We start from the raw sequence: 57671 nt of genomic DNA, 5'->3' as shown, positions 1-57671 counted from the left end.
CTGATGGGGTGATTACTTGGAATGGTTATGTGATGGACATAACCCAACGTAAAGCGATGGAGCAAGAGTTAGCGCTCAGCGAGGCACACTTTAAGGCGCTGTTCGATGGGGCGACAATTGGCATAGTTAATGTGGATATCAAGGGCGTTATTTTAGATTGTAATGACCAATTCTGCACCGATATGACACGCACCCGTGATGACTTATGCCAGAGCACGATTTTTGAGTTATTCAGTGCAGAAGATAAAGTCATCGCTAAGATGCAATTTACACAATTAACCGCTGGTAAAATTAGCCATTATCGTGCTGAGAGAAGCTTTATTCGCCCCACGGGTGAAACGCTATGGATGACAGTTAATGTATCCGCGCTGGTAGATGTTGACGGTCAGTTTGATTCGGCCGTGATCAGTATGGTTGATATGACAGAGCTTAAATTACTCTCCGAACAATTGTTACAAGCTAAAGAACAAGCCGATGCTGCCAATAAGGCTAAGAGTGACTTTCTAGCGAATATGTCCCATGAAATACGCACGCCGATGAATGCCATTATTGGCATGTCTCAATTATGCCTGCAGACTGAGCTCGATAAAAAACAAAAAAACTATGTAGAGAAAATCGAGCGAGCCTCAAAATCTTTACTTTCAATCATTAATGACATTCTCGATTTTTCTAAAATAGAAGCGGGTAAATTAGAAATCGATGCCGTGTCATTTCAGCTTGATACCCTACTTGAAGATCTCAGTGATATGTTTGCCGAAAAAGCGGCGCATAAACAGCTTGAGCTGTTATTTGCTGTTGCTCCTAATGTGCCTCGGTACTTATACGGGGATTCGCTGCGTTTAAGCCAAGTGTTGATAAATTTGGTGAATAACGCGATTAAATTTACTGAGCGAGGCGAAGTATTACTGTCGCTGAATTTAGTCGAGCAACAAGATGATGATGTGACGTTACGTTTTAGCGTGCGCGACACGGGTATTGGTTTAACCGCTGAGCAGCAGGATAAATTGTTTACCTCCTTTAGCCAGGCCGATACCTCAACTACCCGTAAATATGGTGGTACAGGTTTAGGCCTTGCCATCTCTAAACAGTTAGTCGAGCTAATGGGCGGCACCATAGGCGTTGAGAGCCAACTGGGTCATGGCAGTAATTTCTATTTTACGGTGAAGTTACAAATCGCTGATGGTCAAAAACTGGTACTTGAGCAAGAGTTAGAAGGCATGCCAGTGCTGGTGGTGGATGATAATGCTACCGCTCGGGACATTATGCGAACCACACTCGAAAGTATGGGCTTTAGCGTTGACACCGTACGCAGCGGTGAAGAGGCCGTGACACGTTGTGCTCAGCAAACCTATGCCTTGGCGCTAATTGATTGGAAAATGCCAGAGATGGACGGGATAGAAACCGCTCATAAAATTCAATTACAGGCTAAATCACGGGCTTTGCCTGAGCCTAAAATCTTGATGGTATCAGCCCACGCCAATCATGATTTTCTCACGCAGATTGAGCAATTAGCATTGGCGGGATACATCAGTAAACCCATCAGCGCCTCACGTTTGCTCGATGGTATTATGAATGCGGTTGGCCGCAGCGGTTTATTACCCGTAAGGCGCAGCAGTGAAGAGTTAGACCCTCAATTGTTATTACCACTACAAGGAAAACGTATCTTATTAGTGGAAGATAACGAGATGAATCTTGAGGTGGCGAGCGAGTTTTTAGAGCAAGTCGGTATTATTCTCTCGATTGCGACGAATGGCCAAATCGCCTTAGATAAACTGTCTCAACAATATTTTGATCTGGTCTTAATGGATTGCCAAATGCCGGTGATGGATGGTTATCAAGCCACTCAAGCCATAAGGAAAATCCCCCAGTTTGCTGATTTACCCATAGTCGCCATGACGGCCAATGCGATGGCTGGCGACAAGGAAATGTGCATCAGGGCAGGCATGAACGACCATATTGCGAAACCCATCGATGTGAATATGCTATATCAAACATTACTAAAATATCTTGCGCCCTCTAATAACGGTTCTACTACCGAAGGTGCTGTCACCCCAAAACAATCGATAATATCGAAGCGGTTGTATGAATCTGCAAAAAACATAGAAAAAGCGCCGTTACTTCAGTGGCCAGAACACCCAGAGCTAGATGTTGATCGAGGGTTACAGTTAGTACAGCATTCGTCGCGGCTCTACCAGCGTATTTTCGACCGTTTTGTGATGAGCCAGCGTGATGTGGTGGCGAAAATTCAACAAGCTATTGCTGCGGAACAGTACGACGATGCCGTACGTATTGCTCATACTTTAAAAGGCTTAGCGGGTAATTTAAGTTCACCTAAGTTAGTCGAGTTAGCACGTTTATTGGAGTTACATTTAACTGAAAAGACGGCCTTTGACGATGAGCTTGCACAAATTCAACTACTAGTGAGTTCTATCTGCGATGCAATCGAGTGCGCTAAGCCTGCAACCGTTAATCAGCTTGAGCCGCAAGCGGCTGATTTATTATCTAATGAAAATTTGAAGGCCGAATTACATGCCCTGCGCCAAAGTCTCGATGAGGCGGATGCTAGCGCTGTGGCTAAAATTGAGGCGTTAAAGCCCCAAGTCAGCAGTGCAATGTGGCAAGCTTTAAAGCCAATATTGTCTATGATTAATCAATATCGGTTTGATGAAGCTATCGACTTAATTGATGATGCTCTTAGTCAGTTAGACTAAAAGAGTCACACCGCGAATGACCAATAAATGAGATAGATTGGAGTTGTTAATGGATAAGGCAACAGTATTAATCGTCGATGACACACCGGAAAATATCGATATTTTGGTCGGCATATTAAGTGATGATTACAAAATCAAAGTGGCGATTGACGGACCCAGAGCGTTAGCGCTGGTAGCAAAATCTCGGCCTGATTTGATTCTGCTCGATGTCATGATGCCGGGGATGAATGGTTATGAGGTCTGCAAGCTACTTAAGCAAGATCCGCTGACTAGCCATATTCCGGTGATATTTGTGACCGCCTTATCTGAGGTGGCTGATGAAACTCAAGGTTTTGCACTAGGCGCCGTGGATTACATCACCAAACCTGTGAGTGCAGCTGTCGTTAAAGCGCGCGTTAAGACACATCTTGCTTTGTATGATCAAAAACGCCTCCTTGAACAACAGGTTAAAATTCGCACCCAAGAGTTAGAAGCGACCCGTTTTGAGATTATTCGCCGGCTTGGGCGTGCAGCTGAATATAAAGACAACGAGACAGGATTACATGTGGTGCGTATGAGCCACTATGCTCGCCTATTGGCCATAAAATTAGGCTTGCCGGATACTTTCTGCGACTTGATCTTTAACGCCGCGCCGATGCACGATATTGGAAAAATAGGTACACCTGACGCCGTATTGAAAAAGCCGGGCAAACTCAATGCTGAAGAGTGGGCGATCATGCAACAACATGCCGTGATTGGCGCTGAGATTATTGGTGAGCACGATGATCCGTTATTAACTATGGCTCGTCGTATTGCTTTAACTCACCATGAAAAGTGGGATGGTTCAGGGTATCCCTATGGCTTGGCCGGTGAGGACATTCCCCTTGAGGGGCGTATTGTCGCAATTGCAGATGTGTTTGATGCGCTTACATCACAGCGGCCCTACAAACCGGCATGGACCATTGAAGCGACCATGGAATTATTGGAAAGCGAAGCTGGAAAACACTTTGATCCTAAGTTGGTGGCAGAATTCAAACAAATCTTGCTACAAGTCGTCGAAATTCGAGACACGCATTTAGAGTATTGAGTGGCAGTTGAATAAACTAAAGGCGCCAATGGCGCCTTTAGTTTTTATCGCTATTTTATTAAATCTAAGCCTTATGCTTCTTCTAATGAGTAGGGTAGGGCTTGAATCGTTAGGCTTGAGTGTTCATCGCCAGCAAAACGCAGTTTAGTCTCGTTTTCGGTATCATTGGCCAGCACAGCGGTTAATAACACTTGGCTACCGCGTTGTACAAACTCAATAATCTGGCCGCCCCGACGAAAGCCATCTTCTAGGGCAATTTCTAAACCTGATTCTAAGTTGATTTGCAGATCTGTGTGACCGCGTAAAATATACAGGGCGCGCTTATTACCACCACGATACTTCATCCGCGCGATAGTCTCTTGCCCCATATAGCAGCCTTTGTTGAAGCTAATACCGTTGATCGCTTGTAGGTTACACATTTGCGGTACGTACTGACCAGCATGACTAGCGGCAAGGTTTGGATAACCAGCTGCAATTTCTAACGCTTGCCATGCATGGGCATCAAATACACTGAGTTTTGATTGAGCCACTAAGGTGGATGCAGCATCAGGGCTGAGCATTAATATAAAACGCTCAGCGTCTTTTAAAATTGCGCCATGCTCAATGACTGTGAGCTCTTGATTTATTTCACCAAAATGTTCAGTGATAAATTGGCCTGCTTGTTCTCCAGCAACACCCAGCAATGTCCACTCGTCACTGGCGTCACTTAGGGTTGCCTTACTAAATACGGCATATTTTTGCAGTTGCGGTAAATCTACTGCGATGGTGTCTCTTGGCATTAACATAAACAGTGCATCTTTAATGGCAAAAGTTCTGAAAGTGGCCAGCATCTTACCTTTGGGATCGCAATGTGCGCCCCAGCGCCATTGATCGTCAGCTAATGAAGTGATGTCGGTGGTCACTTGGCCATGTATGAAACTGCGGCCTTGCTCGCCAACCACTTTGATAAGTCCAAGGTGAGATAAATTAGCTAGCATAAGTGGAGGCAAAGAAGCATCCAGATCCCAATGGGGCGTAGAAACTGAAATAGTCATAGCGAGATCCTGAAAACGAAGACGATGAGAGAGGTTAGATTGTAACGGAATTCCTGCAGGCTCAACAGCATAAGGCGCACATATCTGTGAATGATATGCGCGCCTTAATATAGGTACCATCGTTGTAAAGCGTCGATACGCTTAATTGCAGAGCTTAAAGCTTAAAACAATACGCGGGTGCGCAGTGTGCCTTCAATCGCTTTTAGCTCAACCAGCGCTTCTTCCGCTTGGTTAGTATCCACTTCCATCACTACATAACCAATCTCTGCGGTTGTTTGCAGATATTGCGCAGCGATGTTGATGCCTTTTTCCGAAAATGCTTGGTTGATTTTAATCAGTACACCCGGGCGGTTTTGGTGAATATGCAGTAAACGCGAAGTGCCTTTATGCATTGGCAATGAGACTTCGGGGAAGTTAACAGCAGAGACGGTTGAGCCGTTATCTGAGTATTTAGCTAACTTACCCGCTACTTCAATGCCAATGTTTTCCTGTGCTTCGGCGGTACTTCCACCGATATGAGGCGTCAGTAACACATTATCTAAACCACGCAGTGGGGTGATAAATTCATCATCATTTGATTGCGGCTCAATCGGGAAAACATCAATTGCCGCGCCCGCAAGGTGACGCTCTTTTAAGGCGATAGCTAATGCATCAATATCCACCACAGTACCGCGTGAAGCATTGATGAAAATACTGCCTTTATGCATAGCGGCAAACTCAGCGGCACCTATCATATTTTTAGTTTGTGGGGTTTCGGGAACGTGTAAACTCACCACGTCAGCTTGTGCTAATAGCTGCTCCATCGAATGGATTTGCAGTGCGTTACCTAATGGTAGCTTATCTTCAACATCGAAGAATACGACGCGCATGCCTAAAGTCTCAGCCAAAATACCCAGTTGAGTACCAATATGGCCGTAACCGATTACGCCTAAGGTTTTACCACGGACTTCGTAACTGCCTGCGGCCGTTTTCATCCAGCCGCCACGGTGGGCAATGGCATTACGTTCTGGAATGCCGCGCATCAGCATAATGATTTCACCAATAACGAGTTCAGCAACACTGCGTGTATTGGAGAACGGCGCGTTAAATACGGGGATACCCAAGGATTCGGCGGTAGCAAGATCAACTTGGTTGGTACCAATACAGAAACAGCCTATTGCAATCAGCTTTTCGGCGCGTTTTAGCACTTCTGCAGTTAATTGGGTACGCGAGCGAAGGCCAACAAAATGCGCATCTTTAATCGACTCAAGTAGTGCTTCGTCGCCCAATGAGGCTTTGTGGTATTCGATATTGGTATAGCCTGCACGTTCCAGTACATCGACCGCAGATTGGTGGACGCCTTCCAACAGCAGGATCTTGATCTTATCCTTGTCCAGCGAATGTTTCGCCATGATATGGGTACCCTCTGATTAATAGAAATGTTTCTTATGATATGCTGACAACCTTCGCCGACCAAAGTAGCACTTTTTTTGCTTGTTGTGGAGGGCTAGATGGCTAAAGTTAATATTCTAAATTTAGAACAATATCGCATAAGAGGAACCAATGTTGAATAACAAAATCGTGTGGTGCGGCATTTATCTCAGTGTATTGGTCTGGTCAGTGATCAACCCCGCAGATATGTTCACATGGTGGCTCGAAGCTGCTCCAGCATTAGTGGCAGTACCACTGTTATTTTTTACCCGTAAACGCTTTCCATTAACTCCCTTGGTGTACTTTTTAGTGTTAGTACATTGCTGTGTATTGTTTGTTGGAGCGCATTACACCTATGCGGAAGTGCCATTATTCGACACCATTGCCAATTGGATGGGTTCAGAGCGCAATAATTACGATAAATTAGGTCACTTTGCCCAAGGTTTTATTCCTGCCATGTTGGCGCGAGAAATTATGCTGCGTAATCAAGCGATCAAACCTGGTGCTTGGTGTGCGTTTATGGTGACCTGTTTTGTTCTCGCTTTTTCGGCGTTTTATGAGTTGATTGAATGGTGGGTTGCAGTTGCAACTGGCGAAGGTGCTGAAGCCTTTTTAGGAACCCAAGGTTATGTGTGGGACACGCAATCGGACATGTTAATGGCCTTGATTGGCGCTATCGTTGCACTTGTTTTATTGTCTCGCGTTCAAGATAAACAAATCGCTAAGCTTCAATAAGCAGCCTAATCGAGTGCCGCGATTACTGCATTACATTGGAATGATAAGCTATTTCCCCTCAGTGTTTTAAAGCAGTCGTGTGATGACATTCAGTTGTCACACTCTAGCGCTATTTTAGTGTTGATTTTATGTTGCAACTGGCGAGCGTTATCTGCATAGTCAAAATGTACTAGGAATAATAGACGTGTCCTATCTTGTGGTTTTTTACACTATTATGCTATTTGTCTGGGGTAAAACAGTCTTTTTTACCAAAGCAAAGTCGGGAATAGTACATTTGGGTGATGTTTTTACCTCCTTAACTCGTCAGAATCGACAAGGTTAATAAGATGTTTAAAATTAAAACAACATAGGTTGGTCAAAGCATCCTCATTTGCGCATCAAGACATCATACTTTTCAGGGAGAAGAGTCTGTGAGCACGATTAATGAATTGGTTTTTTTACATCAAATGGCTGCTCCATGTCATTTAGCTTTACTCGCCGAATCCATCGGACTGAAAACCCGCATAGTGAAGAATACCGCAGAGTTAGATTTAGATAAAAGTAGTCGCAGTTTTTATTTGATTACCCAAAAAGGTGCTGCATTAGATAATAAAGGGATCCCTTTACTAGCTTCGCGTTTAGTGTCGCACTTCCCTGTTGCCTTGTATCAAGTTGAGCGCGACTCTCTGGACCAAGAGTCAGCCATGTTGCTGGGCATTCGAGGTATTTTATTTGCCGATCAACGTATGGATTTAATGTTGACTGGGTTACGTAAAATGGTGGCTGAAGAGCTTTGGTACGATAGAACATTGTTGAGTAAGATGTTTCGGCGTGTAGTGCAAAAACTAGATGGTAATAATGAAATATCGTCAAACACAGTCGCTATGTTACAGATGCTGACATCTCGTGAGCGTACCATTATTCAATTTGTTTCTAGTGGTGCGAGGAATAAAGAAATCGCCCATAGGTTATGTATTAGCGAACATACAGTGAAAGCGCATATTTCCTCTATTTTCCGTAAAACTCAATCTAGAAACCGTGTTGAATTATTGCGTTGGGCGCAAACTTATCAAACTCACTTCGAGTTGTGCAGCTAATATTTAACAATTCTCACCCCCCTCATTTTATTACTAATTTAGGGGTTTTATGGTGAGTTTATAGGCTTAAGCTGATGTGCTCATTGCAGTCACAGCCTTTGTATAAAATGGACACAGTAAAAAGCGGAAATGTTGATATCAACATTTCCGCTTTTTGATCTGCGCTTTGGTTAATCACCACATGATTTGGCTGTTAACCGTTATTGCAGTTGATTAGTATTGCACCACACTGGCAATGTTCATGTTGCCTGATTGGTTAACGCTAATGCTATTGTTATTACCCGCTTGAGAACCTACTACCAAGTTGTCATTGCCAGCTTGAGTAATCAACAGGCTGTTATTATCACCGGCAACAGTAAATGAGCTATTATCATCACCGCCTACCCAGTTACCATTACCTGATTGAGCAATTTGTGCTGTGTTTTCATCACCTTCGATAATTAAATCGATAAGGTTTAAATCGCCATTTTGCAGTGCAGTGACATCAGCATTATTGTTGCCAGCAACAGAGATCAATGTTTCGTTCTGATTACCATCTTGCTCGACATCTACTTCGTTATCGCTACCCACTACATCTACATAAGCGAAGTTAACATCACCTTCTTGGCTAACTTCGATGCTGTTGTCTTCACCTTCAGCGAAGGCAACGATTTCGTTGTTATCACCTTTAGAAGATAAATCGAAATCGTTATCTGTACCGTATGCACCAAAGGTTGCGAAGTTAGCATCGCCTTTTTGCTTTAAATCAACATCGTTGCTATTGCCCCATACTTGGAACTCAGCACCGTTGACATCGCCTTTTTGGGTGATAGTAATATCGTTATCATCACCTCGGATATCAGCCACTAGCGTATCACCAATAGTGTTGCCACGACCATTTTGAGTAATATCGACACTGTTGTCATCACCTGTGGTCATCGCAAGGTAAGCCGTGTTGCCTTTACCTTTTTGATCCATTGAAATATCGTTATCGCTGCCAGCTAGTGCGTAAACGAAACCAACATGGTTATCACCTTTTTGGACCATGTCTACAGTGTTATTGTCGCCAGCAATACCCTTAGCCGCGCCAAAGTTATTGTTACCGGCTTGATTAACAGAAACGTCGTTGTTGTTACCTACGTTAGCACTTAGGCCAAGTGAAATTAAACCCGCTTGGTTGTTATCACCTACTTGCTTGATTTTACCGTCGTTATCGTTGCCTTCAACGCGAAATACTGCCAAGTTAGCATCGCCGTCTTGCTTAACCGATACGCTGTTTTCAGTACCAGTGATTTCAACTTGGCTGTCGTTGACTTCGCCTAATTGAGTTACGCCCACTACGTTATCGTTACCAGCAACATCGTTGCTGCTCTGGTTAAAGAAACCATTTTGCGACACATCCACATTGTTGCTGTCACCTACAACATTTGCACTTGCCACATGCCAGTCAACTTGTTGCGTTATTTTGACTGTGTTATCTGTGCCTGTAGAATTAATAGTCGCTTCGTGCCACACACCGTTTTGTTGCACAGTTGCGACTTGATCTGTACCTGTCTGCACTACTGAAGCACCATTAATGAGACCCGTTTGTGAGACTGTGGCTTCTTGACCTTGGCCAGATTGCACTACGCTAATATCGCTCACTGAGCTGGCTGCAAACGCATTGCCGCTTAAACCTGTTGCAATGGCCAAAGCAATAAGAGATTTTTTAGCTTGTGATTTCATGTGACACTCCCTGTTTAATATTGAGTTATTGAGATTGCAGCACCATCTGCAATCTGTTGAATCGAAAAATTACCGCTGCCTAGTTGGTTCAGTTGCACTAAATTGTCATTGCCAATTTGTGTCACTGAAGCCGTATTTTGACTGCCGACTTGCAGTAGTTGAACTTCATTATTTGACCCAATCTGTGTAATTAGCGCATCGTTATCATTGCCGACTTGTGTTACATCGGTTTTGTTATCGTTACCTGATTGGAACAGTAATCCTTGGTTTGCATTGCCTTGTTGAACCAGCTCGATAAGGTTATCGCGACCAGAACGTTCCAGTAATGCCTGAAGGGTTACGGGTAACTCGCTGACATTCAACTCTTGTGCTGAGGTCATACAACTACATAGCAAGATGAGCGATACCAAAAAGCGTAGAGATAAATTTGGCACGTGTGACTCCCTGCATGCATCAAATACTTTGATTTATCTAAAATACGAATAAACCAAGTTCAGCCATAAAGGTACGGGGCATACGAATATCAATCAATTGGTCGAAAGGGTATGAATATAGAAATGTTATATAAGAGGATTTTTGGTTTATCTTTATTATCACATTGATTAAATAGTCTTTTTATCTGCACTGTCGACTTTTTATTGAGTGTGACTAACCTAGTTGGTCTAGTAGTTAAGTCTTATTTTGCGTGAGTCGTTTTTTGTGTTTACATGATATAGGGAGTATGGCGAGTAATGACTGACGGTTTACAGTGGGGATTTGATATGCCCATAGCACTCAGATCTTGTTTAACCTTCTGGTTTATTTACATTATATTTTATAGTAAATCAGCTGAGATATAAGTGGTAAGACTGGTACGTTAAAGGCGGGAGGAGTTAGCCATAATAGATGTAATAGTGCTTGCTGCCATCATCGATGGAGTAGAAATGGGCGCCTCAAACAGTCTTAATGTGTTTCAGACTCTTTGACAGCGTTAGGGCTAGCTTCGGTTGTGATATGGTTTTTTCGAGCATTCAGCAGCTGTATCGCCTTATTATTATTGACTGATAATGTCGTAAAGTGACTGTTGATATCGTTCATTTCCTTTATATATTCAGGATCACTTTGCTCTTGGTTTTGCCAATAACGTTTGCGTTCTAATTTTTGTAATTCACTGGCGCGCAAAATTTCAAAATAACTATTTTCTTGTTTTAGACGATAGATTTCGCCATCGAGCAGTTGCAATAATTTTTCTTTTGAAATGGATTGGCTATTCAGTAGAGCTTGTAATGGGTCGACTCGAATGTCTTTTTTATCTGAATCAACTTCAGTCGTCACTCCTAATTGATACTCGATTTTATGCTGGCTAAATTCTTGCGGACAAGCAGTTTGGCTAAAGATCACCTTGTCATCTTTGCGGCATTTATAAATAGTATTTGCCTGAGCGACACTTGGTAAAATAACACAAATTAGGGTGAGTATCAGTCTTGCCATTAGGCCACAAATCCTTTGTAAATAGCATAGTGATTATGATGGTCGTCTTTTTAATATGCGAGATAACTCGTTATGGCTATTTAGCCTCTATTTGGGCGTGAGTTTACCTTAATTTAACATCTTCACCATACTATGACGTAATTTATTTAATAAAACTAGTTTTTGATAAGACAATTTTTTTGTAGTTTAAGTTGATGATAAGCTGGGGAATATTGGGTTTTTATGGTATTGAAAACACAAAAAAGGAGCTCTTAGCTCCTTTTTTATTATTGATTGCAGGGTTAGCGATCAAATCTTAAATTATCAATAAGCCGCGCTTTACCAATATAAGCCGCCGCTAGAATGACTAAGGCTTGATCTTGTCTTTGCGCTACTTCAAGCGTGTGAGCATGGCGAATCTCAAGATAATCGGGCGTAAATCCTGCGGCCACTAAACTGGCTTTCGCTTGTTCAGTCACAGCGTCAACACTCTCGCCTTGTTTTATCCCTTTTTCCATGGCATCGATGGCTTTTTTGAGCGCTGGTGCTGCGGCTTTTTCAGTGGCAGTGAGGTAGCCATTACGTGAACTCATGGCTAAACCAGAGTTCTCACGTATGGTATCTACACCAATAATTTCAATCGGTAAGGACAAATCTTCAACCATAGTTTTGATCACTAATAGTTGTTGATAATCTTTATTACCAAAAAAAGCTACATCGGGTTGGACTATGTTGAATAGCTTACAAACTATGGTCGCTACTCCACGGAAATGTCCCGGGCGGCTAGCACCACAAAGCACGTTGGAAATCCCAGGGACTTCAACATAGGTTTGTTGCTCTAGACCTTTAGGATACATCACCGCAGGCGTTGGCGTGAACAATAGTTCGGCTCCGGCTGCAGTAATGGCCGCGCTATCGGCCGCAAGTGTACGTGGGTAGGCATCGAGATCTTCATTTTGGCCAAATTGCATTGGATTAACAAAAATCGATACCACCACATGGTCGCACTTTTGCGCCGCTTCCCGTACTAAAGTAATGTGTCCCTGATGGAGGTTGCCCATGGTTGGCACAAAAGCGATGGTTTCGCCCTTGGCACGCCATGCACGCACTTGAGTGCGAATATCATCAATATGGGCGCTAGTGATCATTGAGCCTTACCTTGCATAAATCTATGACTAATTAAAAGTGTGTTCGTCGCTAGGGAATATCCCTTGGGCCACTTCGTCGATATAAGCTCGCACGGCAGAACGGATTTCGCCGGTTTGCTTTAGGTAGTTTTTCGAAAAACGTGGAATATAACCACTTGAAATACCTAGTACATCATGCATAACTAAAATCTGGCCATCGGTTGATGCGCCAGCACCAATCCCAATCACCGGAATCGTTAAGGCTTCAGTTATCGCCGCGGCAAGTGGCGCTGGAATACATTCAACCACCAATAGTTGAGCTCCCGCGGCTTCCATCGCTTTGGCTTCGTCAATAATACGTTGAGCATTTTCTGCATCGCGGCCTTGTACTTTAAAACCACCAAATACATGGACAGACTGCGGCGTTAAACCTAAGTGAGCACATACTGGAATACCGCGCTCGGTCAGTTTAGTCACGGTTTCTAGCAACCAATGGCCGCCTTCGACTTTGACCATGTTGGCACCGGCCTGCATTAACTCAGTCGCGTTAACCATGGCTTGCTCTGGTGTAGCGTAACTCATAAAGGGCATATCGGCGATCAGCAGGGCACGTTCAATCCCGCGGCGGACACAGCGAGTGTGGTAAGCGATATCTGCTGTAGAGACGGGCAGGGTATCGTCATGGCCTTGTAGCACCATACCTAAAGAATCGCCGACGAGCAGCACATCTACACCTTCGCTATCGAACGCGCTGGCAAAACTGGCATCATAGGCTGTCAGTGCCGTGAATTTTCTACCTTCCCGCTTATATTTCAACAGGGTTGAGCTAGTAATTTTAGACATATGGATGATCTTCAAACCAAATAGAAGTGGTGTTATAAGCTAACTGGAGACGGACTTCAATGATCAATGCCCAGTTGTTGTAATTCGGACAACATTTTTGCATCGATGAGACTTGTGATTGCAGTGCCACAGGGCAAAATAAGACTCGGTGCAATAGCGGCTAAAGGTACGAGCACAAAGCTGCGCTCTTTCATGCCGTAGTGGGGCACTTTGAGTCTGGGAATATCAATATTCTCATTGCCATACAAGAGTAAATCGAGATCTAAGGTTCTAGGCCCCCAGCGCTCAAGGCGTACTCGCCCTTGAGTGTTTTCAATGTGCTGCAGTGCATCGAGTAAGGCTAATGGCGCAAGCTCAGTATCAAAACTGACCACGGCATTGACATAATCGGGTTGCACAACATCGCCCATGGGCACCGAGCGGTAATAGGGGGAAACGTGTAGGCGGTTTTCTAAGGCTAATATGGACAATGCCGTAACGGCATTGTCCAATTGGGTCTTGGGATGTTCAAGATTTGCGCCTAACGCAACATAAACGCGAGGCATTATTCAGCGGCTTTTACTTTTGGCGCACTGGTTGGCGCAGAACCATCGGCATTTGGCGCACGAGGAGGACGACGGCGACGCTGAGTGGCATTACGGTTACGGCTTGGTGATTTACTGCCGCCACGGGCAATGGCTAGGCGCTCTGTTTCATCGGCTTCGACAAATTGTTGCCACCAAGCTGCACTCTTAGCCAGATTACCTGCTTCGACTTCACCTCTGAGCAATAGCAAATCGTATGCGGCTCTAAACTTAGGATGCTCCATCAGTTTAAAGGCGCGGGTACCTTGGCTGCGGTCAAAGCGTAACTGTAACTGCCAAATATCTTTTGCTGGCGTACTAAAACGGCGTGGAATGCTAATGGTTTGGCATTGCTGCTCCATTACATCGCCCATCGCAGCAAAAAAAGCATCATATAAAGTTAAGCCACTTTCAAGCGCAATATCTTCAGCGCGTTGGCGTAGTGGATACCAAAGTATGGCGGCATAGAAGAAAGAGGGCGTGACCGGCTTATCTTCGTTAACGCGTTGGTCGGTACTCTTCATGATAGCTTGTAGCATCTTCATGGGAGCGCCTTTCGGATCATCCTTTAGCAGTGCTGCCACTTGCGGAAACAGTGGTTCGAATAGCTTATATTCTTGCATTAGCTCAAAGTTGGCTAACGCTTTGCCTGCAAAGAAGAGTTTTAGTATTTCTTCATACATGCGTGCGGCGGGAATATCTTTTAACAGTGGGGCTAATTGTTTAATTGGCGCTGCAGTTATGGGTTCGATAGTCATGTTGAGTTTAGTGGCGAAACGCACGGCCCTTAACATGCGCACGGGATCTTCACGGTAACGGGTTTCAGGATCGCCAATTAACCTTAAGGTGCCGGCTTTAAGATCGCTCATACCGCCGCCATAACTGCGAATAGAGTAGTCGCTGATATCGTAATAGAGCGCATTAACGGTAAAGTCGCGGCGTTCGGCATCTTCGTCGATTTCACCATAGACGTTATCGCGCAGCAAACGCCCTTCGGCATTGGCTTTAGAGACTTTTTCGTTGTTCTCGCCATGGTGACCGCGGAAGGTCGCGACTTCGATAACATCGCGGCCGAAAACGATATGCGCCAGACGGAAACGACGACCGACAACACGGCAATTACGGAATAGCTTTTTGATTTCTTCTGGCGTTGCGCTGGTGACAACGTCGAAATCTTTCGGCTCAATCCCTAAAAGTAAATCGCGTACGCCGCCGCCGACTAAATAGGCCTTAAAACCTGATTTATTCAGTCGATATAATACCTTAAGGGCATTTTCGCTAATTTGTTTGCGCGAGACGGTATGGGCGTCTCTTGGCACTAACTCTAAGCTTAGCGCACCAGAACTTTGTTCGGGCGTGGTGGGTTCAGTCTGAGCTTGAGTTGGAGCGGTCGTTTTAGGCGCGTCTTCAAATAGCTGTTTGCAGAATTGGCTGATACGGCGAAAAATGGGACACCTCGAAATATGATCTGTTATTTGATTAAAAATCTGGCGGCTATCATATACCAAATGCAGCCTAATGAGTATATCAGGGCTCGATCAGTATCTCAGATTGTTGCGGGATTGCAGATAATTGAAACTGAATCACTGCTTGCGCGAGCATTTGTGCCACATTAGTCTGGTTTTCAACCGGTGCTTGGCCTAAAAAAACCAGTGCCGCATTGAGACTCGCCTGTGGATTCTGCGTATCAATCGCCTGTGCGTGATTTTGTTTGGAAAGCTTAAAGCCTTTACTGATACAGGCCAGCGGGAGGTGCAACCATTGCGGTGCAGTCAAACCAAAGTTTTGATACAAGCTCAGTTGACGGCAACTGGCTTCGATTAAATCACACCCTCGAACCACTTCAGTAATCCCTTGATAGGCATCGTCGAGCACCACGGCCAATTGATAGGCGTACAGGCCATCACTGCGTTTGATAATGAAATCCTCTGCTGCAAAATGGCTGTCGACTTTAATATGGCCCATTAAATTATCATCAAATTCTTGCACTCTGGCCGTATTGACGATTCGCACGGCGCCCATCTTTAAAGCCTGAGCGGCGGGTAATCGGTGGCAGCGACCATCGTAGACACCGCCCATGGCTTGAATTTGTTTGCGGCTACATTGGCAGAAATAAGCTTTATCTTGAGCGAGTAGCGCATCAATGTGAGCTTGATAGGCCTCAGTACGCTGGCTTTGATATAAAGGTGCATCATCCCATTCAAACCCATAGGCTTCTAGGGTGCGTAAAATATCATCGGCAGCACCTTTGACTTCACGCGGAGGATCAATATCTTCGATGCGGATTAACCACTTACCTTGTTGCGAACGGGCGCGCAAATAACTACCAAGGGCAGCGATAAGCGAACCAAAATGTAAGGCGCCTGAAGGCGAAGGTGCAAAACGGCCGACATAGGGTTGGCGGGATAAATCACAGTGCAATGGATTTTGCATAATATCTAGCAAGCATTTGAAAGCTGGGGAGTAATAAAAGTTGACGTATTTTAGAGGCAGATAAGAATAAAAGCGAATGCTGGTGTATGGAGGCGAGTATGGCGTTAACTTAGATTTTAAAACCTAGCTCTTAAAACTCGGATTTTGAAATTGAGATATCGAAGTTGAAGTGTTGAAATTGTTTGGCTACAAAAAAATAGGCGGGGAAATCCCCGCCTATGATGTTTGATTAACCAGCCATTTGTTTCTCTTTGATCTCTGCAAGCGTTTTACAGTCGATACATTGATCGGCTGTTGGACGCGCTTCGAGACGGCGAATGCCTATTTCAACACCGCAAGAATCACAGAAGCCGAAGTCGTCTTCTTCAATTTTTTGCAGTGTTTTTTCGATTTTCTTGATCAGCTTACGTTCTCTATCGCGAGCACGAAGTTCGAGACTGAACTCTTCCTCTTGTGCTGCACGGTCAACAGGATCGGGGAAGTTTGCGGCTTCATCCTGCATGTAGTTAAGAGTACGGTCGACCTCTTCACGCAACTGATTGCGCCAAGCTTCAAGAATTGTCTTGAAGTGACCCAGTTGCTTAGCGTTCATGTACTCCTCACCCGGTTTTTCCTGGTAGGGAGTTACACCTGCGATAGCGAGTACGCCAAGTTTTTTGGTGCCTTCAGGCATAACGCATCTCCTGTAATCATTTGCGTTTGTAGGGCGTCCTTAAGAACGGCCGCTATCTATACCAGAATCTTTACATCGAGGCAAACTTTTCATAGTGCTTTGTTTGAATTGTTTGACTGCGTTCGCGAATGTAAACGAAATAATGTTTAACGCAGAATTAACATTATGTTCGGATAACGCAGGCATGGACTAGGTTAATCTCTGTGGGGGATATTTCGCAGCGATAAGCTAATACTTCAACTCCGGCTAATACGGCTACTTTCAGTAGCTTAGCATATTCAGGGTCGATATGTGCCGCTGGAGCGACGCAGGTTATCTCTGAATGTTGTACTACAAATAACAGCACCGCCCTATGGCCAAGGCTAACCATATGCATTAATTCACGTAAGTGTTTTTGGCCTCGCAGACTCACTGCATCGGGGAAATAGCCTTGACCATCCTCAAGCAAAGTACAACTTTTGACTTCTATATAACAGGCGGGTTTTTGAGCAGCTTGCAGCAGGATATCGATACGGCTATTTTCATCACCGTATTTTACTTCACGGCTTAGGCTGTCATAACCCGTGAGCTCCTTGATGATACCTTTATTGATCGCATCCTCCGCGAAGGCGTTAGCTTGGCTGGAGTGAATGCCAATTAAGCCGCCGTTGGGCGTAGTCATTAATTCCCACGTATGGGCATATTTGCGTTTAGGGTTATCAGAGGTCGAAAACCACACCGTTTCACCAGGATACAGGCAGTTTCGCATCGATCCCGTATTAGGACAATGTAGGGTAATTTCACTGCCATCGCTTAGCTGCACATCGGCCAGAAAACGTTTATAGCGGCGCAATAAAATGCCCTGTTGTAGTGGCGGAGCAAATTCCATCAGTAGACCTATCTCGGCTGTTCTAGGCCGCAAAGCCTAGCAAATTTCGCAAATGTTTACAGATTTTACCTGAGTAACTTCGCTCAATTGCTTTGCGCTGCTGACGGCTAGCAGTAAACTGCCGTCATACCGTTTGTTCTAATTGATTGTTCTAAAAAGAATCGAAAATAAGGATCCCAAATGAGTGAACTAAAAGTAACTGAATTGATGAAAGTACAATTAACCAAAGATGCGCCCGCTGCCCATTGGGGTAAAGCCGATGTAACTTTTACTACAGACGGCGCGCAAATTCATTTAGCCGGTGGCGATGAACTGCGTCAAATTCAAATGGCGGCCCGTAAACTGCGCAGTCAAGGCATTAGCTGTGTGGTATTGGCTGGGCAGTTGTGGGATCTCAATAGCCAGTGGGTATTCGCCCAAGGTTTTGCTACTGCCAAAACAGGCTATCAAATCCATTGGTGTGGTAATAAAGCGGTACAAGCTGAATTGCAACGCCGATTTGATGTGGCAAGCTTTGCCCGCAAGCTTATCAACGATACGCCTGAAAACCTGTCACCAGTGAAGCTCGCCCAACAAGCGGCGAAATGGTTGGCTGAAATCGGTGGCGACAAAGTGAGCTATCGGATTATCGAAGGTGAAGCGCTGCTTGAAGAGCAGTGGATTGGTATTCATGCCGTGGGCCGTGGCAGTGAACGTCCACCAGCAATGTTAGAGTTAGACTTTAACCCATTAGCCGCTGATGCACCTGTATCGGTTGCCCTTGTGGGTAAAGGGATCACCTTTGATTCTGGCGGCTACAGCATCAAAGCCTCCGAGGGCATGTTAGGCATGAAATGCGACATGGGCGGCGCCGCCACTGTGACCGCCGCGCTCGGTTTAGCGATCAAATCTGGCCTAAATAAACGGGTTAAACTGTTCTTATGTTGTGCTGAAAACCTGATCAGCGGCCGTGCTTATAAGTTAGGTGATATTCTGACCTACAAAAATGGCGTAACTGTTGAAGTGGTTAACACTGACGCAGAAGGGCGTTTAGTGCTAGCCGATGGTCTACAGGCCGCTTCTGCTACTGGTGCACCTTTTATTATCGATGCCGCCACATTAACGGGCGCTGCTGTAATGGCAGTTGGCTCAAACTACAACGCAATTTTCTCGCCACAGGCTGATGTATTGCAACTGGCTCAGCAAAAAGCCATCAGTGTTGCCGAGCGTGTTTGGCCGCTACCGCTGGACGCTTGGCATAAAGAAATGTGCCCGTCGGCCTATGCTGATACAGCCAACAGCCGCGCAATGAAAGGCGGCGGTGCCGGCGGCGCTTCTAATGCGGCAGGTTTCCTATGGCGCTTTGTTGCACCAGAAGCAAAATGGTTGCATGTTGACTTAGCGGGCGCCTTTGAAGATTCAGCTTCTGCACTGTGGGGCGCTGGCGCCACGACTCACGGTGTATTGACCATCAGTGAATTAATCAAAGGCTAAACCTAGGTCAAAGTCAGATATGTTAGCTAAGTTCTGTTGAGGTTTTACTGACTTGATGAAAACCGCCTTCGGGCGGTTTTTTATTGGGTGAAATCCGATGACAAACATCCGCTTGGCTATTATATGGCTCCATGGCATGTTATGGCTAAGGTGTGTTGGAGAAACATGATGATAACGATACGAAAAGCGACTAACGATGATGCTCAAGCCTGTTGGGATATTCGCAACGCGGCCATTAATAAAGGCTGCAGCGGATTTTATGATGCGGGTGATTTATTTATTTGGACTGAGGGTGAATTAACCGAGCAGTTTAGCCGTATTGTTGCCGCACATTTTTATGTGGCAGAGCAGTTCAGTGTAAATACGCAGCTTAAAACCGTGGTCGGTAGTATTATGCTTGACGAACCCTATGCCCAGTTAGAAGCACTGTTTGTTGCCCCTGATGCCATGGGAATTGGTATAGGTAAAGCCTTATTGCAGTTTATTGAAACCATGGCTTTTAATCAGGGTATTGCTCAACTCAGACTAGAATCAACCCTTAATGCGGTAGATTTTTATCGCCACTGTGGTTTTGGCGGTGAAGGCCTAGAAGAGGACTCTATTTACTGCTCGCCCAGAGGTATAGCCTTAGAATGTATGGTGATGTACAAGAATTTAGAGCGTAGAAAATGACTTTAAAATGGGGTTGCTGACATACTCAAGGGAATCAACGGATCAAGCATGGATGTGGAGTTAACTGTTCATAAGAGGTTGCTGGTATACCTAAAGGAGCCAACAGATCAAGCTTGGATGTGGAATTAACTCTGAAGACTTAACGTTACGTTAAAAGGTTGCTGACATACTCAAGGAAATCAACAGATCAAGATGGGGGAATTAACTCCCAAGAGTATGCCAACTATCGTTCTTTCGCCTGAAATCCCGATGCCGATAAGGTTAACGTTAATGGCTTAAATAAAACTTAATCCATTAGTAAAAGGCATTATTTAGCTCGTTTTTAATCTACTTAACCTGAACTTAGTTGGCTTCTGGGCTATTGAGTTGTTGGCGTTTTTCCATCAAATCTTTAACCAAAGGCGTGAGGATAAGCTCCATTGCTAGTGACATTTTTCCGCCAGGAACCACTAAGGTATTCACTCGTGACATAAACGATCCTTGGATCATATTGAGATAATAGGGGAAGTCGACATTATTGATACCGCGAAAACGGATCACGACAAAGCTTTCATCTAAGCTCGGAATACTTTTGGCGCTGAATGGGTTAGATGTATCGACCGTAGGTACCCGTTGAAAGTTGATATGTGTACGGGAAAACTGCGGCGTCATGTGTTTAATATAGTCGTCCATACTGCGCACAATCGAGCCCATCACTTTCTCACGGCTATGGCCACGTTCAGAGGTATCGCGGATAATTTTTTGGATCCACTCCAAATTGACAATAGGCACCATGCCTATCAGCAGGTCGATATGCTGCGCGACGTCCGCTTCACCGGTAACAACGCCACCGTGCAAGCCTTCGTAGTAGAGCATATCGGTATTTTCAGGCAGAGGCCGCCATTGGGTAAATGTGCCGGGCATTTGGTTAAAAGGCACGGCTTCATCGAAGGTGTGTAAATAGCTGCGTGTTTCACCTTGACCGGTGGCACCGTAATCGCGAACGCATTGTTCTAAGCGGGCAAAATTATTGGCTTCGGGACCAAAATAACTAAGGTTACGATTCTCTGCTTGAGATTTACGGATCATCACTTCCATTTCAGCGCGGGTAAAATGATGAAAACTGTCACCTTCGACAAAGGCGGCGTTGATCCCAAGTTGGCGAAAAATATGGCTAAAGGCGGTGGTAGTGGTGGTGGTTCCAGCGCCTGATGAGCCTGTTACTGCAATAATGGGATGTTTTGCTGACATGTATTCTACCTAACTAGCAACCAAAAGAGCCGCTTATGGGGAAGCGATAAAAACGCGAGTACTATTTATACGGTACAGAGGTAGGACGGGTCAATCTTGCTGCTGTGCTATTTGATCCACTGAGCGTATGGCGAAGGACTCATCGTCCTCACTGTATTCTAGTTTTAGCTTACCCTGTTTAAGTGCTTGTTGACATTGGACTATCGCTTGAGATAACTCCTGTTCATCAAGGCTGGCAAAGCTGCCATCTTCCACTTGGCCTAACAAATATTCACGGATTAAATTGACTAAGGTTTCTTTAGGGAGTTGTAACAGGGTTTCATAGGGAATGAGCATCGGTATTTCCTTGTGCGACAGCGTCGCGATTGATTGGGCTGGCACTCGATTGCTCAAGGTTATACTCGCCCATTAAAAACTGTAACACTCGGCTTTCTAGATAGAAATGAGGTTTCCAAGGTGTGCCGCCATCAATAAACCCAACATGGCCGCCATAGGCATGTAATTCATATTCCACATATCCTGATAATTGACTTGAATGCGGGATCACCTCGTCAGTCATAAAGGGATCGTCTTTGGCATGTATGATCAATGTCGGTTTCGTGATGCGGCTGACAAAGGGCAAGCCACTGGCACGAGTATAGTAATCGTCAACGCCATCAAAACCGTGTAAAGGTGCGGTGACTTTATCGTCAAACTCATAGAAGGTATTTAAACGCTCGACCTCTAGCTGGCTTAGTGGCATAGATATAGCTAAGTCGGGATCGCTCAGCTTATGGCTTATTTTTTGTCGTAACTGTTTAATCAAATGACTTTGATAAATCTTTGAAAAGCCATTTTCTAAACGTTTAGCGCAGGCCGATAATTGCAGCGGCGCCGAGACAACTACGGCGCGGGCTAATAGGCTGTCATCTTGATATTCGCCCTGATATTTAGTCAGTACGTTACCGCCTAAACTGTAACCTACGGCTAATAATGGCGATTGCGGGTACGCGCTCTTCAGTGTTGATAAGCTAAACTGTAAATCGTCCGTGTCGCCACTATGATAACTACGCGCGAGTCGATTAGCCTCACCTGAACAACTTCGGTGATGATGTACTACCGCTGCCAACTGTTGTGCTTTACAGGCTTGCAGTATCCGCCGCGCATAATGTGACTGAGCACTGCCTTCTAACCCGTGGATAATGATCACAATCGGTTTGCCCGCCTGTGGCATATCCTGCCAATCTAAATCGACAAAATCGCCATCGGGTAACTCTACACGTTGGCGTTGTAATTTAGGTTTAGCCACTTTAGTGAATACGGGTAAAATCGTTTGTATATGGGGGCTCTTGGCCCACCAAGGTGGCATAAAGGTATTTGGCATGGGTATTTATCTTGGTATCGGCTATTGCTGAAAATTAAAACGTGTGTTTAATTTGTACCCAATTCTCTCGCAATGTAGAAACTCGTATGTTGAGGTCGCTTAGGTATAAACAGGCCGCTATTGTAGCACAATTGTTTTTTATGCTGATATTGAGGAGCGACAGATGAAGCGACGAACCTTTTTAATGAGCGCGTTTGCCGGTACGGCGGCGTTAGCCTTAGGGGTTAATCTCTATTCTCCCGAGTTTAGCTTGCCTGAAGACAGTGAGGCTAAAGATTATCGTTTGCTGTTTAGCGTACTCTTACCTGTCATGCTCGACGGCGCCTTGCCTGATGTGGCGCTCCCCAAGCTAGCGGCGCAAAATCGCACCTTAGATGCCATTAAACAATCCATTGCAGTATTACCCGATGAGCAGCAAACCGAATTGTTTGAACTACTCGATATGCTTGAAAATCGCCTTGGATTACTGGTGCTTACTTCAAGTATGACACCGTTATTAATGCGTTCTCCCGCTGAGTTAACACAAATGTTGGAAACGTGGCGTCACAGTTATTTTGCACTATTACAAACGGCCTATTTAGGACTACGAGAACTCATCATGGCCAGCTTTTACGCCTGCCCAGAGCATTGGAGCCGTTTGCATTATGCTAAACCTGAGCTATTTAAATCTTGAGCGTTTTAAAGTCTAAGCCCCTTTAAACCTGAGTTTTTTAAAACTTGAGTATTAAATAAAAACTGACTGTAGGCGTATCAAAAGTCGAATAATAACAACCTTACCCGCGACAGTGGAGCACCCAAGTTGGCAATTATAGATCCCATAGTGAATGGCTTAAACTCAGGTTGGTTGCATACCGATGCGAGTCAATTGCAAGAGAACCAAACGTTTGAAGCCGATGTGGTTATCGTTGGTACGGGGGCTGGCGGTGGCGTTGCGGCAGAAATCCTCACTCAAGCGGGGCTGAGTGTCATCATGATTGAGGCGGGGCCGCTTAAATCGTCTAGTGATTTTAATATGGAAGAGCGCGTTGCTTACCCTAACTTGTATCAACAGGCGGCGGCGATGAAAACTGCAGATAAAGCGATCAGTATTTTTCAAGGTCGTGCTGTTGGTGGCTCAACCACGGTGAATTGGACTACCTCAATCCGCACTCCGACTGAGGCATTAGCTTTTTGGGCGCAACATAAATCAGTTGCTGGACTCAATCGCGAGAGCTTAGATCCTTGGTTTGAAAAAATGGAGCAAAGGCTCAATATCCATGAGTGGAATTACGAACCCAATCGGAATAATGCCGCCTTAAAACAAGGTTGTATTAATCTCGGTTGGGATTATACCGTTATTAAACGTAATGTAGTGGGGTGCTGGAATACTGGCTACTGCGGTATGGGTTGCCCCGTCAATGCTAAGCAGTCGATGTTAGTCACCACGATACCCGCAGCGCTTGATAAAGGGGCGCAGCTGATCAGCCGCGCTAAAGTTATGAAGATTGAGCACCATAATGGTCAAGTCTTTGCGCTAAAAGCACAGGCGCTGGATACCAATTTACGCCCGACTGACGTTGAGCTGCTATTTAAAGCTAAACATTATATTTTGAGTGCGGGCGCCATTCATACACCCGTATTGTTGATGCGATCGCAGGTGCCCGATCCCTATCAGTTATTAGGCAAGCGTACTTTTTTACATCCCACGTTATTATCAGGTGGTGTATTTGCCGATGCGATTAATGGTCATAGCGGCGCACCGCAATCTATCTACTCCGATGAATTTGTGTGGAAAAATACCGCCGATGGTGAGCTGGGTTATAAACTTGAAGTGCCGCCAGTGCACCCAATTTTAATCGCCTCTAAAACCTTAGGCTATGGCGCAAGTCATGCCGAATTAATGTCGCAGTTCAATCAGTTGCAAGTGACTATTGCCCTTATCCGTGATGGTTATCATCCCGACAGTCAAGGCGGTGAAGTGCACTTAACCCCTAAAGGCTTTAATTTGGATTATCCGTTGACCGATGCCTTTTGGCGCGCCGCACGCCGCGCCTTTGCCAGTATGGCGGAAGTACAATTTGCGGCAGGCGCGCTAAAAGTGTTACCGATCAGTGATGGCATGCCATATTTGTCGTCGTGGAAAGAGGCGAAAGAGAGTATTGCTAATATGTCGCTCGCACCGCTGCGCACTGTGGTTGCATCAGCGCATGTGATGGGCGGTTGCCCTTTTGGGGAAGATGAAAAGCTTTCTATGGTCGATAGTTATGGTCAATCGCACTATTTAGCTAATTTATCTGTAATGGACGGCTCTGTTTTTCCAACTAGTCTTGGGGCCAATCCTCAGTTATCGATTTATGGCATTACGGCACGTAATGCCACTAAGCTAGCCGAGAGGTTGACCGCTGGCTTAACTTAACTATCAGCTAAAATATTTAGCACAAATATCATCGAACCTATAACAGCATCACACCTATAACAGTATCAAAGTGCGCTCAACAATCTGATACTGTTATTCTTTTTACTACAATGTAGGGTAAGTAGAAACTATCGCAGCTTAACCCAGCATTGTGATATCGACTGTTATCACTTTGATAAACTCACGGGTAAATGCCCTGTTTTAACTAAGATAATGGTTTCTTCTTTTACAAACGGGAAATGGCCGCTCATATGTGGACTACGTATCCAAGTGTGGCGCGGATATTCGCCCTGTTCATCTTGAAACTTACCCGTTAGTACTAATATTTCTTCGCCGCCATAATGGCGATGGGGCTGAAATACTTCATCTTTAGGCCATTTAACTAGCGCGGTATGCTCATGCTCAAACTCGTGTAGTGGCATAACTTGTAGGCCACCCATTCCTGTTAACCATGGAGTATGTAGGGTATTGAGTTTAACAACGTCAGTATCGCGTGGATCAAACTGATTCAGTTTTACAAAGATGATGCAACCTTCTTTACTAAAGGGCGCATGCTGGCTTCCCGGAGGATTGCGCAGATAACTACCCGCAGGATAATCGCCATTTTCATCTGAAAATACACCCTCAAGCACAAAAATCTCTTCGCCAAACGGATGCTGGTGGGTCGCAAACTGGGAGTTCGCATCATATTTCACTATGCTACTGGTATGTCCTGATTCTTTAGCTTCCCGTTCTAGCGGTTTGCGCCACACGCCTTGAGCAGGACTTGGCTGCCATGCTTGCTGCTGCGTATCGATAACGATGCGCTCGCTAAAGTTCATGTTGAGCATAGTGTTACGCCTTATTTATCTTGAGTGTCGTGGTTTAAGTGGCTTCATTTTAATCGCTGTGATGTAAACTGATTAGCCTTAAATATCGGCCACTTTAAATTAACTGCATTTCAAATTTGAGCCACTGTTAATGTAACTCAGTTTTAATGTGGCTCACTTTTAATCTGCAAGGTTAAATCAGTTTCGTCCAGCCATCACGCCGCCGTCAACATCCCAAATGGCACCCGTAACCCAACTGGTTTCATCGGACAACAGAAAGCAAATACTGTTTGCCACATCAAGCGCTGTGCCTACTCTACCAATAGGATGGAAACCATTAAAGCTTGTCATCACTTGGTCAATCTGTGTCGCGTCAATAAAAGCATTGTAGATGGGTGTATTGACGACGGCGGGAGATACCGCATTCACTCTAATATTCTGGTCGGCAAGTTCCATGGCTAAGTGCTGCGTTAATGCATGTAATCCCGCTTTAGCCATCGAATACGCCGATGATGGCGTTGCTTTTATAGCTTGCTTGGCCCACATAGAACCGATATTGACTATGCTGCCCCCTCCGGCTTGGATCATTTTATGGGTCACTGCTTGCGTAATTTTAAATAGCGCTTTATTTAAATCCATATAAAGATCGTAATCAGAGTCTGAATGGTCGATAAAGGATTTAGGATTAAAGTAACCTGCGGCATTGACCAAATAACCTACTTTTTGTTCGAGCTGGTCAATGTGATTAATTAGGCGATTGATATCCGCAGCTTGGTAAAGGTTTGCTTGAAAACCCTCAACCTTCACGCCTTGTGCGCGGTAAGCATTGTTAAGTGTCGTCACTGCAGTGGTGAGTTTATCTTGCTGATTACCCACAATCAGCAGTGACACACCTTGCTTAGCAAGTTGTTTCGCAGTTTCAAAACCAATGCCGCTGCTACCACCGACAATAATCGCAAGATGTGCGCTATTAAATTTCATATTTTTATCCTAAGAATGATCAACGTGATAATCTTATGAATTCCATAACTATTTTAACAGTAAGTACAAATCGGTAAGTCAGGTACTTTTGGGTACATCTTTATGAATAACAATGAAAAAATTATTGTGAGAAAAACGCCGCCAGAACGTTCTGCCCGTATGGTGGAGACGATTTATGGCTGCAAATGGTCATTAACGGTTTATCAGCTTTTGGCTAGCGGAGTGCAGCGGCCGGGGGAAATGGTGCGCTCCGTTGATGGGCTTTCAACTAAAGTGTTGAACCAATGCTTAAAAAAGAACATCGAATTTGGCATTTTAGATAAAATTATTTTTAACGAACTCCCGCCACGAGTTGAGTATCAAGTGACAGACTTTGGTCAAAAATTTCTGCATATTTTGGATGAGCTAGAAAAGTTGCAGCAAGAAATCGACGCTTAATCTTACGGTTGGCGTCAATGTTTGCGATATTTTTATGGTTTGAGTCACGAACGTTAACAATGGCAGTCGGTTAATCTTGACTCATACAGGTGATAATCATTGACTATTTAGTGATGGTTAACGGTTTTATAAAACAGTCGCTTGTCGCTACAAGTTTGTAGCGCTAGCGAGTGACGAGAGGTATTAATCGATAGAGCTTAAATATCTTGCCATGCAGCATTAATCACTGCTGCGCCGAGTGCCTAGGGCGCTAACATGCCCATACTGTTGACATCAGCATCACCAAGACCAAATAAACTTAAATAACTCACTAGGTTACTCGACTGGCCGCTTGGCAGTATTCCACTGAGTTGATTTAAAATAGTCCGCTGGGCTTTGCGCTCCATCATTAATTCGACATCCAGCATTTGCTGATATTCGTTTTCAGCTAGGCGAGTTTTAGCTAGGCGACGCAGGCGGCGATAGGGCGACACAAAGCGTTCATCCCATTCGTTAATTGCAGTCGCCAGCATTTGCCACTGCTGCACGCTATATTCCCTTGGCCCCGCAACATCGAGGGTAATATCTAAATATTGCGCCAGCAAAAGTAGGTTTACGTTGACCTGGCAACTGTCTTGTAATTCGAGGCATAGGGCTTTATTTTGCCCATAACTCATATCACACCATTGCCAAATTTGACTGTCTAATTGGGTTACATCTGACATACTTTTCCTTCAAACACCATTGTACTTTTTATGTGCGCGCATTACTGGCTCAGTATCTCAAGTTCCAATGCATCAATCTCTTCTTGCAACTCGAGCCATTGCATTTCACTTTCTTCTAAGGTTTGCGTCAAGCGAGTTCGTTCGCTAAGTACCGCGGTTAGTTTGGCTTTGTTATCTTGATCATATAATTCGCTATCAGCCAATAAATGTTCTAACTCTGCAAGGCGTTCGCTCAGCTTATGCTGATCGGTTTCTAACTTAGTTTGCTTACGTTTTAAAGGCGATACTTTTTGGCGTACTTCAGCTTCAAGACGCTTCTGCAGCTTTTTATCCGCAGCAGGTTTGAGTTCATCGTTATTGCTGTTTTGATTAGAACTTGCCTTTGCAGCATCGAGCAACCATTGATGGTAATCCTCTAAATCGCCATCAAAAGCGCGGACTTCACCCTGATCAACCAGATAGTAATCACTACAGGTTAAGCGCAGCAAATGACGATCATGCGACACGATAACCATTGCACCTTCAAAGGTTTGCAGCGCCATGGTTAAGGCGTAGCGCATTTCTAAGTCTAAATGGTTGGTTGGTTCATCGAGCAGTAAAAGGTTAGGGCGTTGCCATACCAATAGCGCTAACACTAAACGCGCTTTTTCGCCGCCAGAAAAGGGGCGTACTGGTGAGAGCGCCATATCGCCGTTAAAGCCAAAACCACCTAAAAAGTTACGTAATTCTTGTTCTCTGGCATTAGGCGCTAAACGTACTAAATGCTGCATTGGTGTATCGTCGAGGCGTAAAAACTCAATTTGATGCTGGGCAAAGTAGCCAATATTGACGCCAGGATTCGGTTCATACAAACCGGTTAGTGGCGACAGTTGACCAGATAACAGCTTGATTAATGTTGATTTACCCGCGCCGTTACGGCCCAATAATCCAATGCGCGCACCCGGTACTAAGTTTAAATGCACTTTACTGAGGATTTGCTTTTCGCCATAGCCAACGGCGACTTGCTCCATCTTAATCAACGGATTCGGCAATGCTTCTGGCGCACGAAACTCCATATAAAATGGGCTATCGGCTTGTGATGGTGATAGTTCCGCCATACGCTCTAGCGCTTTTAAGCGGCTCTGTGCCTGCTTAGCTTTACTTGCCTTGTAGCGGAAACGGTCAACGAAGGATTGTATATGCGCGCGTTCTTTTTGTTGGCGCTCAAAGGCAACCTGTTGCTGCGACATACGCTCGGCACGAATACGCTCAAAGGCACTGTAATTGCCTTTGTAGAAATTGAGTTTTTGATTTTCAACATGGACGATTTCATCAACGATTTCATCGATAAAATCTCTGTCATGGCTGATTAGAATTAGCGTGCCTTGATAGGATTTAATCCAACCTTCGAGCCAGTACATGGTATCCAAGTCTAAGTGGTTGGTCGGTTCGTCGAGGAGCAATAAGTCAGAGCGACACAGTAGCGCTTGGGCTAAGTTGAGGCGCATACGCCAGCCGCCCGAAAAGCTTTTTACCGGATTACTTTGGTCGGCTTCACTAAAACCTAACCCTGCTAATAATGAACCCGCGCGCGAATGAATCGCATAACCACCGATAGCATCTATTTTGCCGTGTAAGAGTGCAATCGCATTGCCGTCGTTATCTTCTTGTGCCTTGTGCAATAGGGCTTCTAATTGGCGATATTCGCTATCACCATCGATGACATATTCCAGTGCCGAGACGTCGAGCGCAGGGGTTTCTTGGGCCACTGTGGCAATTTGCCAGCCAGAAGGCAGGCTAAACTCACCTTTATCTAGGCTTAAGTGACCTAAAATTAATGCGAGCAGTGAAGATTTACCTGTGCCGTTAGCACCGACTAACCCGACCTTATGGCCAGGATAAATCGTAAGAGAGGTCTCATCTAGCAGGGTTTTACTGCCACGGATTAATTGCGCTTGGTTGATGCTGATCATTGACTACAACTTGGTTAACACGAGAATTTATCAGGGCACAGATGATAGCGTACAACCCTGTTTCAAACCACAACCTGACTCGATAACTCGAACAATTAATCGACTTTTCAGGATGATCTTTAGTGAATCGCATCACATCGCCCTAAGGCTTCATACTTTAAGGTAACGCTGGTATTCAAGCATCACTGTGGCAAAATAGCGGCAATTTCTTCGGCCGAATCACTTGGCCTCGCTATCTGGTCCTTTATCTATTATGACAAACACTAAAATCAAAAAGCGTTTTGTAGCCGGTGCTAAGTGCCCAAAATGCAGCGCTAAAGACACTATTTTGCTCTACAAGGAAAACGGCATCGAAACCGTTGAATGCACAGAGTGTGACTACCGTGAACAGCAAACCGATGAAAAGGTTGCTGAAAAAGCCACCGGCGCTGTGATCGGCGTGTTTAAACCTGACTAGGTTTCGCTAGGTAGTCCAGAAAATTAGATTCGTAAAAAACTTTTCGATGCGTAGTGTAAATTGGCAATATTACTCCAGTGACACGCCGCCTATTGTTTTTAAAATAAGCTTCCCTGAGGGCTCGTTGGTGGCATCCATGCCACCGACGGCCACTTCCGTAATAATGCTAATCCTAACTAACCCTATCGCAGTTCGTTTAGCTGAAAAGCTATTGCCTCAACGGCTCAAAGATTAGGCATTTTTTGTTTGATAACTAGAGATACAAAAAGTAATAGATACTAAAAAGTAAGACCTGACCATGAGGGATTGCAAACATCGTTACAGTGAATCAGACTTGCCTAGAGTGATTCAAGCCTCAAAACCTGCCATTTTGCGATGGCTTCGGGCTAACGCGCTTTGGTCCAAAATTGTGTCATGCCGATCAGTTCTGGCACGTTTATGCCCCAAAATAAGCTATGAGTTATGGATAACCGTTTTTGCCAAAGTCAATTTTCCATATATAAGCTAATGGCAAAATAACTATTACTATGATTCTATTTTTCCTGTTTAACCTTATAGATTGTAAGCCTTCTTATGCATGATTTTACATATTGACTATCAGTAGTATTATCATGGCTCTCTGACTATACCTGTAAACGGAATTCCGCATGTCAATCGCTAACTTTTATCGTTTTCGAGCCATAGAAAACCTTTTCGGACGCAACTGTGAGCTTGAAAGGCAATCTATCTTCTTTGCCCCACCACACTTACTTAACGATCCTGTGGAGGGCTTTAAGGACATTTACTGGCAAGGCGATGAAATTCTATGGACGAACCTTTTTAATCACTATCTTTTGTGCTTGATGAAATGGTGTATTGAATTTCAGATAATTGGAGAAGAGTTTGACTTAGAACAACACTTCGATACATGTGTGACGGTTGATGATCTGCACGAAAATTTCCAAGTAGAGTTTTCAGTGGTCTCAGAGAGGTTTATTCACAGTGAATATCTCAAAAATCTTATTGGCGGGATATCTATCCATAGAGGAAAAGTTGAGGATAGCGAGCTTCAATGTTACTTGAGGATTATCCATCCCTTTGCACTATATTGCATCTATGAAAGACTAGAGGAAGTATCTGCGGTACCAGATAATCCATTTAAAAATATAGACATTTCCCCCCTGAAGAAGATCAATGATGGGTACTTTGCTGATCTCGAAATGTTGGAAGCTAAATACGGAGAGGATAAAGTACGTACATTTCAGAACTCAAACACCTTCTTTTTCGATCAAAGTAATGTAGCTCTTATGTTCTTAAGTGGAATGTCAAAATTTCGCAGGAATCTATTTACTACTGCGTTCACTAGTTTATACGTTAAAAAACTGGAACAGTTGATGTTCCCTGATTGGTTTACAGCATGTTTTATGAGCGAATGTACTAATTCGTCTGTTTGGGGAAATTACGGAAAGAACCATACTGGTGTGTGCATGATTTTCTCAACTGAAGTCGACAGCGATGGAAATAGCCATCTTTCCCTCGATGAAGCGATTAATGGGAGGGGAAACAAAGGAGTTATTAAAGGCAAATTGCCATTTAAGTTTCATCCAATTGAATATGAGCACAAGTACGAATCAATCAACTTTTTTGAGTCTATAGCTCAACTTCCTGAGCCTTCTGCGTACAAGAGTTGGTTTTCATGGGATGGGATAGCTAGCTCTATAGCTCAGAGCTACACTGATGATTGGAGACAACGGTATTGGGATAACTTCTACAAATCAGTCACAAAAAAAACCATGGACTGGGAATACGAAAATGAGCATAGACTATTGATATGCAATATGTCTGGAAGCTACTCACAAGCAGATACCACTCTTCGATATGATTTTAAAACATTGAAAGGGATTATTTTCGGTATCAAAACATCTGATGAGGACAAAACCAAAATCATTGACGTGATAAAGAACAAAGTTGAAGATAATGAGCATTATGGCTTTAAATTTTATCAGGCGTACTACTGTCGAAATAGTGGAAAAATCAAGCACTATGAGATGTCTTCTCTTCGATTCAAATCGTCGACGTAAGGTTTATTTAACAATTAATTTCGAGCTTGCAATACCTGTAGTTATTAATGAGTTTCTAATATTCTATTTTCCGAAACTCATTTATGTCCCAAAATGAGCCTGTGAATCACTCTACACCAGTCTGATTCACGCGAGCCCCTAAAACCCGTCCTAATCCCCCGTTTGCGGCTATTCTGGGGTGGTTTTTTTCCCTTAAGATGAATCAAATCTCTAGAGAACTGATTCATCTTCCTGTTATGCCCATTCTGACTAGTTATATCAAGTGTTGATTGGTTTGTAGTTGAAAGAGGCGTTATTAATAGAATATCTAATCCGAATCTGGTTAATTAAGAGTAAATTATCTAACAAGGTTATGCTTCATATTTTTAGATGACGATACAGTTGTATGGGGTGTGAGAATGGCCATTGGGGCATCAGTGACCGTTGGCGACATGGATGTCGCCGTCGAGCCCTCACGGAAGAGTTTACGGCGTGTCACTGGGGAGGCAATGGCAATTACCTCTGAACCAGTGATTAAACGTTATTCAGTTTTCTTTCAAAACGCTTAAGTGATAAGTCTAATTTAAGCTCGCTAGAATGCCTTGTACTCAATCTTCAACCGTTCTATTTTATCGAATGTTTAGGCCGTGATTTCGCGTTATTCTTTTGTAAACTTCCTTGTTATTCTGCCTCCATCAGCAAAGTGTTTGCGTCTTGTGTTAGCCGTATAATCTTGGCGTTTCACGCACCGCTTTGCTCAACCGATAGGAGAGCAGCAATGAAAGTATTAAGTCAGTTTTCCGCCAAAGCCGCGATGGATGGCGATGGGGTCAATATTCGCCGTGTCGCCGATTTTGTGACGACTAAATTTGATCCTTTCTTGATGATCGATGAAATTAAATCCGATGATGAACAAGACTTTATTGGCGGTTTCCCCGCACATCCCCATCGCGGAATGGAAACCTTCACTTATATTCGCAAGGGCGGCTTTGAGCACCGTGACCAAATGGGCAATGTGAAGGCGATTCGTGCAGGCGATGTGCAGTGGATGAGTACTGGGTTCGGGGTAGTGCATTCTGAAATGCCACTTGCCGATGCGGTTGATGGTCTGCATGGGTTCCAAATTTGGGTCAACATGCCTGCCAAAGATAAGTTGCGCCCCGCAACGTACCAAGATACTGCGGGTAGTGCGAGCGTTGAAGTGACCAATGACACCGGTGCTAGCTTAAAAGCCTTGGCGGGTGATTGGGGCTTTAAAGATCAACCGCTGATTAGTGCGACCATTCAAGGATTAGCGGGCGAAGCTGCTATTGCTGATTTGAGCTTAGCGCCAAATGCTGAGGCTACGCTTGATTTGTCTCAACATGAGTTTGTGGCTTTGTATTTATACCAAGGTGACTTAAGCAAGGGTGAAGATTCACAATGGTCATATCATCAGGGCGAGTTTTTAGTGCTCGATAGTCAAAGTGTGATCAAATTTAAAGCTGATGAGCGCGGCGCTGGCATGTTACTGTTTGCGGGTAAACCTATCCGTGAAAAAATTGTCCAGATGGGCCCCTTTGTGATGAACACCCAAGCAGAAATTCAACAGGCGATCCGCGATTATCAAGAAGGGCGTTTTGGCTACATCGCGTAATTTATTAAATTAGCCACACTGAGTTAATTCTGAAGCTAAATCTAAGCCCTGACTTCTAGCAGGGCTTTTTTGTTGCTGTTCAATCCTGCGTTGGTATTGCTTAAGGGCTTAGGTAAAAGTCGCGCTTTGTTGCTACAATAGGCGTGCTTTTGGGTTGAGCTGGCTTAGATTTTTAATCTAGCCTAAAGCTAACCTTAATGTAAATAAATCAGTTAAATCGATAAGTAACGCAATTTCAGTAACCTAGCAGCCGCTTCGTTACCCACCACAGGATATTCACCTTGAGCAACTCTGATACTAAGCCTAATCCATCAATGGCTTTTTCGACTCTTAAGCTAAAACCCGAACTGCTTGAGAACCTTTCTTCTATGGGCTACAACGAGATGACGCCAATTCAGGCGCAAAGTTTGCCGCCCATTTTAGCGGGGCAGGATGTGATAGGTCAGGGTAAAACTGGCTCGGGTAAAACGGCCGCTTTCGGCCTAGGGTTACTGAACAAGTTAGATGTTAAACGCTTTCGTATTCAAACCTTAGTGTTATGCCCAACCCGCGAGTTGGCCGACCAAGTAGCGCAGGAAATCCGTACCCTTGCCCGTGGTATTCATAACGTTAAAGTGCTAACTCTTTGTGGTGGTGTGCCCATGGGGCCACAGGTTGGCTCGCTGGAACACGGCGCGCACATTATTGTCGGTACGCCGGGTCGTATCGTCGATCACTTAGATCGCAATCGCTTAGATTTAAGCAATCTCAACATGTTAGTGCTTGATGAAGCCGATCGCATGTTAGAAATGGGCTTCCAACCCGCCCTCGATGCCATTATCGAACAAGCCCCGCGTGAGCGCCAAACGCTGCTATTTAGCGCAACGTTCCCTGAACAAATTGAATCGATTGCTAAGCAAATCATGTATGAACCGACCATGGTTAAAGTGGAAGGTAATCACGACAGTTTAAGTATTGCTCAGCATTTTTATCACTTAGACGATGACAAGGCGCGCATGCAAGCGTTGCAATTATTGTTGTTAGAGCATAAGCCTGAAAGTGCGGTAGTGTTTTGTAACACTAAGCGCGAAACCCAAAAAGTAGCTGATGAGCTTGAAGAGTTAGGCTTTAGCGTATTGGCACTACACGGCGATTTAGAGCAAAGAGACCGAGACGAAACTCTGCTGCAATTTGCTAACAAGAGTGCTTGTGTGCTGGTGGCGACCGATGTTGCTGCCCGTGGTTTAGATATCGATGCGCTCGATGCCGTGTTTAACTATCACGTTGCCTACGACACCGAAGTCCATATTCACCGTATCGGTCGTACAGGCCGTGCGGGCAGTAAAGGCGCGGCTTATACCTTCTATAACGACCAAGACGGTTACAAGATTGCCTTGTTAGAAGAGTACTTAGATCGCGAAATCACTAGCGAATCATTACCATCTGAAAGCCTGCTCGGCAACACGCCCGCGGCGCCAACCATGATCACTTTGCAGATCGATGGCGGTAAGAAAGAAAAGCTGCGTCCAGGGGATATTTTAGGTGCACTGACGGGTGATAACGGTATTGAAGGCTCGCAAGTCGGTAAAATTCAAGTAACCGATTACCGCGCCTATGTGGCGGTTAATCGTCAAGTCGCTAAAAAAGCGTTGAACAAACTAACGGGCGGCCGTATTAAGGGCAAATCTTACCGTGCTTGGCCGATGAAATAAGACATATAAGCTGAATAAGGTTAATTGAGAACCGACTCGATAAACCTAAGCAGCGGTGATTTAAGGGGAGTGGACTTAGGTTCATTCCCTTTTTTATATAAAAAATCCGAATGTATTAAATACATTCGGATTTTCATTTAGGCCAATAAGCGGCTAACTGAGTGTTTTATACCAACAATCGTTATTAGCCATCAACATTGCCTTTTTCAGTCGATTTACTGGTTATTTCATACGGCGGCGAATTGCTGCCAAAGGTAATAACAAGGCTGTTAACCAACCCAGTGCACCGCCACCTGACGATTCGACTTTTTTAGCATTCACAGTAATCGTTGCAGTACCTGGATCACTCTCAAGTTTTCCGTCAGAAGCGGTCACTGAGAAGGTGAATACGTGGTCGCCAGCAGGAGCCGCGAAGTTAATTTTGCTACCACCATTGGTAAATGCGACTTTAGTGCCACCAGTTTGTACCCAGTTATAGGTTAACGTGTCGCCGTCAGCATCTTTCGCATTAGCCTCGGCTGTGACAACATAGCCTTCTGTGCTGACCATACCTGCCGGTGAAACCGTGGGTTTTGTATTATTAATCAATACAGTTACCGTTGCAGGTGCTGAAGTGTTACCCATAGTGTCCAGTGCAACAACTTCAACTTCCATCGTTTTGCTTTGTTGATTAATCACGGCGTCAGTACTTAAACGTACCGTGCCATCCTTATCGACTATGATCATACTGCTGCTAGAACTTAAGGTCACAAACTCAGAGAACGGGCTGGTAATCATATCAGGGTCGGTTGCAGTTAATGTACCTATAACAGTACCTGCTGTGGCACCTTTATCCACTGAAAGTGTCACGTCTGCTACTGTTGGTGCAGAGTTACCTTCATCTGAAGTATTGGCTGTAACTGACATAGAACCTGAGTCGGATAAAAACATAAAGCCGATAGCGTTGTCGCCAACTTGAGTTTTTAAGGTTGCACTAGCACCCGGTTTTAGCTCAGTGACTTCATTACCTTCGGTATCAAGCAGCATGGCTGAGGTTCCTGAACCATCCAATAGCAATGTTGCGGTTACACTGTCCTCATCGCCTGAGGGTGTTGGCGCCCAGTCGCTATCTTCGACGCGAAAACGAACCGTGATAGTTTTGCCTAAATCGGCTTGAGTTAGCCCTAAATCTTCAAAACAGGCGGTGCTAGTTAAAAAGTCATTACCTGTCACATGGTACACAGGCTCTAATATTGCACCCTCATCGCCATAGGGAGAGACTACGCCATAGATAACTTTAGGATAAGCCTCATTAAACCAGCTCAAATTAGCCGTGGCTACGGTGTAATCCCATTCGCCATCATTATTGAGGTCATAATCGACCGAATAATTACCCGCTAAAGGGTGAATAATCGGATCGCGCATTTGGAAGGTGTTATAAATCGCAATACCTGCATTACATGAACCATCCACTAAAAGCTCACTTGATGCATTGAGCAAGTCGTGACGCTTGGTGATATCTACTGGGCTAGTTGCTAACAACGGCGCTGTAAACGGATCGCTAATGGATGTTGCACCTACGTTGGTTAGTGTACGCACTAAACCATCGGCAGTTTTTTCGGTCGCCACAGAAATGGCTGCCGCTGCTTTAGGTAAAATGTGATAAACCAAATGTAATGCTTTTTCTTCGCCATCCATGAAGTGAATCGCGCCATCGTATTCTGATAGCGTAAGTGCTGTTGATGCATCTGCCGCTGTGCCATCAAGCTCATAGGAAGATGTGAGCGTCCATTCAGGTAGTTTTGTTGGGTCAATCGTTGCGGTTACATCGAAACTAACTGTTTGCCCCGCAGGGATCGTCACACTTGCTGGTAATTCAAAGCTCAGCGCTCCAGAGTCGATATCATTCTGGAAACGTTGCTCGGCTTTGAGCGTATAGGTTTTCTCCGCAGTGGAGAAGTTTTTTACTGAAACCGTTTTAGTGACTGAAGTGGTTTTATTGAGAGCGAGCAAACCAAAGGCTAATGCGGCTTGTTTTGTCTCTTTATTCCACGCGATGACGGGTAAATTAACCGCTTTTTCAATATCAACTAAACCTGAACCAATATAGCTAATTGGTGCTAATTCGGCATCTGGATTAATTGCTTTGGGTTCAAGTGTTACGTCTAGATTTGCTGCGTTCATCATCGTTGCTTTAATTTCAAAGGCATTACGATGGGGTAAAGCTTCGCGTACGATACTGATAGCACCGGCTGTGATAGGGCTAGAGAATGAAGTACCACTAATTGGGGTTAAGCCATCACCTTTGCCGGGTTCAGCGGTAAGGATATCGGTACCTGGAGCGGTAATTTCAGGTTTTAAAGTACCCGCAATAGAGGGGCCGCGTGATGTAAACGTAGCAATAGCACCCGCAGTCGTCACTTCAGTTGATGAAATACTAAAGGCAACATCGCCAGCTGCTAGAGCCGCTTTAATTGCATCACCGTCTTCTTTTGACACCATAACTGATGGAATAGTGATGTTATCATCTTCACCGCCCATCACTATGGTGCCAGCTGCGTTGTTTGCTACGACGACAAATGATGCGCCTTTAAGCTGAGCATTCAATACTTTAACAGCAAAGCCACACACGCCTCGATCGATCAATACCGTTTTACCGGTTAAATCTTCAGTGTATGCGAGACAACCATTTGTATTGGCGGCAGGATATACCATTGGCGCCGTTGCATTGCTGAAACTATATTCATTTGATTTATTAAATCCGGCGCCCATTGCATCAACAGCCCCACCCATGAACATGGCATCTATTTTGCCAACTTTGGTGGTGGGATGTGTCATCGCTCCAACTGACAGGGCGCTATTGGTGGTACTCGGGCCGCCAACGATAAAAGGGGTTGGGCCATCATTACCCGCAGAAATAACCAGGTTAACGCCAAGCTGCACCATTTCATCGATTAATACTTGAACGGCGCCGCCATCGGTATCACCAAAATCGCCGCCTAAAGACATGTTGACGGTATCAACGCGATCGCTGATATCACCATCGCCATTAGGGTCCATTGCAGCTTCAAGTGCATTGAGCTGTGCAATACCTGAACAAGTTTTCTCACAAATAGAATAAACCAGTAGTTCAACGTCTGGTGCTACACCTAAGACAGAGTGGCTAACATGGGTACCGTGGTTAGTCGTGACATCAATCGGGTTAGGGTCGTTATTAACAAAATCCCAACCGCCAATCACTTTACCTTGTGGCCAATTAGGCGCTTCACTCTTAGCCGCCGCTGCAGTGTTATAGTCAGCAATTACGCCTGAACCGCCTAATGCTTTGTGAGTGTAGTCAACCCCAGTATCAAGAATGGCAACACGCTGGCCTTTTCCTGAGGCAACGCCTGCTTCAATAACGGCTTTAGCTTTTATGTATTCAGCACTGGCTTCAACATTAAGCTTGTAGTCATAGATAGGTAATATTTCGGCGACTTCAGAATTTTTGAGTAAAGAAGTGATTTTTTTATAATCGCCCTGAACAATAATGGCGTTAACCAATTTTGAGGTCGTTGCAACAACCTTAATATCGGTATCCATGCTCTGAATGGCATTTTTAACTTTCGATTGTGAACTTTCGATATTGCTCATCACCGATTGACGATTTATGCCTTTCAATTGACTTTGCTGAGCAATCGAAGGGGCTTTTAAGCGGATCATCCAAGCCGAAGCTTGTTTTTGTTCATTACGTGGATTTTTAGTGACGCTCTGACCCGCATACTTGTCCGTTGTTTGGTTCGTTGTATTGTATTGGGCTGGTGTACCGGCGAGTGCTGCACCCGATAAAAGGGCTGCAGAGATAGCGATTGATAGTTTTGTTTTCACAACTTCTTCCTTGTCAATTAATACGTTAGCACTTTATTTTTTAAAGCGCTGACGGTCGAATTGTTATTGTCATGCTTCGCTCTTTGGCGATGGCACTAGAAGTTGTAACACGTAACGATAATATAGTTAACAGTTTGTAGCGAAAAAGATGTAAATCACATTTTGCCGTATTTTGTGCTGTTTGTGCGTTTTTTGATGGTATTCGCTTAAGGCTTAACGGCTCTTACTATGGGGTTTTGCAAGCTAATTAGGGTTTCTGTTGACTGGATTTCATCAATGGATTGAATGCGATTAATCAATACATGCTGTAAACCATCAATGGATTGGCACATAACCTTTACAAAAATACTGTAATTGCCAGTGGTATAGTAGGCTTCTACGACTTCTTCTAAGGCATTGAGTTTCGCAATCGCTGCTGGGTAATCGCCTGCACTCTTCAGATTGATACCAATAAAACAGCACACGTCATAGCCGAGGGCTTTTGGGTTTACCGTGATTTGTGCACCGGTAATAATGCCTGCTTGCTTCATTTTTTCTACGCGAACATGAATCGTACCGGCACTCACGCTGAAGCGTTTTGCGAGTTCGGCAAACGGCGTGCGCGCATCTTGCATCAGGGCTTCGAGGATATGGTTATCAAGTTGATCGCGCTGAAATGCAGTATCCATAATTAAATTCTCTATAACGTAATGAATTATCATAAAGTTACGTTTTTTTATAGAGGATTGCTATAGCTTTTGGCGGTATTAGCCGAGATTAATGATCATTGTTCGCCTTGTGGCTCACAAAAAGGCGGTTCAGCGCTAAAAGTCATACTAATCCCTGAGTAGGGATGTTTAATCGTGAGTTCTGCTGCATGCAATAACAGGCGTGGTGCTAATGATTTTGCCAGTGGATCAGCATAAAAACCATCCCCTAAAATAGGATGACCCAGCGCCATCATGTGTACGCGTAATTGATGTGAGCGGCCAGTGATAGGCGTGAGTTTAACAAGACTTGAGCGTTTAGCACGACTCAATACTTGGTAGTGGGTTAACGAGGGTTTGCCCACAAGATGATCGACTTTTTGTTTAGGCCGATTCGGCCAGTCGCAGATGAGTGGATAATTAATACTACCCGTGTCATTTTTGACATGGCCAGCAACCCTAGCAAAGTAGGTTTTGCTGGTTTCTCGATCATGGAACTGGCGTTTTAATTCACGCTCAGCGCTACGGATTAAGGCCACAACAATCACACCAGAGGTTGCCATATCCAGTCGGTGCACAATTTGGCTATGGGGATGTTCGGCTTTAACGCGGGCATAAACACTGTCGAAATGGGCAGGCGAGCGACCGGGCACAGACAACAACCCCGAAGGTTTGTTAATCACGATAATGTCTTTATCTTGATAAAGAATATCGAGCCAAGGAGTGGTCGGTGGTTGGTATATAAAGTCAGTCATAAGGAGGCCTATTCGTCAATGCGCGGCAAAGATACCCTGCTAGGCTTGAGGGTGCAAGTTCAGGTTAATAAGCAAAAAAGTAAAGCGTATTAGTTGATGATTTGCTGATAGAGCTAAATTTTAGATTTTGTTATACTCACCTCCTTTTCGTTATTGATGATTTTGAGCCTGTAAAGCCATGAGCCAGCCAGATATTTACACCCCTGAGAATCTTTCTCACGTTCATAACCGCCTAGAGTTATTGGCGCCTGCAAAAAATGCCGATTATGGTATTGAAGCCATTCGCCATGGTGCCGATGCGGTTTACATTGGTGGCCCAGCATTTGGCGCACGGGCAACGGCGGGCAACAGTGTTGAAGATATCGCGCGTCTGTGTACTTATGCTCATCAATATCATGCGCAAGTATTTGTTGCCCTCAACACTATTTTGATGGATGACGAACTGAGCGCCGCTGAAAAACTGATTTGGCAATTGTACGAGGCAGGGGTTGATGCGTTAATCGTACAGGATATGGGCGTGTTGCAACTTAACTTGCCGCCCATTGCCCTGCATGCCAGTACCCAAATGGATAACCGCAGCCCAGAAAAAGTGGCATTCTTAGAGCAAGTGGGCTTTTCTCAAGTGGTACTCGCCCGTGAACTGGGCTTAAGCCAAATCCGTGATGTTGCAGCGCACACCAATATGCAACTCGAGTTCTTTATTCACGGCGCGCTCTGCGTGGCTTACAGTGGTTTATGTAATTTAAGTCATTCTTTTAGTAATCGCAGTGCTAACCGCGGTGAATGTTCACAAATGTGCCGTTTACCGGGCAATCTTAAGACTCGTCAAGGCGATGTGTTAGCGCAAAACGAACATTTACTGTCCTTAAAAGATAATAACCAAACCGATAACCTTGATGCGTTAATCGATGCCGGTATTCGCTCGTTTAAAATTGAAGGTCGCTTAAAAGATTTAAGCTACGTTAAAAACGTCACTGCGCACTATCGCCAAAAGCTCGATGAGATTATCGCGCGTCGCCCTGAGTTCAAGGCGTCGTCCCATGGTCATTGTGAGCACAGCTTTATTCCTGATCCCGAAAAAACCTTTAACCGTGGCAGTACCGATTATTTTGTTAATGAGCGTAGCCAAGGCATTAAAGATTTCCGTTCGCCTAAATACATAGGTGAAGAAGTGGGTAAGGTCATCGGTATAGGTAAAGACTTTATCCAAGTAAGCTCAAGCCATGAGTTTAATAATGGTGATGGTTTAGCGTTTTTCCCGGCTAACTTTGCCACGGCAAAACAGTCCGATGATAAGTTGCAAGGCTTGCGGGTTAACCGTGCCGAAGGGCTTAAATTACACGTATTACAAGTGCCACGAGACTTAAACGTCGGCATGACTCTGTATCGTAACCATAACCAAGCCTTCGAAGCTCAGTTAGCCAAGGAGTCATCTAAACGGATTATTGGCGTTGATTTACGTTTGAGTGACACCGATGATGGCCTAGCACTGACATTGACTGATATCTACGGATTAAGCGCCACCGTTAACTTAGCGGTCGACAAAACGCCAGCCACCGATATTGATAAAACGCTGCAAAATACTCGCACTCAGTTGAGTAAACTCGGGAGTACCGACTTTGTTGCCCGCAGTATTAGTATTGATACCGCGCAAGCATGGTTCTTGCCCGCCTCAGTACTTAATGGCCTACGCCGTGAAGGCGTTGCAGCGTTAGAGGCCGCCCGCGTGAAAGGTTATGTGCGTCCACTACCGTGGAAACATAATCAAAATGCGGTGTATCCGGTTAAACATTTGAGTTACTTAGGCAACGTAGCAAACGAAAAAGCGAAAGATTTTTATCAACGCCACGGCGTGATTGAAATCCAAGATACCTATGAGAAAAATGGCGTAACAGAAGACGTACCATTAATGGTGACTAAGCATTGTTTGCGATTTAATTTTAATTTATGCCCGAAAGAAGTGCCTGGAATTAAAGCCGATCCTATGGTGCTTGAAATCGGTAACGATGTGCTTAAGCTGGTGTTTGATTGTCAAAAATGCGAAATGATGGTTGTCGGTGAGAATCGCCAAGTCAGAGGCAAAAAGGATCTCTGGACCGAAGCGTAACTAAAACGCCTACTGTCTTAAAGAATATAAAAGTGTGTATTAATATCGCACTTTTTTTATATTTATTTTATGCATCAACGGGAAGGAGAGTCAGTATGGGATTATTAGATGGCTTGCTAGGTAATGCGGCTGAGGTTGATTTGCAAGAGTTAGCTGAAGAGCTAAGGCCGATTATGGGCATTCAAGAAGAGTTAAAACTCGCTTATAAAGTGATCCGCGATCTATTCATCTTTACCAATAAACGCCTGATATTAATTGATAAACAGGGGCTTACTGGCAAGAAGGTCACATATCATTCTATACCCTATAAATCTATTACCCATTTTGAAGTAGAAACCACGGGTCATTTTGATTTAGATGCCGAGCTTAAAATCTGGATCTCAGGCCAGAGTGAACCTTTAGTAAAAGAGCTCAAGCGTGGCACTGATGTTGTGGGTATTCAAAAAACGATCGCCACGTTCGCACTGTAGTCGTTAGCCGAGTTAATAGCAGATCTCATACAGAGATGTAACTATGTTATTGCGTTATGTTTTCTTGGTTTTTTAGGAATAACCTTAGTTAACCTGAACTCTGGATAAGCTCTGCGTCTCTACAGGTTATTTTTCCCTTTATCTACGTTAACTTTGCTACTAATAGCCCGCTATTAGGTACGCAAACTTGCCTTGATAACGGAAAAACTACCTCTGTAGAGTTAATTTTTCGAATAAGGTAATAAGATTAATCAGTTACACAGCCACTATCCCGAGTTCAGGTTATTTCTTTTATTGTACCAAGGGTCATTACAGTAGCACTTTGTTGAGCACGCGTTGCCAGTTGCCGCCCATAAAACGGTCACGATCAGTGGCTTTAAAGCGCGCCTTGGCTAAGGCATCGTCGATACGGCTCATGCGATCAATATGGTTAAGCTCAGGGATCACTACGTGCCTTGGCTCTGCATCAAAACCGAGCACGCCTTTTGCCCTCAGGCTGTACCACCATTCTTGATATTCTTTAATACCTTTGGGGTTATCGTTATTTAGTGCCAGTAGGTTTTCTTGGCCACGGAGCGGGAAGTCATTAGCGATTGCCACGCAGTCCACTCCGCCAACGCGCGACACGTATTCCAGCTGGCGAATATAGTCGTCAATTGTAGGTGTAGGCTTATTGGTGAGCCAAAAACTCATCATAAACACGCCAAATACGCCGCCGCTATCACCAATGGCGCGGATCACTTCATCGGGAGAACAGCGAGCATTGTTTACAATACCGCGCGCTGCGCCATGACTTTGTACTATCGGAGATTTCGTTATTTTAGCGACATCTAATGCGGTTTGGGCACTGGAGTGGCTCACATCGATCAAGATATTGGCGTGATTGAGTTTGGCGATAAGCTCGCGTCCGTGGGCGGTGAGCGGCTTATTAAGTCCGCCATTGGCATCACTATCTAATGCGCCGCCAGCGAAGGTATTGCCATAGTGGTGAGTGAGTTGCAGTGCGCGCAGCCCTTGCTGGTGGAATTCATCCACTCGTGCCCATTGGTTAGCTTCACTGTCTGCTTCGACACAATCAGCCCCTTGGATTTGAAAAAATACTGCAGTGCGCTGGCTATCGCGGGCACGTTGAACATCGAGTCCCCTCAACCCTTGCAATAAAATATCAGGACTCGCGCTGACCCGTTTAGCGGCTTGCTTAATGCTTTCCATGCAGGCTTTATAGGTGCGTTTATAGTTTTGCGTGCCATCGGCTTGTTCTATGGTCTCAACTGCCGATATATCGCAAAGATAGGCATCGAGTTTAGAGGCGGTTACATCACTTAAGTCATCGGGAAGGAAGGACAAACCATCAACATATAACCGCCTTTGTTCGGCGGCAAAGCTAGGTAAACTGGCGAGTGGGCTTAACAGGGTTGCTGCGCCAAAACCTTTAAGGAGAGTACGACGGTAGTGATTAACTGCCTTAATGGGCATGCTCGGTTCCTATCAATAACGCAAATGTATCTTCTTTATACCTTTTTGGGACGTAGAAGTCTTTGATTAAATCCCTTTGTTGGCCTTTGTCCCCGAGCTGAACTTATGTTGATTTGATATTGCTAAGTGGCTTTTTTTCTCGCTTATCGCAGTCAATCAAACCCCTCTGGTTAGAATGACCGCGTGGCTTCAACCATAGCGTTTGCCAGTGAGTTAAGGCCGTTGGTGCGTGATGGGCTGAGCTGACCTTCTAGCCCTAGTTGTTTGAAGTAAGCTGTAGGATCAAACGCTTGGATCTCTGCGAGACTTTTGCCATGGCAGGCGCCAAGCAATAATCCAATCAAACCCTTCACGATACGGGCGTCGCTGTCGGCTAAATAATAGTGTTTTCCTGCTTGTTCTAGATGATAAATCCACGCATCACTCTCACAGCCTTTAACCTGCACCGCATCGACGCGAAGCTCTGGGCTTAAGCTTGGTAAGTCCTTACCTAACAACATTATTTGACGATACCTTTCCTGCCAGTTAGGTGCTTTGGTAAAGCGCGTCAGCAAGGTGTCTGTATCTTGCACTGTATAGTGGAAATCGGCCTCGTTTGGCATAGGCATAATCGAATCTGTCATGGTGCTACATCCTGTCTTACTTATTTGAGCATCGTATGAGTGACATGTGAAACTACGGCTAAATACTGCTTACAGCAGCAAGTCTTTTACCGAGGCTAACGCGGTAATAAAGTGGTCGATATCGTCTTTATTGGTGTAGATACCAATAGAGGCGCGGCAACAGCCCTTAAGGTTCAAACTGTGCATTAATGGCATGGCGCAGTGGTGGCCGCAGCGTACAGCTATGCCTTGTTGATCTAATAAAATGCCCACATCTTGATGATGTTCATCGGCAAGATTAAAGGCGACGACGCCAATATTGTCATCAAAGGCGCCGTATAAGTGCACTTCCCCGAGTGCGCGTAATTGGCACTGTAAATAGTTAAGCAGCTCGGCTTCATAGGCTTGAACTTGCCCCGTAAGCTCCGTTTGTAAAAAGGTAATGGCCGCGCCCAAACCTATGACTTCAGCAATCGGCGGTGTGCCCGCTTCTAAGCGGTTCGGCAGGCTACCAAATTCTGTTGCCTCAAAGCTCACGCGTTTTATCATCTCGCCGCCAGTTAATAATGGCGCGAGACTATCTAACACGTCAAAACGGCCGTAAAGCACGCCAACGCCTGTGGGACCGTACATTTTATGCCCCGAGAAGACGTAAAAATCACAATCGATGTCAGTCATATCCAGCGTTAAGTGCGCAGCAGCCTGCGCGCCATCGACTAAGGTTATAGCGCCTTGGGCTTTGGCTAACTGCACTAACTGAGCCACAGGATTGACTGTGCCTAGTGCGTTCGAGATATGACATAGGGCGACGATTTTAGGCTTAAGTGCTAACAAAGCTTGATAGGCATTGATATCTAAGCGGCAATGTTTATCTAGTGGAATCGGCTTAATCACTGCGCCTGTGCGTTTTGCCAGTTCTTGCCAAGGGACAATATTGGCGTGGTGCGCCGCCGAGTCGATCAAGATCACATCGCCTGCGGTTAATTGTGCGGTAAGCCCAAATGCGACTAAGTTGATTGATTCTGTCGTGCCGTGGGTGAAAATGATTTCTTCACGGTGTTTGGCCTTTAAAAAATGTTGTAATTGGTCGCGCACCTTTTCATAACTTAGGGTGGCTCGCGCCGATAGCTGGTGCGCCGCACGGTGCACATTAGCATTGTCGTTGGTGTAATATTGCGCCATCGCATCTAACACTATTTGTGGTTTTTGGCTGGTGGCCGCGGTATCGAGATAACACAAGGGATAGCCATCAAGTATCTGCTTTAAAACAGGAAATTGTGCACGGATGTTTGCGTTGTGGGGTGTTAGCAAGGCAGATTGAGTCATGGATGAGGCTAAGGCAATGAAAAAGGCTAATAGATCTTCTGTTATCTGCAATATGAATGCAAGTGTTAGCGAGGCTAGGGTGAGAAGCCAGAGCGTGGCAGAGCCGTTTATGATGGCAGAGTAAATTTATAATAGATATAACATCTGGCAGTGTAACCAGATGTTATATCGCACTTAATGCTTACTCATGCCTATGGACAAGGCAATCTAAATTTCTCGGACAGTTCACTTAAGCGCACGAGTAACTCAGGCGATAGCATAATGTTGAGGCTATCGATATTTTCTTTGAGTTGATACAAGTCTGTGGCGCCGATAATGTTAGAGCCGACAAACTTACGTGAGTTAACAAAGGCTAACGCCATTTGCGCGGGCGTAAGCTTAAACTCGCGCGCCAAATCGACGTAGGCCTTGGTGGCCTCAAGCGCCATTTGTGAGCCAGTGTAACGGGCGAAACGCTTAAACAAAGTCAGGCGAGCGCCTTCGGGCCATTGATCATTGCAGTATTTGCCAGTTAAGGCACCAAAGGCCAGCGGCGAATAGGCGAGTAGTGGCAGGTCTTCACGGTGGCAGATTTCACTCATACCCACTTCAAAACTACGATTGAGCAAGTTATACGGGTTTTGCACACTGACAATACGCGGTAAGCCGTGCTTTTCGGCGAGTTGCAGGTACTTCATCAACCCCCACGGAGTTTCGTTCGACACCCCGATATAACGCACTTTCCCTTGCCTGATAACTTCCGCTAGGGCTTCTAAGGTTTCGAGAATGGGCGTTTGTAGTTCATCGTCTTGCTGATCGTAAAATAGCTCACCAAAAAAGTTGGTATTACGATGTGGCCAATGGATTTGGTAAAGATCGATAGTGTCTATTTGCAGCCGCGCTAAAGAAGCATCCACGGCCTGATGGATATTGTTCCAGTCTAGCGCCATATTTTTACGAATATAATCACTCTTACCACCAGGTGCGGCAATTTTAGTGGCAATAACCAGATCGTCACGGTTGCCACGGGCTTTTATATATTGCCCTAAAATTCGCTCTGTTTCCCCTTGGGTTTCTGGCTTTGGCGGTACCGGATACATTTCCGCCGTGTCGATAAAATTAATGCCATTGCCTATGGCATAGTCCAGCTGTGCAAATGCCTCGGCTTGGGTATTTTGCTCGCCCCAAGTCATAGTGCCCAAACAAATTTTACTGACCTCGAGATTAGAATGCGGTATGCGTCTGTATTCCATCTACTTCTCCTACGGAAACTATCTTAGTTTGAGGCTACCAAGCTTTTACTGTAAAGCAAAGACTAAAACATTGGCTGAAAAAGTAATGCGCTAAAAATAACCAGCAAGCTTATCCCTTTTATTCTCGATTAAGAGGGTTAGTTGGTTGAAGTTTGTTCGTCAACGCACTGTTTCAACAGCTTTAGGACATTATTGCGCTCAAGCCTTGTTTTAGGGCTTATATCTCCAATATATGGTTTCGCTAAATCAGCCATAACGCATTAATTGATAAATGGTTATAAAACTACATTTACATGTTTAAGCGGGCATATATGCCGATCTACATCACGCATAATTGTAAATAGATGTATTTAACTTACGAATTGGCTACAGAGTGTGACGCCAATAGCGGAATTTCTGTTAATAAACCTATACCCTAAATGTATCTAAAAATTTTTATGGTTGATATTTGTGATGGCAGATTTTTCAAACCAAATTGTAACGATCAAAAAAGGTCTTAATTTACCCATAGCGGGCGAGCCTTTGCAGATCATTGAACCCAGCAATAGGCCATCTCTAGTGGCCATAATGGGTGAAGAATATATTGGCTTAAAACCGACGATGTTAGTTGAAGTGGGTGATAAGGTTCAAAAGGGCCAGCCATTATTTGAGGACAAAAAAACGTCAGGCGTACTCTATACTGCGCCAGCCAGTGGTGAAGTCGTGGCCATTAATCGGGGCGATCGCCGAGTGCTGCAATCTGTGGTGATCCGTTGTGATGGCTTAGACTCTCAACAGCAGATTCGATTTGATATTCACGCCGATGTCTCAGTGTTATCTAGAGAAGTGATTCAAAAGCAACTGTTAAATAGCGGTTTATGGACGGCATTACGTACCCGCCCTTTTTCAAGGGTGCCGGCAGTGGATACCATACCTGCGGCTATTTTTGTTACCGCGATGGATACCAATCCCTTATGTGCTAATCCACGATTAATTATTGCCGAGCAAGCCGAGGCTTTTAAAGTGGGATTGCAAGTGCTGAGCCGTTTAACGGAAGGTAAAGTTTACCTGTGTCAGGATAAAGGTGAAGCCATTGTCAGCGAGTCATTGCCGCAACTTGAGGTGCGCCGTTTTGATGGTGTTCATCCAGCAGGTTTAGTCGGTACCCATATCCACTTTACTTTGCCCGTGAGTTTAGCGCGGCAGGTGTGGCATATCGGTTATCAAGACGTAATTGCCTACGGTAAATTATTTCAAACCGGTGAGTTGTATACTGACCGCGTTGTGGCCTTAGGTGGCCCTAGCGTGCTCAATCCTCGTTTATTGCGTACCCAGTTGGGCGCTGAATTAAGTCCCTTAGTCGCCAATGAAATCAAACCCGGCAATCAGCGTGTGGTATCAGGCTCTGTGCTATCAGGCCATACCGCTAAAGATGTGCATGACTTTTTAGGCCGATTCCATAACCAAATCTCAGTATTAGCCGAAGATGCACATCATGAGGTTTTATCTTGGGTACGCGGTGGTACAGATAAGTTCTCTATCACCCGCGCCGTGACTTCGCGTTTATTTGGCGCAACTAAGCTGTTTGAGTTTACGACGCATCAAGGCGGTTCTGCGCGCGCCATGATGGCCTTTGGTCAGCTTGATCGCGTCATGCCACTGGATATTTTACCCACCTTATTAGTGCGAGACTTAGTCGTGCGTGACACCGATGAAGCGCAAGCTTTAGGGGCATTGGAGTTAGATGAAGAAGATCTGGCGCTGTGTACCTTTGTGTGTCCCGGCAAATATGACTTTGGTAAAGAATTACGTGCCTGTCTAGATGTTATCGAGAGGGAAGGTTAATGACCAAACAAGTTAAAAAACCTGATTTACAGGAAGCCACTGATTTACAACAAGAGTACTACGCCACAGGTAAGTCAATGAAGGGCTTTTTGCGCTCATTGGTGATAGCAAATGGCCGCAGTACTAAGGGCAAAGTGCATGTGCGTGACGCGATTGACGTGAAACGCACCATGACGCTGGTGGGCATGTGTTTGCTACCTGCTATTTTATTTGGTTTATACAACATTGGCCTACAGGCTCAAGCCGCGCTAGCAAGTGGTTTAGCGACTCCCGACATCTGGAAACTGGCTATTTTTAATAGCTTGCTCGGTGGTCTTAGTCAAGACACTGGCGTACTGGGCTTATTTCTCTATGGCCTTAGCTTTTATCTGCCAATTTACCTCACTGCACTGCTCACTAGCTTGTTTTGGGAAGTGGTGTTTGCACGGGTACGTGGCCAAGAATTGCACGAAGGTTTCTTTGTAACAGCACTGCTGTTTACCTTGATTTTGCCGGTATCGACTCCGCTGTGGCTGGTCGCTATGGGAATTTCCTTTGGTGTGGTGGTGGCTAAAGAGCTGTTTGGCGGTATGGGGTATAACTTCCTCAACCCTGCATTGGCAGGTCTTGCCTTTATCTATTTTGCTTATCCGTCAGAAGTCGCCACGGTACAACAATTAGTCGCTGTCGATGGCTTTACTGGCGCAACGGCGTTGGCACAAACCGCCGCGGGTAAACTGAGCTTTGCTGATTATTCATGGTTTAGCGCCTTTAGTGACCCAAATTGGTTGAATAACTTTTTTGGCTTTACCGTGGGAGCGATTGGCGAAACTAGCACGCTGGCAATTTTACTCGGTGGATTGATGCTGCTTATCACTCGTTTAGCGGACTGGCGTATCGTTGTTGGCGTGATGCTGGGCATGATAGCAACGGCAACTATTTGTAATTACATTGGTTCTAGTAGCAATCAAATGATGCACATGCCGTGGACTTGGCATTTGGTGACAGGCGGTTTTGCGCTGGCGATGATGTTTATGGCTACCGATCCGGTGACGACCTCCTATACTCGCCAAGGTAAATTTGCCTACGGCGCCTTGATTGGTTTTATGACTGTACTCATCCGTGTGGCAAATCCAAAAATGGCAGAGGGAGTCATGTTAGCCATTTTGTTCGCTAACCTTTGGGCGCCGTTGTTCGATTATTTGGTGGCCCGCGCCAACATCAAACGGAGAATTAAACGTCATGGAATTTAAAAAAGATACTGTGGCGGGGACTATGGTCTTCACCATTACGCTCTGTCTGCTGTGCTCTTTTATGATTACAGGCACCGCTGGCATATTAAAAGAACGTAAAGTGGCTAAAAAGCGTGATGAAGTACAACGCTATGTGCTGATGGCCGCCGATGTAGATTTAGGTCAGGGCAATGAGTTTAGGGAGATTTTCGCTAAATCCGTTCAGCCCTTATTGATCAACCTAGACACAGGTAATGTGGACTCAGACGCTAACGTACTCGATTTTGATGAGCGTATGGCGGCGATTAATCCTGAGACATCAAGTACACCTAAAAAAGATATCGCCAAGATTAAAACCCGTGCGAACGATGCCCGTGTATTTAAAGTATTAGATGCCAACGGCAAGTTAACCAGCGTGGTAGTGCCTTTTTATGGCAAAGGTTTGTGGTCGATGATCTACGGCTATGTGGCAGTTGAACCCGATTTCAACACCATTAAAGGGCTAGTAGTTTACGAGCACGGCGAAACCCCCGGTATCGGCGATTTTTTAACGGACCCTAAGTGGATGTCACTGTGGAAAGGTAAGCAATTGTTTGATGAAAAAGGCAAGTTTTCGATACGTCTTGTGAAAGGCGGCGCTAAAGAAGGCGATGTTCACGGTGTGGATGCGGTGAGTGGCGCAACCATGACAGGTCGCGGCGTACAGCGGGCAATGGAGTTTTGGTTTGGCGTGGAAGGGTTTCAAACCTTCTTCAACCAGCTGAAAACATCGGCTGCTTCGGGTGAATTGCAAGGTGAGTTGGGAGAGGCAAAATGAGCAACACTTTATCCATGCGTGACATGCTAACCGGGCCAGTGTTTGCCAATAACCCTGTTGCGATGCAAGTGCTGGGCGTGTGCTCGGCGCTGGCGGTCAGTAACTCAATGCAAACCGCAGTGGTCATGACGCTGGCGGTAACCTTTGTGTTGGTGTTTTCTAACCTGATTATCTCCGCTATCCGTAACCTTATCCCTAACAGTGTGCGCATTATCGCGCAGATGACCGTTATCGCCTCTTTGGTGATTATCGTCGATATGGTATTGCAGGATGTGGCTTATGAGCTATCAAAGCAACTATCTGTATTTGTAGGGTTAATTATTACCAACTGTATCATCATGGGCCGCGCAGAAGCCTTCGCGATGAAGTACCCACCGCATTTAGCTGTGGTCGATGCACTTGGTAATGCCACCGGTTATGGCTTAATTTTGATCAGCGTCGCCTTTGTACGCGAGCTACTAGGTACCGGTAATTTATTTGGTCATCCGATATTTACCACCATTGAAAACGGCGGGTGGTATTTACCCAACGAGATGTTCAAGCTACCACCCAGTGCCTTCTTCCTGATCGGTGTGTTGATTTGGACCATTAATGTGATCCAGCGGAAACGGGGTTAAGGAGCAGATATGGAACACTATATAAATCTATTTTTGCAGGCCACATTTATCGACAACATGGCGCTGTCGTTCTTCTTGGGCATGTGTACCTTCTTGGCCGTGTCTAAAAAGGTGTCTACCGCCTTTGGTTTAGGCGTCGCCGTAATTGTGGTGATGACCTTAGCCGTACCGTTAAATCAGCTGATTTACGTCAAAGTGCTCGCCCCTGGTGCATTGTCTTGGGCGGGTTTACCCGAGATAGATTTAAGCTACCTGCAATTGATCACTTTTATCGGAGTGATTGCGGCGTTAGTACAAATCCTGGAAATGTTTTTAGATAAATACATTCCTAGCCTGTATGACTCCCTAGGGATTTTCCTGCCTTTACTCACAGTAAACTGCGCGATTTTTGCTGGAGTGATTTTTATGGCTAACCGTGACTACAACTTCGGTGAGTCAGTGGTGTTTGCTATGGGCTCGGGTGTCGGCTGGGCGGTAGCGATTGTGCTGCTGGCGGGACTGCGCGAAAGAATGAAATTCAATGCGATTCCTGAGGGCTTACAAGGTATTGGTATTACCTTTATCACCACAGGTTTAATGGCGCTGGGCTTTATGTCTTTCTCTGGGATCTCGTTGTAAAGAGCTGCAGGCGAACCATTAGCTGAGAAAGCGTAACCGCATTCTTTTTAGAAAGAGCTAGAAAAGGGTAATACGATGGAAATGGCAATTGGCATAGGCATGTTTACGCTTGTAGTGTGTCTGTTGGTGATAGTGATTCTACTCGCCAAAAAACAATTAGTGACAACGGGTGAAGTCACTATCGGCATTAATGACGACGCTGAAAAAAGCATTAAAGTTGCGGCGGGTGACAAGTTGCTCGGCGCGTTAGCAAGCCAAAGTATTTTTATTCCGTCAGCCTGTGGCGGCGGCGGAACCTGTGGCCAGTGCCGCGTGACCATTAAATCGGGCGGTGGGGATATTTTACCGACCGAAATGGGTCATATCACCAAGAAAGAAGCCAAAGAAGGTTGTCGTCTTGCTTGCCAAGTATCGGTGAAAACCGATATGGAACTTGAGCTCGACGAAGAAATCTTTGGGGTGAAAAAGTGGCCATGTAAAGTGATCTCTAACGATAACAAAGCAACGTTTATCAAAGAGTTATTACTCGAATTACCCGAAGGTGAAGATGTTCGCTTCAAAGCGGGTGGCTATATTCAAATTGAAGCGCCCGCCCATGTAGTGAAATACGCTGATTTTGATATTCCAACAAAATACCGTGGCGATTGGGATAAATACGGCCTGTTTGACATAGTATCAACGGTCAACGAAGAAGTGTTGCGCGCTTACTCTATGGCCAACTATCCCGATGAAAAGGGCCGCATTATGCTCAACGTGCGCATTGCGACGCCGCCTTCAGCTAATGTACCGCCGGGTAAAATGTCATCTTATATCTTCAGCCTGAAAGCGGGGGATACCGTGATCATCTCTGGACCATTTGGTGAGTTCTTTGTAAAAGAGACCGACGCTGAAATGGTGTTTATCGGCGGCGGTGCGGGTATGGCGCCTATGCGGTCACATATATTCGATCAGCTTAAGAGCAAAAAAACCACTCGTAAAATGAGCTTCTGGTACGGCGCCCGTTCAACCCGTGAAGTGTTTTACCAAGCAGATTTTGACGCTCTAGCGGCTGAGAATGAAAACTTCGTTTGGCATGTGGCGTTATCTGAGCCATTGCCTGAAGATAATTGGACGGGCTACACCGGTTTTATTCATAATGTGATTTATGAGAATTATCTTAAAAATCATAAGGCACCAGAAGACTGCGAGTACTACATGTGTGGTCCTCCAATCATGAACTCCTCAGTGATTAAAATGCTTGAAAGCTTAGGGGTTGAGCCAGAAAACATTCTACTCGATGACTTTGGCGATTAGGTTGTAAGTGAGTAATAAAAAATCGCGTTAGGCAGAGCTAGTACAGCTGAGTCTAACGCGATTTTTGTTTATAGTGCTTTTAGTTTCTGGCTTTGATAACTAGCTAAAGGATTTACCGCCATGGCGGATTAAATAGCTCACCATGCGCCCACTCTCAGCGGTATAGCATCCCATGCGAAACTATCCTTGCCAGTATGCAATATCGAGCTATCGATACCCAATAGCATTCGGATTATTCATATCTTCCCCCGCATCCACCATTAATTTGAGCATTTCACAAGACTGTAGCTCACAGGCATGCAACAGTGCCGTCATTCTACTCTCGTCCACGCCTTCAAGATCAGTGCTATTGGTAATAATGCGCTTTACCGCAAGCGTATCTTTGGCTTTACCGCATCGATAAGCTTCGTACTCGTAGATTTTCTTAACCTATTGATTAAAAATAGATAATGTTAAAAAATGTTAGTCAGCATAGTGGTTTATGATAGCGATTTTATATTGTTATCTACCTTGAACGGTTCGCCATGGCAATAGGGAGTGCCTTCAACACTTATCTGAGTTCTGCGAAGGCGTGGCATACAAACCTCCTTGTTAATGCTTAACCAAAGCATAGACAGAAGTTAGCTATCGAGCCATTAAGATTGAGTGTCTCTGTATTCATCAATCCCAAAAGAGTTATGGATGTCCCATCTTTTAAGTATGAGTTATCAATTGTTTAAAGTGCGTCACTTCTTATAGAGCTAGAAGGTAAGGCTGGATTAACTACTTTGGCATCGCCAATGTCAACAAATTAGTCAATGGGCCCATTGGTAATATTTGACAAAACTTTATTTACGTCAAAAATCTTGGCGTGTACCTCCGGAATTCCAAAACCTTTTAACCTAGTTGTATGTTTATCAAGATAGGCTTTGGCGGTTTCCTCATCTTCAAACAGATAAATTCCTCCACCTTCTTTCGCATTTTCACTTTCGGTCCATATCTTCCAAATGAAGCCCGGCTCTTCAGCTATTGAATTAGCCAGCTCCTTGAATGCCTCCGCCATTTGATCGCCAAAAGGTCCGCTGTATGGGAAATCTATTTGTAATAGCTTTGTCATATGTACTTACTCCTATTTTTTTGTACTAACGCCGTGCTCTGGGGCAAACCGGAAGAAAAATCTAGCCATCCATTTTAGAACAACATAATGCACTTTTGGTTTGTCTACAACGTGTACGAGCTACAATAGGTTAAATTACAGTCATCAAAAATTGAAGGGCTAAAGCTGAGGCATAAAAATGAGCTAACTCATTAAAAAATTGGTGTATTTAAGACATGCTAACTCACCCAATAAAACAAATGGGCAGTGATTGGTTTGGTTAAGCAGGATTACATGTGAAAGTGCTGACAGCTTGCCGCAAAGTGCCGTCGTCGGTCCTATGGGGATGCTTCTTATTAAATAAAAAGATGGCGCGTCACTGGAAAAACAATAGCAATGAAAATAGTGCAATTGAGAACGTAACTAACTTTGGGGCTAAAGCCTCTAGGACAGCAGATCTATATTGCTTACGTTTGAGCGGTTTGTGAGACGCTGCTTACAGGGGCAAACGAAACCATACTTATTCTTGGTCTGGCGGTGAGCCTGTATCACATTTCTTGCAGTTCAATTTAAAGCCAAGCATACCAGTCCTTCCGCTTTGTGATATTACCCATGGTCTTACTGACCACGGAGGATTGTGGCGTACATGCTGAAAGTGACCGCAACTTAATTTCGCCACCCAATGATTCTCTGCATCAAGATGAAAACCTATTATCGGTTGTTCCAAAAACACCTAGCCTTATTTTTAACTATATGTATTAACTGTAATTTATCATTTTTCTATCGTTTTTTATATACAAAAACCATCAGAAATATGCAAGTATATTGATTTATAAATGTTAAAAAGTAAGTAGTTAACATACTAGCGCACAAGGGGTCGTTAGGATTGGCATTGTTACCCTAATAACGGTTAACGATATAGATTTTATCATCGCGCTTATTAAGGTGATTCTAATAAAGCTAAAGTGCGTCAAGTCGGGGAGCAATGGCAGTCATTGTTGTTCCCCTTGACGCTTGCATCGATTTATTCCTGAACGCCTTTCTCCAATTCTGCTTCGTATTCTATTGATTAAGTTCTAGCAGCATCGGCATTTCACAGGCATCGTGGCCTGTGTTACCCAGTGGTGCAGATAAATGTACAAAGCCTAATTTCTCATAGAGTTTTACGGCTTCATTTAACGCGGCTGTGGTTTCTAAATAGCAGCTTTGATAACCCGTTTCGCGGGCGAAATCGAGTGCCATTAAGGCTAAGCGTGTTGCGAGCCCTTTACCGCGAATTTCGGGCATAAAGTACATTTTTTGCAGTTCACAAATGCCATTATTGTTGGCTAATGGCGCTATGCCTGCGCCGCCTAAAATGCGGCCTTCTAACTCAATAATCCAATAGTTGGCGCCCGCTTGGGAGTAAATCTGGCTGAGGCAATCTAAGGTCGGGTCGGCCACGCTATAACCTTTATCCGCGGTTAAGCCGTATTCGGCGGAAACATCGCGGATGACTTTGGCTATTGCGGCATCATCTTGGGCTGTGGCTTGGCGAATCTGACAACCACTTTGCTGCTTGGCGTTATGTACGGCTTGGTTATATAACATAAGAGCTTCTTCTATTTGTGAGGTTTGTGCTGGGGTCAATTGGGCTAAAATTTCTTGAAATAATTGATTTTGCTGAGTATCTAATTTTACGAGTAATTTTTTACCCGCTGGCGTGAGTTGCACCACTAAGCAGCGGTTATCCCGAGGATGAATTTGACTGTGGGCAAGGTTTTTATCAACCAAATGTTTAATAGCACGACTGGCATTGGACTTATCGATGCTGAGTTTGCAGGCCAGCTCTTTGATGGTTAATGGCTGCTTACCTAGCTCAAATAAAGTATGTGCTTGCACGGGCGAGAGGGGCAAGTCTCCAAAGGCGGCGTTGAGCATGCCTAAATTTCTCACCAGATAGCGAGATAAGTGCCTGAGCTCTATGGATGAGTCTGGCTCAGCCGTTTGCCTAGTTTGAGGCGTTGGCTTAGCTTGAGCCGCCATTATTGCTGAGTCTTGAGTCGATACTGCGTCTGTTTTAGCCATAGTCGAATAGGTTTGGTTGTAGGTCACAACTAAGTTAGCGGGCTTCAACGGCGCTTGCAACATGTGACTAACAAGTTTGTGCGTAAATATCGGGATTTAGCAGTGGCGCCATGGCGA

General features: G+C 44.8%; 51 protein-coding genes (2 of these 51 cut by a window edge). 21 read left to right on the top strand and 30 right to left on the bottom strand.

The window, feature by feature from the left end:
• Together L2717_RS06235 and L2717_RS06230 are read left to right on the top strand one after the other, a co-directional pair.
• A protein-coding gene (locus L2717_RS06235; RefSeq protein WP_220772398.1) for a PAS domain S-box protein crosses the window boundary here: on the top strand, positions 1-2711 show its 3' portion. It extends 2635 nt beyond the left edge of the window; the window shows 2711 of its 5346 coding nt (coding positions 2636-5346); its start codon lies beyond the left edge, outside the window; it ends in the stop codon at positions 2709-2711.
• 49 nt (positions 2712-2760) lie between these two features.
• The gene (locus tag L2717_RS06230; protein WP_220772396.1) at positions 2761-3777 is read left to right on the top strand and encodes a response regulator; all 1017 of its coding nucleotides are present in this window, start codon (positions 2761-2763) and stop codon (positions 3775-3777) included.
• A 71-nt stretch (positions 3778-3848) separates the two neighbouring features.
• Here the strand turns inward: L2717_RS06230 and ygfZ are convergent, their stop codons facing one another.
• Both ygfZ and serA read right to left on the bottom strand, forming a co-directional pair.
• Positions 3849-4811, bottom strand: a complete 963-nt coding sequence (gene ygfZ, locus L2717_RS06225; protein WP_220772394.1) for a tRNA-modifying protein YgfZ — start codon at positions 4809-4811, stop codon at positions 3849-3851.
• A 161-nt stretch (positions 4812-4972) separates the two neighbouring features.
• Positions 4973-6202 (bottom strand): phosphoglycerate dehydrogenase, encoded by a 1230-nt coding sequence (gene serA, locus L2717_RS06220; protein WP_220772392.1) that lies wholly within the window; start codon positions 6200-6202, stop codon positions 4973-4975.
• 154 nt (positions 6203-6356) lie between these two features.
• On the opposite strand from serA, the gene L2717_RS06215 reads away from it, so the two are divergent.
• Together L2717_RS06215 and L2717_RS06210 are read left to right on the top strand one after the other, a co-directional pair.
• The gene (locus L2717_RS06215; RefSeq protein WP_220772428.1) at positions 6357-6956 is read left to right on the top strand and encodes a DUF2238 domain-containing protein; all 600 of its coding nucleotides are present in this window, start codon (positions 6357-6359) and stop codon (positions 6954-6956) included.
• Between the two features lie 410 nt (positions 6957-7366).
• Entirely contained in the window at positions 7367-8032 is a 666-nt protein-coding gene (locus L2717_RS06210) for a helix-turn-helix transcriptional regulator (protein WP_220772390.1), read from the top strand.
• A 213-nt stretch (positions 8033-8245) separates the two neighbouring features.
• Here the strand turns inward: L2717_RS06210 and L2717_RS06205 are convergent, their stop codons facing one another.
• The 10 genes from L2717_RS06205 to sfsA all read right to left on the bottom strand — a co-directional run bounded on the left by L2717_RS06205 (position 8246) and on the right by sfsA (position 17692).
• The gene (locus L2717_RS06205) at positions 8246-9736 is read right to left on the bottom strand and encodes a curlin (protein WP_220772387.1); all 1491 of its coding nucleotides are present in this window, start codon (positions 9734-9736) and stop codon (positions 8246-8248) included.
• A 14-nt stretch (positions 9737-9750) separates the two neighbouring features.
• Complete coding sequence (locus L2717_RS06200) at positions 9751-10170, bottom strand: curlin (protein WP_220772386.1); 420 nt, start codon at positions 10168-10170, stop codon at positions 9751-9753.
• Positions 10171-10678: 508 nt separating this feature from the next.
• Positions 10679-11206, bottom strand: coding sequence for a DUF4124 domain-containing protein (locus tag L2717_RS06195; RefSeq protein ID WP_220772384.1), 528 nt, complete (start codon positions 11204-11206; stop codon positions 10679-10681).
• A gap of 281 nt (positions 11207-11487) precedes the next feature.
• Complete coding sequence (gene panC / locus L2717_RS06190; RefSeq protein ID WP_220772382.1) at positions 11488-12333, bottom strand: pantoate--beta-alanine ligase; 846 nt, start codon at positions 12331-12333, stop codon at positions 11488-11490.
• Positions 12334-12360: 27 nt separating this feature from the next.
• Entirely contained in the window at positions 12361-13155 is a 795-nt protein-coding gene (gene panB / locus L2717_RS06185) for a 3-methyl-2-oxobutanoate hydroxymethyltransferase (RefSeq protein ID WP_220772381.1), read from the bottom strand.
• Positions 13156-13211: 56 nt separating this feature from the next.
• Entirely contained in the window at positions 13212-13700 is a 489-nt protein-coding gene (gene folK / locus L2717_RS06180; protein ID WP_220772379.1) for a 2-amino-4-hydroxy-6-hydroxymethyldihydropteridine diphosphokinase, read from the bottom strand.
• Positions 13700-15226, bottom strand: a complete 1527-nt coding sequence (locus L2717_RS06175) for a polynucleotide adenylyltransferase PcnB (protein WP_220772367.1) — start codon at positions 15224-15226, stop codon at positions 13700-13702. Before L2717_RS06175 ends, folK begins: the two co-directional genes overlap by 1 nt.
• 19 nt (positions 15227-15245) lie before the next feature.
• Positions 15246-16151: a tRNA glutamyl-Q(34) synthetase GluQRS gene (gene gluQRS, locus L2717_RS06170; RefSeq protein WP_220772426.1), complete on the bottom strand. Its 906-nt coding sequence runs from the start codon at positions 16149-16151 to the stop codon at positions 15246-15248.
• Positions 16152-16380: 229 nt separating this feature from the next.
• A complete protein-coding gene (dksA, locus tag L2717_RS06165; RefSeq protein WP_076497683.1) occupies positions 16381-16824 on the bottom strand; it encodes an RNA polymerase-binding protein DksA in 444 nt (147 codons plus the stop codon).
• 163 nt (positions 16825-16987) lie between these two features.
• Complete coding sequence (gene sfsA / locus L2717_RS06160; RefSeq protein WP_220772365.1) at positions 16988-17692, bottom strand: DNA/RNA nuclease SfsA; 705 nt, start codon at positions 17690-17692, stop codon at positions 16988-16990.
• 180 nt (positions 17693-17872) lie between these two features.
• Between sfsA and pepB the strand changes: the two genes are divergently transcribed.
• Together pepB and L2717_RS06150 are read left to right on the top strand one after the other, a co-directional pair.
• Positions 17873-19165: an aminopeptidase PepB gene (gene pepB, locus L2717_RS06155; protein ID WP_220772364.1), complete on the top strand. Its 1293-nt coding sequence runs from the start codon at positions 17873-17875 to the stop codon at positions 19163-19165.
• Between the two features lie 168 nt (positions 19166-19333).
• A complete protein-coding gene (locus tag L2717_RS06150; RefSeq protein ID WP_220772425.1) occupies positions 19334-19837 on the top strand; it encodes a GNAT family N-acetyltransferase in 504 nt (167 codons plus the stop codon).
• A gap of 342 nt (positions 19838-20179) precedes the next feature.
• Here the strand turns inward: L2717_RS06150 and L2717_RS06145 are convergent, their stop codons facing one another.
• From L2717_RS06145 to L2717_RS06135, 3 genes are all read right to left on the bottom strand, one after another.
• Positions 20180-21067, bottom strand: coding sequence for a phosphoribulokinase (locus tag L2717_RS06145; RefSeq protein WP_220772362.1), 888 nt, complete (start codon positions 21065-21067; stop codon positions 20180-20182).
• A 90-nt stretch (positions 21068-21157) separates the two neighbouring features.
• Positions 21158-21403, bottom strand: coding sequence for a YheU family protein (locus tag L2717_RS06140; RefSeq protein WP_220772361.1), 246 nt, complete (start codon positions 21401-21403; stop codon positions 21158-21160).
• Entirely contained in the window at positions 21387-22430 is a 1044-nt protein-coding gene (locus L2717_RS06135; RefSeq protein ID WP_220772360.1) for a hydrolase, read from the bottom strand. Before L2717_RS06135 ends, L2717_RS06140 begins: the two co-directional genes overlap by 17 nt.
• A 163-nt stretch (positions 22431-22593) precedes the next feature.
• Between L2717_RS06135 and L2717_RS06130 the strand changes: the two genes are divergently transcribed.
• Together L2717_RS06130 and L2717_RS06125 are read left to right on the top strand one after the other, a co-directional pair.
• Positions 22594-23103 carry a TAT leader-containing periplasmic protein gene (locus tag L2717_RS06130; RefSeq protein ID WP_220772359.1) on the top strand — a complete coding sequence of 170 codons (510 nt, stop codon included), beginning with the start codon at positions 22594-22596 and terminating at the stop codon, positions 23101-23103.
• 126 nt (positions 23104-23229) lie between these two features.
• Complete coding sequence (locus L2717_RS06125; RefSeq protein ID WP_220772358.1) at positions 23230-24825, top strand: GMC family oxidoreductase; 1596 nt, start codon at positions 23230-23232, stop codon at positions 24823-24825.
• Between the two features lie 167 nt (positions 24826-24992).
• On the opposite strand, the gene L2717_RS06120 is transcribed toward L2717_RS06125, so the two are convergent.
• Together L2717_RS06120 and L2717_RS06115 are read right to left on the bottom strand one after the other, a co-directional pair.
• Positions 24993-25655 carry a cupin domain-containing protein gene (locus tag L2717_RS06120; RefSeq protein WP_220772357.1) on the bottom strand — a complete coding sequence of 221 codons (663 nt, stop codon included), beginning with the start codon at positions 25653-25655 and terminating at the stop codon, positions 24993-24995.
• 177 nt (positions 25656-25832) lie between these two features.
• The gene (locus tag L2717_RS06115; protein ID WP_220772356.1) at positions 25833-26615 is read right to left on the bottom strand and encodes an SDR family NAD(P)-dependent oxidoreductase; all 783 of its coding nucleotides are present in this window, start codon (positions 26613-26615) and stop codon (positions 25833-25835) included.
• A 102-nt stretch (positions 26616-26717) separates the two neighbouring features.
• On the opposite strand from L2717_RS06115, the gene L2717_RS06110 reads away from it, so the two are divergent.
• Positions 26718-27053 (top strand): winged helix-turn-helix transcriptional regulator, encoded by a 336-nt coding sequence (locus tag L2717_RS06110; RefSeq protein ID WP_248938003.1) that lies wholly within the window; start codon positions 26718-26720, stop codon positions 27051-27053.
• A 242-nt stretch (positions 27054-27295) separates the two neighbouring features.
• Here the strand turns inward: L2717_RS06110 and L2717_RS06105 are convergent, their stop codons facing one another.
• A complete protein-coding gene (locus L2717_RS06105) occupies positions 27296-27757 on the bottom strand; it encodes a DUF2390 domain-containing protein (RefSeq protein WP_076497660.1) in 462 nt (153 codons plus the stop codon).
• A gap of 41 nt (positions 27758-27798) precedes the next feature.
• On the bottom strand, positions 27799-29709 hold the full coding sequence (locus L2717_RS06100; protein ID WP_220774997.1) for an ABC transporter ATP-binding protein: 1911 nt from the start codon (positions 29707-29709) through the stop codon (positions 27799-27801).
• Positions 29710-29962: 253 nt separating this feature from the next.
• On the opposite strand from L2717_RS06100, the gene L2717_RS06095 reads away from it, so the two are divergent.
• The 4 genes from L2717_RS06095 (at position 29963) to dbpA (ending at position 35532) form a co-directional block, all read left to right on the top strand.
• Complete coding sequence (locus tag L2717_RS06095; protein WP_076498043.1) at positions 29963-30166, top strand: YheV family putative zinc ribbon protein; 204 nt, start codon at positions 29963-29965, stop codon at positions 30164-30166.
• Positions 30167-30813: 647 nt separating this feature from the next.
• Positions 30814-32226: a DUF2971 domain-containing protein gene (locus L2717_RS06090; protein ID WP_220774271.1), complete on the top strand. Its 1413-nt coding sequence runs from the start codon at positions 30814-30816 to the stop codon at positions 32224-32226.
• A 757-nt stretch (positions 32227-32983) separates the two neighbouring features.
• Positions 32984-33841, top strand: a complete 858-nt coding sequence (locus L2717_RS06085) for a pirin family protein (protein WP_220774272.1) — start codon at positions 32984-32986, stop codon at positions 33839-33841.
• 314 nt (positions 33842-34155) lie between these two features.
• The gene (gene dbpA / locus L2717_RS06080) at positions 34156-35532 is read left to right on the top strand and encodes an ATP-dependent RNA helicase DbpA (protein ID WP_076498041.1); all 1377 of its coding nucleotides are present in this window, start codon (positions 34156-34158) and stop codon (positions 35530-35532) included.
• A 222-nt stretch (positions 35533-35754) separates the two neighbouring features.
• On the opposite strand, the gene L2717_RS06075 is transcribed toward dbpA, so the two are convergent.
• The 3 genes from L2717_RS06075 to rluA form a co-directional block, all read right to left on the bottom strand.
• Positions 35755-39378 carry a S8 family serine peptidase gene (locus L2717_RS06075; RefSeq protein ID WP_220774273.1) on the bottom strand — a complete coding sequence of 1208 codons (3624 nt, stop codon included), beginning with the start codon at positions 39376-39378 and terminating at the stop codon, positions 35755-35757.
• A 206-nt stretch (positions 39379-39584) separates the two neighbouring features.
• Entirely contained in the window at positions 39585-40046 is a 462-nt protein-coding gene (gene asnC / locus L2717_RS06070) for a transcriptional regulator AsnC (protein ID WP_006080290.1), read from the bottom strand.
• Positions 40047-40141: 95 nt separating this feature from the next.
• Entirely contained in the window at positions 40142-40819 is a 678-nt protein-coding gene (gene rluA, locus L2717_RS06065; RefSeq protein WP_220774274.1) for a bifunctional tRNA pseudouridine(32) synthase/23S rRNA pseudouridine(746) synthase RluA, read from the bottom strand.
• A gap of 178 nt (positions 40820-40997) precedes the next feature.
• Between rluA and L2717_RS06060 the strand changes: the two genes are divergently transcribed.
• A complete protein-coding gene (locus L2717_RS06060; protein ID WP_220774275.1) occupies positions 40998-42926 on the top strand; it encodes a peptidase U32 family protein in 1929 nt (642 codons plus the stop codon).
• A 95-nt stretch (positions 42927-43021) separates the two neighbouring features.
• Positions 43022-43396, top strand: coding sequence for a PH domain-containing protein (locus L2717_RS06055; RefSeq protein WP_106651556.1), 375 nt, complete (start codon positions 43022-43024; stop codon positions 43394-43396).
• A 309-nt stretch (positions 43397-43705) separates the two neighbouring features.
• On the opposite strand, the gene L2717_RS06050 is transcribed toward L2717_RS06055, so the two are convergent.
• From L2717_RS06050 to L2717_RS06035, 4 genes are all read right to left on the bottom strand, one after another.
• Positions 43706-44872 (bottom strand): membrane dipeptidase, encoded by a 1167-nt coding sequence (locus L2717_RS06050; RefSeq protein WP_220773846.1) that lies wholly within the window; start codon positions 44870-44872, stop codon positions 43706-43708.
• Between the two features lie 170 nt (positions 44873-45042).
• Positions 45043-45495 carry a SufE family protein gene (locus L2717_RS06045; RefSeq protein ID WP_220773845.1) on the bottom strand — a complete coding sequence of 151 codons (453 nt, stop codon included), beginning with the start codon at positions 45493-45495 and terminating at the stop codon, positions 45043-45045.
• A gap of 69 nt (positions 45496-45564) precedes the next feature.
• Positions 45565-46800 (bottom strand): cysteine desulfurase, encoded by a 1236-nt coding sequence (locus L2717_RS06040; protein ID WP_220773844.1) that lies wholly within the window; start codon positions 46798-46800, stop codon positions 45565-45567.
• Positions 46801-46991: 191 nt separating this feature from the next.
• Positions 46992-48032, bottom strand: coding sequence for an NADP(H)-dependent aldo-keto reductase (locus L2717_RS06035; protein WP_220773843.1), 1041 nt, complete (start codon positions 48030-48032; stop codon positions 46992-46994).
• Between the two features lie 453 nt (positions 48033-48485).
• On the opposite strand from L2717_RS06035, the gene L2717_RS06030 reads away from it, so the two are divergent.
• From L2717_RS06030 to nqrF, 6 genes are all read left to right on the top strand, one after another.
• Positions 48486-49856, top strand: coding sequence for a Na(+)-translocating NADH-quinone reductase subunit A (locus L2717_RS06030; protein ID WP_220773842.1), 1371 nt, complete (start codon positions 48486-48488; stop codon positions 49854-49856).
• Positions 49856-51088, top strand: a complete 1233-nt coding sequence (locus tag L2717_RS06025; RefSeq protein ID WP_220773841.1) for an NADH:ubiquinone reductase (Na(+)-transporting) subunit B — start codon at positions 49856-49858, stop codon at positions 51086-51088. The genes L2717_RS06030 and L2717_RS06025 overlap by 1 nt, the downstream gene beginning before the upstream one ends.
• A complete protein-coding gene (locus L2717_RS06020; protein ID WP_220773840.1) occupies positions 51078-51884 on the top strand; it encodes a Na(+)-translocating NADH-quinone reductase subunit C in 807 nt (268 codons plus the stop codon). Before L2717_RS06025 ends, L2717_RS06020 begins: the two co-directional genes overlap by 11 nt.
• Positions 51881-52501, top strand: a complete 621-nt coding sequence (locus L2717_RS06015; RefSeq protein WP_115405195.1) for an NADH:ubiquinone reductase (Na(+)-transporting) subunit D — start codon at positions 51881-51883, stop codon at positions 52499-52501. The genes L2717_RS06020 and L2717_RS06015 overlap by 4 nt, the downstream gene beginning before the upstream one ends.
• 9 nt (positions 52502-52510) lie before the next feature.
• A complete protein-coding gene (nqrE, locus tag L2717_RS06010; RefSeq protein WP_220773839.1) occupies positions 52511-53119 on the top strand; it encodes an NADH:ubiquinone reductase (Na(+)-transporting) subunit E in 609 nt (202 codons plus the stop codon).
• A gap of 75 nt (positions 53120-53194) precedes the next feature.
• Complete coding sequence (gene nqrF / locus L2717_RS06005) at positions 53195-54412, top strand: NADH:ubiquinone reductase (Na(+)-transporting) subunit F (protein WP_220773838.1); 1218 nt, start codon at positions 53195-53197, stop codon at positions 54410-54412.
• 790 nt (positions 54413-55202) lie between these two features.
• On the opposite strand, the gene L2717_RS06000 is transcribed toward nqrF, so the two are convergent.
• The 4 genes from L2717_RS06000 to yjjX all read right to left on the bottom strand — a co-directional run.
• Complete coding sequence (locus tag L2717_RS06000) at positions 55203-55508, bottom strand: monooxygenase (RefSeq protein ID WP_220773837.1); 306 nt, start codon at positions 55506-55508, stop codon at positions 55203-55205.
• Between the two features lie 499 nt (positions 55509-56007).
• On the bottom strand, positions 56008-56214 hold the full coding sequence (locus tag L2717_RS05995) for a DUF3565 domain-containing protein (RefSeq protein WP_115405201.1): 207 nt from the start codon (positions 56212-56214) through the stop codon (positions 56008-56010).
• Positions 56215-56549: 335 nt separating this feature from the next.
• Positions 56550-57617, bottom strand: a complete 1068-nt coding sequence (locus L2717_RS05990; RefSeq protein ID WP_220773836.1) for a bifunctional helix-turn-helix transcriptional regulator/GNAT family N-acetyltransferase — start codon at positions 57615-57617, stop codon at positions 56550-56552.
• Between the two features lie 4 nt (positions 57618-57621).
• Positions 57622-57671, bottom strand: partial view of an inosine/xanthosine triphosphatase gene (gene yjjX / locus L2717_RS05985; protein WP_220773847.1) — the 3' portion only. 511 nt of this gene lie beyond the right edge of the window; only the last 50 of its 561 coding nucleotides appear in the window; its start codon lies off the right edge, out of view — the gene reads right to left on this strand; its stop codon occupies positions 57622-57624.

Source organism: Shewanella glacialipiscicola (assembly GCF_023283485.1).
GTDB lineage: Bacteria > Pseudomonadota > Gammaproteobacteria > Enterobacterales > Shewanellaceae > Shewanella > Shewanella glacialipiscicola.
Note: the sequence above shows the minus strand (reverse complement) of the source record. Positions and strands in the feature narration are given on the sequence as shown.

What these genes read in the sequence shown, in the direction of transcription:
- L2717_RS06230 (WP_220772396.1), top strand. Translation starts at nt 2,761, where the DNA reads ATGGATAAGGCAACAGTATTAATCGTCGATGACACACCGGAAAATATC.
- ygfZ (WP_220772394.1), bottom strand. Translation starts at nt 4,811, where the DNA reads ATGACTATTTCAGTTTCTACGCCCCATTGGGATCTGGATGCTTCTTTG.
- serA (WP_220772392.1), bottom strand. Translation starts at nt 6,202, where the DNA reads ATGGCGAAACATTCGCTGGACAAGGATAAGATCAAGATCCTGCTGTTG.
- L2717_RS06205 (WP_220772387.1), bottom strand. Translation starts at nt 9,736, where the DNA reads ATGAAATCACAAGCTAAAAAATCTCTTATTGCTTTGGCCATTGCAACA.
- L2717_RS06195 (WP_220772384.1), bottom strand. Translation starts at nt 11,206, where the DNA reads ATGGCAAGACTGATACTCACCCTAATTTGTGTTATTTTACCAAGTGTC.
- panC (WP_220772382.1), bottom strand. Translation starts at nt 12,333, where the DNA reads ATGATCACTAGCGCCCATATTGATGATATTCGCACTCAAGTGCGTGCA.
- panB (WP_220772381.1), bottom strand. Translation starts at nt 13,155, where the DNA reads ATGTCTAAAATTACTAGCTCAACCCTGTTGAAATATAAGCGGGAAGGT.
- folK (WP_220772379.1), bottom strand. Translation starts at nt 13,700, where the DNA reads ATGCCTCGCGTTTATGTTGCGTTAGGCGCAAATCTTGAACATCCCAAG.
- gluQRS (WP_220772426.1), bottom strand. Translation starts at nt 16,151, where the DNA reads ATGCAAAATCCATTGCACTGTGATTTATCCCGCCAACCCTATGTCGGC.
- dksA (WP_076497683.1), bottom strand. Translation starts at nt 16,824, where the DNA reads ATGCCTGAAGGCACCAAAAAACTTGGCGTACTCGCTATCGCAGGTGTA.
- sfsA (WP_220772365.1), bottom strand. Translation starts at nt 17,692, where the DNA reads ATGGAATTTGCTCCGCCACTACAACAGGGCATTTTATTGCGCCGCTAT.
- pepB (WP_220772364.1), top strand. Translation starts at nt 17,873, where the DNA reads ATGAGTGAACTAAAAGTAACTGAATTGATGAAAGTACAATTAACCAAA.
- L2717_RS06150 (WP_220772425.1), top strand. Translation starts at nt 19,334, where the DNA reads ATGATAACGATACGAAAAGCGACTAACGATGATGCTCAAGCCTGTTGG.
- L2717_RS06145 (WP_220772362.1), bottom strand. Translation starts at nt 21,067, where the DNA reads ATGTCAGCAAAACATCCCATTATTGCAGTAACAGGCTCATCAGGCGCT.
- L2717_RS06140 (WP_220772361.1), bottom strand. Translation starts at nt 21,403, where the DNA reads ATGCTCATTCCCTATGAAACCCTGTTACAACTCCCTAAAGAAACCTTA.
- L2717_RS06135 (WP_220772360.1), bottom strand. Translation starts at nt 22,430, where the DNA reads ATGCCAAATACCTTTATGCCACCTTGGTGGGCCAAGAGCCCCCATATA.
- L2717_RS06130 (WP_220772359.1), top strand. Translation starts at nt 22,594, where the DNA reads ATGAAGCGACGAACCTTTTTAATGAGCGCGTTTGCCGGTACGGCGGCG.
- L2717_RS06120 (WP_220772357.1), bottom strand. Translation starts at nt 25,655, where the DNA reads ATGCTCAACATGAACTTTAGCGAGCGCATCGTTATCGATACGCAGCAG.
- L2717_RS06115 (WP_220772356.1), bottom strand. Translation starts at nt 26,615, where the DNA reads ATGAAATTTAATAGCGCACATCTTGCGATTATTGTCGGTGGTAGCAGC.
- L2717_RS06110 (WP_248938003.1), top strand. Translation starts at nt 26,718, where the DNA reads ATGAATAACAATGAAAAAATTATTGTGAGAAAAACGCCGCCAGAACGT.
- L2717_RS06105 (WP_076497660.1), bottom strand. Translation starts at nt 27,757, where the DNA reads ATGTCAGATGTAACCCAATTAGACAGTCAAATTTGGCAATGGTGTGAT.
- L2717_RS06100 (WP_220774997.1), bottom strand. Translation starts at nt 29,709, where the DNA reads ATGATCAGCATCAACCAAGCGCAATTAATCCGTGGCAGTAAAACCCTG.
- L2717_RS06095 (WP_076498043.1), top strand. Translation starts at nt 29,963, where the DNA reads ATGACAAACACTAAAATCAAAAAGCGTTTTGTAGCCGGTGCTAAGTGC.
- L2717_RS06090 (WP_220774271.1), top strand. Translation starts at nt 30,814, where the DNA reads ATGTCAATCGCTAACTTTTATCGTTTTCGAGCCATAGAAAACCTTTTC.
- L2717_RS06085 (WP_220774272.1), top strand. Translation starts at nt 32,984, where the DNA reads ATGAAAGTATTAAGTCAGTTTTCCGCCAAAGCCGCGATGGATGGCGAT.
- dbpA (WP_076498041.1), top strand. Translation starts at nt 34,156, where the DNA reads ATGGCTTTTTCGACTCTTAAGCTAAAACCCGAACTGCTTGAGAACCTT.
- asnC (WP_006080290.1), bottom strand. Translation starts at nt 40,046, where the DNA reads ATGGATACTGCATTTCAGCGCGATCAACTTGATAACCATATCCTCGAA.
- rluA (WP_220774274.1), bottom strand. Translation starts at nt 40,819, where the DNA reads ATGACTGACTTTATATACCAACCACCGACCACTCCTTGGCTCGATATT.
- L2717_RS06060 (WP_220774275.1), top strand. Translation starts at nt 40,998, where the DNA reads ATGAGCCAGCCAGATATTTACACCCCTGAGAATCTTTCTCACGTTCAT.
- L2717_RS06055 (WP_106651556.1), top strand. Translation starts at nt 43,022, where the DNA reads ATGGGATTATTAGATGGCTTGCTAGGTAATGCGGCTGAGGTTGATTTG.
- L2717_RS06050 (WP_220773846.1), bottom strand. Translation starts at nt 44,872, where the DNA reads ATGCCCATTAAGGCAGTTAATCACTACCGTCGTACTCTCCTTAAAGGT.
- L2717_RS06045 (WP_220773845.1), bottom strand. Translation starts at nt 45,495, where the DNA reads ATGACAGATTCGATTATGCCTATGCCAAACGAGGCCGATTTCCACTAT.
- L2717_RS06040 (WP_220773844.1), bottom strand. Translation starts at nt 46,800, where the DNA reads ATGACTCAATCTGCCTTGCTAACACCCCACAACGCAAACATCCGTGCA.
- L2717_RS06035 (WP_220773843.1), bottom strand. Translation starts at nt 48,032, where the DNA reads ATGGAATACAGACGCATACCGCATTCTAATCTCGAGGTCAGTAAAATT.
- L2717_RS06030 (WP_220773842.1), top strand. Translation starts at nt 48,486, where the DNA reads ATGGCAGATTTTTCAAACCAAATTGTAACGATCAAAAAAGGTCTTAAT.
- L2717_RS06025 (WP_220773841.1), top strand. Translation starts at nt 49,856, where the DNA reads ATGACCAAACAAGTTAAAAAACCTGATTTACAGGAAGCCACTGATTTA.
- L2717_RS06020 (WP_220773840.1), top strand. Translation starts at nt 51,078, where the DNA reads ATGGAATTTAAAAAAGATACTGTGGCGGGGACTATGGTCTTCACCATT.
- L2717_RS06015 (WP_115405195.1), top strand. Translation starts at nt 51,881, where the DNA reads ATGAGCAACACTTTATCCATGCGTGACATGCTAACCGGGCCAGTGTTT.
- nqrE (WP_220773839.1), top strand. Translation starts at nt 52,511, where the DNA reads ATGGAACACTATATAAATCTATTTTTGCAGGCCACATTTATCGACAAC.
- nqrF (WP_220773838.1), top strand. Translation starts at nt 53,195, where the DNA reads ATGGAAATGGCAATTGGCATAGGCATGTTTACGCTTGTAGTGTGTCTG.
- L2717_RS06000 (WP_220773837.1), bottom strand. Translation starts at nt 55,508, where the DNA reads ATGACAAAGCTATTACAAATAGATTTCCCATACAGCGGACCTTTTGGC.
- L2717_RS05990 (WP_220773836.1), bottom strand. Translation starts at nt 57,617, where the DNA reads ATGTTGCAAGCGCCGTTGAAGCCCGCTAACTTAGTTGTGACCTACAAC.